General features: G+C 61.1%; 57 protein-coding genes (1 of these 57 only partly in view). 41 read left to right on the plus strand and 16 right to left on the minus strand.

The window, feature by feature from the left end; genetic code table 11:
- The 3 genes from repA to repC all read left to right on the plus strand — a co-directional run bounded on the left by repA (window position 1) and on the right by repC (window position 3,702).
- Window positions 1-1,218: a plasmid partitioning protein RepA gene (gene repA / locus RlegSU303_RS31415; RefSeq protein ID WP_094088838.1), complete on the plus strand. Its 1,218-nt coding sequence runs from the start codon at window positions 1-3 to the stop codon at window positions 1,216-1,218.
- Complete coding sequence (repB, locus tag RlegSU303_RS31420) at window positions 1,215-2,204, plus strand: plasmid partitioning protein RepB (protein WP_231284094.1); 990 nt, start codon at window positions 1,215-1,217, stop codon at window positions 2,202-2,204. The genes repA and repB overlap by 4 nt, the downstream gene beginning before the upstream one ends.
- A 199-nt stretch (window positions 2,205-2,403) precedes the next feature.
- Window positions 2,404-3,702 (plus strand): plasmid replication protein RepC, encoded by a 1,299-nt coding sequence (gene repC / locus RlegSU303_RS31425; protein ID WP_231284096.1) that lies wholly within the window; start codon window positions 2,404-2,406, stop codon window positions 3,700-3,702.
- Window positions 3,703-3,731: 29 nt separating this feature from the next.
- Here repC and RlegSU303_RS31430 read toward each other — a convergent pair whose 3' ends face one another.
- Together RlegSU303_RS31430 and RlegSU303_RS31435 are read right to left on the minus strand one after the other, a co-directional pair.
- Window positions 3,732-4,058, minus strand: coding sequence for a type II toxin-antitoxin system RelE/ParE family toxin (locus RlegSU303_RS31430; protein ID WP_131620539.1), 327 nt, complete (start codon window positions 4,056-4,058; stop codon window positions 3,732-3,734).
- Window positions 4,058-4,339, minus strand: a complete 282-nt coding sequence (locus RlegSU303_RS31435; RefSeq protein WP_131620538.1) for a type II toxin-antitoxin system Phd/YefM family antitoxin — start codon at window positions 4,337-4,339, stop codon at window positions 4,058-4,060. The genes RlegSU303_RS31430 and RlegSU303_RS31435 overlap by 1 nt, the downstream gene beginning before the upstream one ends.
- 219 nt (window positions 4,340-4,558) lie before the next feature.
- Here RlegSU303_RS31435 and RlegSU303_RS31440 point away from each other — a divergent pair, with 219 nt between their 5' ends.
- From RlegSU303_RS31440 to RlegSU303_RS31520, 16 genes are all read left to right on the plus strand, one after another.
- Window positions 4,559-5,551, plus strand: a complete 993-nt coding sequence (locus tag RlegSU303_RS31440; RefSeq protein WP_017958291.1) for an LLM class flavin-dependent oxidoreductase — start codon at window positions 4,559-4,561, stop codon at window positions 5,549-5,551.
- A gap of 24 nt (window positions 5,552-5,575) precedes the next feature.
- A complete protein-coding gene (locus RlegSU303_RS31445) occupies window positions 5,576-6,925 on the plus strand; it encodes an LLM class flavin-dependent oxidoreductase (protein WP_131719374.1) in 1,350 nt (449 codons plus the stop codon).
- Window positions 6,926-6,942: 17 nt separating this feature from the next.
- Window positions 6,943-8,142: a M20 aminoacylase family protein gene (locus tag RlegSU303_RS31450; RefSeq protein WP_231284098.1), complete on the plus strand. Its 1,200-nt coding sequence runs from the start codon at window positions 6,943-6,945 to the stop codon at window positions 8,140-8,142.
- The gene (locus RlegSU303_RS31455) at window positions 8,139-8,696 is read left to right on the plus strand and encodes a GNAT family N-acetyltransferase (RefSeq protein WP_017958294.1); all 558 of its coding nucleotides are present in this window, start codon (window positions 8,139-8,141) and stop codon (window positions 8,694-8,696) included. Before RlegSU303_RS31450 ends, RlegSU303_RS31455 begins: the two co-directional genes overlap by 4 nt.
- 37 nt (window positions 8,697-8,733) lie before the next feature.
- Window positions 8,734-10,509 (plus strand): amino acid ABC transporter permease/ATP-binding protein, encoded by a 1,776-nt coding sequence (locus RlegSU303_RS34290; protein WP_269207229.1) that lies wholly within the window; start codon window positions 8,734-8,736, stop codon window positions 10,507-10,509.
- A 92-nt stretch (window positions 10,510-10,601) separates the two neighbouring features.
- Window positions 10,602-11,546 carry an ABC transporter substrate-binding protein gene (locus tag RlegSU303_RS31470; protein WP_017958295.1) on the plus strand — a complete coding sequence of 315 codons (945 nt, stop codon included), beginning with the start codon at window positions 10,602-10,604 and terminating at the stop codon, window positions 11,544-11,546.
- Window positions 11,547-11,614: 68 nt separating this feature from the next.
- On the plus strand, window positions 11,615-12,550 hold the full coding sequence (locus RlegSU303_RS31475; RefSeq protein WP_231284099.1) for an ABC transporter substrate-binding protein: 936 nt from the start codon (window positions 11,615-11,617) through the stop codon (window positions 12,548-12,550).
- Between the two features lie 7 nt (window positions 12,551-12,557).
- A complete protein-coding gene (locus RlegSU303_RS31480; protein ID WP_231284101.1) occupies window positions 12,558-13,595 on the plus strand; it encodes an LLM class flavin-dependent oxidoreductase in 1,038 nt (345 codons plus the stop codon).
- A 114-nt stretch (window positions 13,596-13,709) separates the two neighbouring features.
- On the plus strand, window positions 13,710-14,306 hold the full coding sequence (locus RlegSU303_RS31485; RefSeq protein ID WP_131643814.1) for a 2-hydroxychromene-2-carboxylate isomerase: 597 nt from the start codon (window positions 13,710-13,712) through the stop codon (window positions 14,304-14,306).
- A gap of 176 nt (window positions 14,307-14,482) precedes the next feature.
- Window positions 14,483-15,043: an FMN reductase gene (msuE, locus tag RlegSU303_RS31490; protein WP_131643815.1), complete on the plus strand. Its 561-nt coding sequence runs from the start codon at window positions 14,483-14,485 to the stop codon at window positions 15,041-15,043.
- An 11-nt stretch (window positions 15,044-15,054) separates the two neighbouring features.
- Window positions 15,055-15,252, plus strand: coding sequence for a hypothetical protein (locus RlegSU303_RS31495; RefSeq protein WP_131643816.1), 198 nt, complete (start codon window positions 15,055-15,057; stop codon window positions 15,250-15,252).
- Window positions 15,253-15,285: 33 nt separating this feature from the next.
- On the plus strand, window positions 15,286-15,462 hold the full coding sequence (locus RlegSU303_RS31500; protein ID WP_165505261.1) for a hypothetical protein: 177 nt from the start codon (window positions 15,286-15,288) through the stop codon (window positions 15,460-15,462).
- A 10-nt stretch (window positions 15,463-15,472) separates the two neighbouring features.
- Window positions 15,473-15,625 carry a hypothetical protein gene (locus tag RlegSU303_RS31505; protein WP_165505259.1) on the plus strand — a complete coding sequence of 51 codons (153 nt, stop codon included), beginning with the start codon at window positions 15,473-15,475 and terminating at the stop codon, window positions 15,623-15,625.
- 70 nt (window positions 15,626-15,695) lie between these two features.
- Window positions 15,696-16,277, plus strand: a complete 582-nt coding sequence (locus tag RlegSU303_RS31510; RefSeq protein WP_131643817.1) for an RBBP9/YdeN family alpha/beta hydrolase — start codon at window positions 15,696-15,698, stop codon at window positions 16,275-16,277.
- 11 nt (window positions 16,278-16,288) lie between these two features.
- Entirely contained in the window at window positions 16,289-16,597 is a 309-nt protein-coding gene (locus RlegSU303_RS31515; RefSeq protein ID WP_131643818.1) for a hypothetical protein, read from the plus strand.
- A gap of 3 nt (window positions 16,598-16,600) precedes the next feature.
- Entirely contained in the window at window positions 16,601-17,368 is a 768-nt protein-coding gene (locus tag RlegSU303_RS31520) for a gamma-glutamylcyclotransferase (protein WP_131643819.1), read from the plus strand.
- Window positions 17,369-17,392: 24 nt separating this feature from the next.
- Here RlegSU303_RS31520 and RlegSU303_RS31525 read toward each other — a convergent pair whose 3' ends face one another.
- The 3 genes from RlegSU303_RS31525 to tauA are packed head-to-tail and all read right to left on the minus strand — an operon-like array spanning window position 17,393 to window position 20,101.
- A complete protein-coding gene (locus RlegSU303_RS31525) occupies window positions 17,393-18,247 on the minus strand; it encodes an ABC transporter permease subunit (RefSeq protein WP_131643820.1) in 855 nt (284 codons plus the stop codon).
- Window positions 18,244-19,032 carry a taurine ABC transporter ATP-binding protein gene (locus RlegSU303_RS31530; RefSeq protein WP_131643821.1) on the minus strand — a complete coding sequence of 263 codons (789 nt, stop codon included), beginning with the start codon at window positions 19,030-19,032 and terminating at the stop codon, window positions 18,244-18,246. The genes RlegSU303_RS31525 and RlegSU303_RS31530 overlap by 4 nt, the downstream gene beginning before the upstream one ends.
- Window positions 19,033-19,087: 55 nt before the next feature.
- A complete protein-coding gene (tauA, locus tag RlegSU303_RS31535) occupies window positions 19,088-20,101 on the minus strand; it encodes a taurine ABC transporter substrate-binding protein (RefSeq protein WP_231284102.1) in 1,014 nt (337 codons plus the stop codon).
- Between the two features lie 217 nt (window positions 20,102-20,318).
- Here tauA and RlegSU303_RS31540 point away from each other — a divergent pair, with 217 nt between their 5' ends.
- The 13 genes from RlegSU303_RS31540 (at window position 20,319) to RlegSU303_RS31600 (ending at window position 33,532) form a co-directional block, all read left to right on the plus strand.
- Entirely contained in the window at window positions 20,319-21,680 is a 1,362-nt protein-coding gene (locus RlegSU303_RS31540) for an FAD/NAD(P)-binding protein (RefSeq protein ID WP_231284104.1), read from the plus strand.
- Window positions 21,681-21,834: 154 nt separating this feature from the next.
- Complete coding sequence (locus tag RlegSU303_RS31545) at window positions 21,835-22,527, plus strand: GntR family transcriptional regulator (RefSeq protein ID WP_231284106.1); 693 nt, start codon at window positions 21,835-21,837, stop codon at window positions 22,525-22,527.
- A 389-nt stretch (window positions 22,528-22,916) separates the two neighbouring features.
- Window positions 22,917-23,519, plus strand: a complete 603-nt coding sequence (locus RlegSU303_RS31550; RefSeq protein WP_231284108.1) for an amino acid synthesis family protein — start codon at window positions 22,917-22,919, stop codon at window positions 23,517-23,519.
- A gap of 15 nt (window positions 23,520-23,534) precedes the next feature.
- Entirely contained in the window at window positions 23,535-24,380 is an 846-nt protein-coding gene (locus tag RlegSU303_RS31555; RefSeq protein ID WP_231284110.1) for an alpha/beta fold hydrolase, read from the plus strand.
- Window positions 24,377-25,312 carry a flavin reductase family protein gene (locus RlegSU303_RS31560; RefSeq protein ID WP_131629617.1) on the plus strand — a complete coding sequence of 312 codons (936 nt, stop codon included), beginning with the start codon at window positions 24,377-24,379 and terminating at the stop codon, window positions 25,310-25,312. The genes RlegSU303_RS31555 and RlegSU303_RS31560 overlap by 4 nt, the downstream gene beginning before the upstream one ends.
- Window positions 25,309-26,349: an LLM class flavin-dependent oxidoreductase gene (locus RlegSU303_RS31565; RefSeq protein ID WP_231284112.1), complete on the plus strand. Its 1,041-nt coding sequence runs from the start codon at window positions 25,309-25,311 to the stop codon at window positions 26,347-26,349. Before RlegSU303_RS31560 ends, RlegSU303_RS31565 begins: the two co-directional genes overlap by 4 nt.
- A 4-nt stretch (window positions 26,350-26,353) precedes the next feature.
- On the plus strand, window positions 26,354-27,817 hold the full coding sequence (locus RlegSU303_RS31570) for an aldehyde dehydrogenase (RefSeq protein ID WP_231284113.1): 1,464 nt from the start codon (window positions 26,354-26,356) through the stop codon (window positions 27,815-27,817).
- A 7-nt stretch (window positions 27,818-27,824) separates the two neighbouring features.
- Entirely contained in the window at window positions 27,825-28,148 is a 324-nt protein-coding gene (locus RlegSU303_RS31575; RefSeq protein WP_017958317.1) for an NIPSNAP family protein, read from the plus strand.
- Between the two features lie 44 nt (window positions 28,149-28,192).
- The gene (locus RlegSU303_RS31580; protein WP_017958318.1) at window positions 28,193-29,203 is read left to right on the plus strand and encodes an ABC transporter substrate-binding protein; all 1,011 of its coding nucleotides are present in this window, start codon (window positions 28,193-28,195) and stop codon (window positions 29,201-29,203) included.
- Between the two features lie 113 nt (window positions 29,204-29,316).
- The gene (locus RlegSU303_RS31585; RefSeq protein ID WP_017958319.1) at window positions 29,317-30,189 is read left to right on the plus strand and encodes an ABC transporter permease; all 873 of its coding nucleotides are present in this window, start codon (window positions 29,317-29,319) and stop codon (window positions 30,187-30,189) included.
- 1 nt (window position 30,190) lies between these two features.
- A complete protein-coding gene (locus tag RlegSU303_RS31590; RefSeq protein ID WP_017958320.1) occupies window positions 30,191-30,991 on the plus strand; it encodes an ABC transporter permease in 801 nt (266 codons plus the stop codon).
- Window positions 30,988-32,067: an ABC transporter ATP-binding protein gene (locus RlegSU303_RS31595; RefSeq protein WP_011654284.1), complete on the plus strand. Its 1,080-nt coding sequence runs from the start codon at window positions 30,988-30,990 to the stop codon at window positions 32,065-32,067. Before RlegSU303_RS31590 ends, RlegSU303_RS31595 begins: the two co-directional genes overlap by 4 nt.
- Window positions 32,068-32,077: 10 nt before the next feature.
- Window positions 32,078-33,532: an NAD-dependent succinate-semialdehyde dehydrogenase gene (locus RlegSU303_RS31600; protein ID WP_017958321.1), complete on the plus strand. Its 1,455-nt coding sequence runs from the start codon at window positions 32,078-32,080 to the stop codon at window positions 33,530-33,532.
- Window positions 33,533-33,589: 57 nt separating this feature from the next.
- Here the strand turns inward: RlegSU303_RS31600 and RlegSU303_RS31605 are convergent, their stop codons facing one another.
- The 5 genes from RlegSU303_RS31605 to RlegSU303_RS31625 form a co-directional block, all read right to left on the minus strand.
- Window positions 33,590-33,946: a RidA family protein gene (locus RlegSU303_RS31605; RefSeq protein ID WP_017958322.1), complete on the minus strand. Its 357-nt coding sequence runs from the start codon at window positions 33,944-33,946 to the stop codon at window positions 33,590-33,592.
- 15 nt (window positions 33,947-33,961) lie between these two features.
- Entirely contained in the window at window positions 33,962-34,783 is an 822-nt protein-coding gene (locus RlegSU303_RS31610) for an ABC transporter permease (RefSeq protein ID WP_017958323.1), read from the minus strand.
- Window positions 34,783-36,039: an ABC transporter permease gene (locus tag RlegSU303_RS31615; RefSeq protein WP_017958324.1), complete on the minus strand. Its 1,257-nt coding sequence runs from the start codon at window positions 36,037-36,039 to the stop codon at window positions 34,783-34,785. Before RlegSU303_RS31615 ends, RlegSU303_RS31610 begins: the two co-directional genes overlap by 1 nt.
- Before the next feature lie 67 nt (window positions 36,040-36,106).
- Window positions 36,107-37,156 carry an ABC transporter substrate-binding protein gene (locus RlegSU303_RS31620; RefSeq protein WP_026158419.1) on the minus strand — a complete coding sequence of 350 codons (1,050 nt, stop codon included), beginning with the start codon at window positions 37,154-37,156 and terminating at the stop codon, window positions 36,107-36,109.
- Between the two features lie 48 nt (window positions 37,157-37,204).
- Window positions 37,205-38,287, minus strand: coding sequence for an ABC transporter ATP-binding protein (locus tag RlegSU303_RS31625; protein ID WP_231284114.1), 1,083 nt, complete (start codon window positions 38,285-38,287; stop codon window positions 37,205-37,207).
- A 239-nt stretch (window positions 38,288-38,526) separates the two neighbouring features.
- Between RlegSU303_RS31625 and RlegSU303_RS31630 the strand changes: the two genes are divergently transcribed.
- The 4 genes from RlegSU303_RS31630 (at window position 38,527) to RlegSU303_RS31645 (ending at window position 42,016) form a co-directional block, all read left to right on the plus strand.
- Entirely contained in the window at window positions 38,527-39,924 is a 1,398-nt protein-coding gene (locus RlegSU303_RS31630) for an aminotransferase-like domain-containing protein (RefSeq protein ID WP_026158420.1), read from the plus strand.
- A gap of 3 nt (window positions 39,925-39,927) precedes the next feature.
- A complete protein-coding gene (locus tag RlegSU303_RS31635; protein ID WP_231284115.1) occupies window positions 39,928-41,220 on the plus strand; it encodes an NAD(P)/FAD-dependent oxidoreductase in 1,293 nt (430 codons plus the stop codon).
- Window positions 41,221-41,369: 149 nt separating this feature from the next.
- Window positions 41,370-41,621 (plus strand): AbrB/MazE/SpoVT family DNA-binding domain-containing protein, encoded by a 252-nt coding sequence (locus tag RlegSU303_RS31640; protein WP_003538685.1) that lies wholly within the window; start codon window positions 41,370-41,372, stop codon window positions 41,619-41,621.
- Entirely contained in the window at window positions 41,618-42,016 is a 399-nt protein-coding gene (locus RlegSU303_RS31645) for a type II toxin-antitoxin system VapC family toxin (protein WP_017958330.1), read from the plus strand. Before RlegSU303_RS31640 ends, RlegSU303_RS31645 begins: the two co-directional genes overlap by 4 nt.
- A gap of 44 nt (window positions 42,017-42,060) precedes the next feature.
- Here the strand turns inward: RlegSU303_RS31645 and RlegSU303_RS31650 are convergent, their stop codons facing one another.
- From RlegSU303_RS31650 to RlegSU303_RS31670, 5 genes are all read right to left on the minus strand, one after another.
- On the minus strand, window positions 42,061-43,038 hold the full coding sequence (locus RlegSU303_RS31650) for an ABC transporter ATP-binding protein (protein ID WP_222330654.1): 978 nt from the start codon (window positions 43,036-43,038) through the stop codon (window positions 42,061-42,063).
- A gap of 4 nt (window positions 43,039-43,042) precedes the next feature.
- The gene (locus RlegSU303_RS31655) at window positions 43,043-43,870 is read right to left on the minus strand and encodes a carbohydrate ABC transporter permease (RefSeq protein ID WP_017958332.1); all 828 of its coding nucleotides are present in this window, start codon (window positions 43,868-43,870) and stop codon (window positions 43,043-43,045) included.
- A complete protein-coding gene (locus RlegSU303_RS31660; protein WP_017958333.1) occupies window positions 43,867-44,745 on the minus strand; it encodes a carbohydrate ABC transporter permease in 879 nt (292 codons plus the stop codon). Before RlegSU303_RS31660 ends, RlegSU303_RS31655 begins: the two co-directional genes overlap by 4 nt.
- Before the next feature lie 66 nt (window positions 44,746-44,811).
- Complete coding sequence (locus RlegSU303_RS31665) at window positions 44,812-46,095, minus strand: ABC transporter substrate-binding protein (protein WP_017958334.1); 1,284 nt, start codon at window positions 46,093-46,095, stop codon at window positions 44,812-44,814.
- Window positions 46,096-46,132: 37 nt separating this feature from the next.
- On the minus strand, window positions 46,133-48,454 hold the full coding sequence (locus RlegSU303_RS31670) for an alpha-L-rhamnosidase (RefSeq protein ID WP_231284116.1): 2,322 nt from the start codon (window positions 48,452-48,454) through the stop codon (window positions 46,133-46,135).
- Between the two features lie 144 nt (window positions 48,455-48,598).
- Here RlegSU303_RS31670 and RlegSU303_RS31675 point away from each other — a divergent pair, with 144 nt between their 5' ends.
- Window positions 48,599-49,657: a LacI family DNA-binding transcriptional regulator gene (locus tag RlegSU303_RS31675; protein ID WP_026158422.1), complete on the plus strand. Its 1,059-nt coding sequence runs from the start codon at window positions 48,599-48,601 to the stop codon at window positions 49,655-49,657.
- 41 nt (window positions 49,658-49,698) lie between these two features.
- Here RlegSU303_RS31675 and RlegSU303_RS31680 read toward each other — a convergent pair whose 3' ends face one another.
- The gene (locus tag RlegSU303_RS31680; RefSeq protein WP_094088904.1) at window positions 49,699-50,715 is read right to left on the minus strand and encodes a LacI family DNA-binding transcriptional regulator; all 1,017 of its coding nucleotides are present in this window, start codon (window positions 50,713-50,715) and stop codon (window positions 49,699-49,701) included.
- 179 nt (window positions 50,716-50,894) lie between these two features.
- Between RlegSU303_RS31680 and RlegSU303_RS31685 the strand changes: the two genes are divergently transcribed.
- From RlegSU303_RS31685 to RlegSU303_RS31700, 4 genes are all read left to right on the plus strand, one after another.
- Complete coding sequence (locus RlegSU303_RS31685; RefSeq protein ID WP_131620495.1) at window positions 50,895-52,142, plus strand: ABC transporter substrate-binding protein; 1,248 nt, start codon at window positions 50,895-50,897, stop codon at window positions 52,140-52,142.
- 84 nt (window positions 52,143-52,226) lie between these two features.
- On the plus strand, window positions 52,227-53,150 hold the full coding sequence (locus RlegSU303_RS31690) for a carbohydrate ABC transporter permease (protein ID WP_131620494.1): 924 nt from the start codon (window positions 52,227-52,229) through the stop codon (window positions 53,148-53,150).
- Complete coding sequence (locus RlegSU303_RS31695; RefSeq protein ID WP_131620493.1) at window positions 53,150-54,019, plus strand: carbohydrate ABC transporter permease; 870 nt, start codon at window positions 53,150-53,152, stop codon at window positions 54,017-54,019. The genes RlegSU303_RS31690 and RlegSU303_RS31695 overlap by 1 nt, the downstream gene beginning before the upstream one ends.
- A gap of 27 nt (window positions 54,020-54,046) precedes the next feature.
- A protein-coding gene (locus tag RlegSU303_RS31700) for a glycoside hydrolase family 127 protein (protein WP_231284117.1) crosses the window boundary here: on the plus strand, window positions 54,047-55,641 show its 5' portion. It continues 349 nt past the right edge of the window; only the first 1,595 of its 1,944 coding nucleotides appear in the window; the start codon lies at window positions 54,047-54,049; its stop codon lies beyond the right edge, outside the window.

Raw genomic sequence — 55,641 nt, forward strand, 5'->3', positions numbered from 1 at the left:
ATGCCGACCAAGGCCGCGATTGTTGAGAAAGCCAAGAGAGCGAGTCGAGTCTCGATTGACGAGACGATCGCGCAGGACTCGACGATGCTCAGCAGCCAATTGCAAGTGCTGTTCGAGCGGTTGTTTTCGCCCGACGCCCGCAAATCGCTACGGCGGTTCAGCAGCACCGAGACTGCCAAGCTGCTCGGCGTTACCGACAGCTATGTTCGCCACCTCGCCGCCCAGGTGGAAAGCATCAACCCGGAAAAGACGGCGGCGGGTCGACGGGTGTTCTCGCTTGAGGAAATTCATGCGATGCGCCACCATCTCGGGCGCACCAAACCCTCCTATCTGCCGATGCGCCGGCCGGGCGACCATCTCCAGGTGATCGCTGTCACCAATTTTAAAGGCGGCTCCGGCAAGACGACGACATCCATCCACCTGGCGCAGTTCCTGGCTCTTCGCGGCTACCGCGTGCTCGCCGTCGATCTCGATCCGCAGGCATCGATGTCGGCAATGCTCGGATATCAGCCCGAATTCGACGTCGGCGAAAACGAGACGCTTTACGGTGCCATCAAATATGACGAAACGCGCCGCGACGTAGCCGACATCGTCCGCCAGACCTATTTTCCCGGGCTCGATCTCATTCCCGGCAATCTCGAACTGCACGAGTTCGAGCACGATACTCCAAAGGCGCTCGCCGACACCAACCGCGACGACAAGGACATGTTCTTCATGCGGGTCGGCAATGCGCTGCATTCGCTGGAGCAGAGCTACGACGTCGTCATCATCGATTGCCCGCCCACGCTCGGCTTCCTGACACTGTCTGCTCTTTGTGCCGCTACCTCCGTCCTCATCACCGTCCATCCGCAGATGCTCGACGTGGCGTCGATGAACCAGTTCCTGACGATGACCTCCGACCTCCTGGCCGTGGTCAAGCAGGCAGGCGGCAATCTCGATTATGACTGGATGCGCTATCTGATCACCCGCTATGAGGCCAATGATGGACCGCAGGCGCAGATCGTCGCCTTCCTGCGCAGTCTATTCGGCGAGCGCGTGCTGACTTCGATGATGGTCAAGTCGACAGCTGTCTCGGATGCGGGCCTGTCCAAGCAGACAATCTACGAGGCGGGACGCGAGACGATGCATCGCCAGACCTATGACCGCGGGGTGGAATCCGTCGACAGCGTCAATGCCGAGGTCGAGCAACTCATTCGCAGTGCATGGAGCAGGCCATGAGCCCAAAAGGACGCGACATCCTGAAGAGCATGGTCGGTGCCGTCGAGCCGACACGGCCGGAGGTGCCGAGCGTGCAACAGCCGCATCGGCCATCGGGAGCGGTCAAGGCGATGAACCTGTCGCTTGGACGGCTGGGAGAGGAAGCAGCAGCCGCCAAGGCGCTGCGCGAATCGCTGGCCTCCGGCGACAAGGTGCTGGAGATCGATCCGGCTGCCGTGGAAATGTCCTTCATCCGCGACCGCATCCCGGTCGACAAGGATGCCGAGTTCGAGCGATTGAAGCAGTCCATCCAGGAAAGCGGACAGCAGGTTCCGATCCTGGTGCGGCCGGACCCGGTAAGGGCCGGGCACTACCAGGCCGCCTATGGCCACAGGCGCCTGCGCGCAGCAGCGGAGATCGGGGTTCCTGTTAAGGCCGTCGTGCGAAAGCTCACGGATGAGGAGTTGATCCTTGCACAGGGTCAGGAAAATGGCCCGCGTGTCGACTTGAGTTTTATCGAGCGGGCACTGTTTGCACACCGCATGGATGAACACGGCTTTAGCCGCGACATGATTGCCAAGGCGCTGGCGACAGACAAGCCGGAAACGTCAAGGCTCCTGCAGGTGGCTCAGACGATCGACCCCGAGATCATTCTCGCCATCGGGCCGGCCACCAAGGTAGGTCGTCCACGCTGGTTGGCGTTTGCCGAGAAGTTCAGAGAGACGGGCGGACAGAAGAAGGCGCGGGCCGCCATCAGTGCCGCCGGTTTCGACGCGTTGGAGACCAACAGCCGCTTCGATGTCATCTGGAAGGCACTGGAGGAGAAGAGCGCACCACAGCGGGCCGAGCAGACGCTCCGGACCCAAGGCGGCGCGCCGCTTGCTTTGGTGGCCCGTTCCGGCAAAACCTTTCGCATCACCGTCAAATCGGCGGCGTTTTCGGAATTCCTGGCTCAGCGGTTGATAGGCCTCGCCGCCGAGTTCGAAGAGGAAAATCAGGGAAAATGAGGCAGTTAGACCGGTTGTCAGCTGACAATTCGGATAGGAGATAACGCGCAAAAGAAAAAAGCCCCCGAACGTCACCGTCACGGAAGCTTTCCTCGTAGTCTTGAACACCTCCGAGAATCGCACTTCCGAGAATCGCTGTCAAGAGTTTTTGGCGCCGTTTTGGTGAGCGGATTTCTTTTGCCTCGTTGAGGTGGAAGATATGGAAACCGGAAGTGTGACGACGCCCTTCGGGCGGCGGTCGATGACGTTTGGCATGCTCGCAAGCCAAGTCATGGCCGGGGAGATCAAACCGGATCAGTCGGTCGACAAGTGGAAATTGTTTCGCGCGCTGTGCGAAGCAAAGCCGCTGCTCGGCATCGGCGATCGGGCGCTTGCCGTGCTCAACGCTCTTTTGAGCTTTTATCCGAAGAATGAGCTGGCCCAGGGAAACGGTTTGATCGTCTTCCCGTCGAATATCCAGCTTTCGCTCAGAACGCATGGCATGGCTGAACAGACTGTGCGGCGTCATCTTGCCGCGCTCGTCGAGGCAGGTCTTCTGGTGCGCAAGGATAGCCCCAACGGCAAGCGTTACGTCCGCAGGGACAGGGCAGGGGAGGTCGACGAGGCGTTCGGCTTCTCGCTGGCGCCGCTGCTTGCCCGTGCCGAGGAGATCGAACAGCTCGCGGCCGCAGTGATGGCTGAGCGGCTGCATGTCCAGCGCCTGCGTGAACGCATCACCCTTTGCCGCCGTGACATTGCCAAACTGATCGAAGCGGCAGTTGAAGAAGAGATCCCTGGGGATTGGCAAGGCCTATACCGCGAATTCCGGGACCTGATCGAAGGCCTGCCGCGATCGCCGACGACAGCGCAGCTTGAACTGTTGCTGGATGAATTGACGGCCCTGCGCACAGATATTCTTAACCGGCTGGAAATTCGGGTTAAATCAACAAAACAGCGCGGCAATGCCGATTATATCGAGCGTCACATACAGAATTCAAATCCCGACTCCAAATCTGAACTTGAACCAAGCTTCGAAACGAAGCAGGGGGCGATGGCGGAGCAAGACAAAGGGCGAGAGGCGGAGACGCTGGAAGAGGGGAGGGGGGAGACAACCCATCCGGCCCGGCAGGAGGAAAGTCGGCAGTCGGGCGGCCGCAACGATGGTGGCGGCCTGAAATCCTTCCCGCTCGGCCTCGTTCTGCAGGCCTGCCCGGAAATCCTTGCCTATGGGCCGGATGGCGTAATCCGCAACTGGCGTGATCTGATGGCCGCAGCCGTCATCGTTCGATCGATGCTGGGCGTCAGTCCGTCGGCTTACGAAGAGGCCGCCAATGTGATGGGTCCGGAAAATGCCGCGACGGTGATGGCATGCATCCTGGAGCGCGGCGGCCACATCAATTCGGCCGGTGGCTATCTTCGTGGCCTGACGCGGCGAAGCGAAAAGGGAGAATTCGCGATCGGCCCGATGCTGATGGCGCTTCTGCGGGCAAATGCGCCGGCCGGCCGGAAGGTTGGATAATGCTCAGCCTGCGTGTGGGCAGCGTATGGCTATGCGCGGATAAGCCTTCGCTCCAGGAAACTCTGCATGTCGCGCCGTCCGTCGACGACGCAGTAGACGACGACATCCGTGCCCAGGATCCGATAGATCATGCGCCACGGCTTATGGTGCAGTTCCCGATATTCGGAAATTCCGATCCCCGCCAACTCCTTCGGAATATTTCCACGGGCGGGGAATTCTTCAAGCTCGGCGCACGCGCTCTCAAGCTCCGTCAGAATGCGCTCTGCCGTCTCGGCGCCGTCGCGGCTGGCGATAAATCGATAGAGATCCTCGATGTCGCGTTCCGCATCCTCAGCGAAAAGAACACGATATGGCATCAGGATCGGCTGTCGGCCAGACGTTTGCGGATGCGCGCGAAGGACTCCGCAGCAGGGCGCAGTTTGCCGTCCTCGACTTGCCGGTTGGTGAGCGCCAACACCTTCAGGAGCGCCAGTGTCTCCTGGGTTTCTTCGTATTGGCCGACGTCCTGAAGGATGGCTTTCGCCTCTCCGTGAAGAGTAATGACGACCGGTTGCGGATTATCCTTCAGCGTCCGGATGATTTCCGGCGCGTGTGCCTTGAGATAGCTGATCGGCTTGACCTGTTCTGACAGCTTCATGCGGTTTCTCCCTTTCGACCAGAATATAGACCATCAAGTGGTCGATTGAAAGAAGCCTTATGCTGTCGTCACACAGCGCCCCCTCAGAGATTTTCCATCTTAGGGGCGGCCGGTTTTTTTCACTCAGCGCGTTCGAAAGAGAATGCCATTTCTTATAATGAAGTTTGTCGACTGATTTTATAGACTAAACTTTGCAACCAGGGATCGGATCGTGGTGCCATGACCTACCTCCTCAGTCTTCTCGACAAAAGCCCGATCGAACAGGGTCTGACCGCCGCGGATGCGCTGCGGGCGACTGTAAAGATTGCCGCCCGGGCCGAGGAACTCGGTTATCACCGTTTCTGGGTCGCCGAGCATCACAACATGTCCAACCTGGCGAGCTCCGCGCCGGAGGCGCTGATCGCCTATCTTCTCGCCAGGACATCGAGGATCCGCATCGGCTCCGGCGGCGTCATGCTGCAGCACTACAGCGCCTATAAGGTTGCCGAGACCTTCAATTTGTTGGCGTCGCTTGCGCCCGGCCGCGTCGATCTCGGTGTCGGCAAGGCGCCGGGCGGATTTCCTCTCTCGACGCGCGCCCTGCAGCTTGCCGTCGATCCGGCCAGGAAGCCGGATTTCGCGAGCCAGCTTTCCGATCTCAATACTTATCTCGCCGCCGACCCGAACTACGACGGCGCGCAGGCAACGCCTTTCCCGCCGACTGCGCCTGAGCGTTTCCTGCTCGGCGCCAGCGTCGAAAGCGCCGAGCTCGCTGCCGAGAAGGGCTGGGAACTTGTTTTCGCCGGTCATTTGAACGGCGATCCTGACAATCTGCGCAGGACCTTCGAGGCCTATGAACGGGCGTCCGGCGGCAAACGTCCGATCCTGGCGCTCGCAGCCTTCGCCGCCGAAAGCGAGGACTATGCCCGCGAGCGCGTCGGCAAGCTGCGCATCGTCAAGATATTTCTGCCGAACGGCCAGACCGTCAATGTCGGCAGCGAGGAGCAGGCGGCCGAATTCGCCCGCCAGGCCGGCATCACCGATTACCGCATCGAGGAAAAGGTGCCGAGCGTGCTGCATGGCACGGCGGAACAGATCCGCAAGGAACTGGACGAATTTCATCGCCGCTACGGGGTCAAGGAGTTCGTGCTCGACACGCCGGCGCTTTCGGTCGCCGAACGCCTGGCTTCCATCGAGCTGCTCGCCAAGGAGCGGCTTTCCCTCGTCGCCTGACCGTTTCCAAAAAGGATTGATCCCATGGCTCAAAAACACGTCACGTTCGGCATCATGCTGCAGGGTCCCGGCGGTCACATGAACGCCTGGAAGCATCCAAGTGGACCGGCAGATGCCAGCGTCAATTTCGACTTCTTCCTCAAGACAGCACGTAAGGCCGAGGCGGCCGGCATCGCTTTCGCCTTCGTCGCCGACGGGCTCTACATCAATGAGCAGTCGATCCCGCATTTCCTCAACCGTTTCGAGCCGATCGCCATTCTCTCGGCGCTCGCCGCCTCGACCTCGAAAATCGGCCTCGTCGGTACGGTTTCGACCTCTTATAGCGATCCCTTCACCATCGCCCGCCAGTTCGCCTCGATCGATCTCATTAGCGGCGGCAGGGCAGGGTGGAATGCGGTAACCTCGCCTCTCGAGGGTTCCGGCCGCAATTACAGCCGCGAACATCCCGAGCACGAGCTGCGTTACGAGATCGCCGAGGATTATATCGATGCGATCAAAGGCCTGTGGGATTCCTGGGACGACGACGCCTTCGTCCGCAACCGTGAGACCGGCGTCTTTGTCGACAAGAGGAAGATGCATCGCCTCAACCACAAGGGCCGCTTCTTCCGTGTCGAGGGGCCGCTCAATATCGGCCGCTCCAAGCAGGGCCAGCCGGTGGTGTTCCAGGCTGGCGCCTCGGATTCCGGCATCAGGCTCGCCGGCAAACATGCCGACGCCGTCTTCACCAATGGCGGGCCGTTCGAGGAGGCGCAGGCCTTCTACCGCCAGCTCAAGGACAGCGTGATTGCCCATGGCCGCAGTGCGGCGGAAGTCGGTATCTATCCAGGTATCGGACCGATCGTCGGTGCAACGCAGGAAGAGGCGGAAGCCAAGTATCAGGCGATCCGCAACCTCGTCACGACAGAGGAGGCGCTGCTCTATCTCGGCCGTTTCTTCGATCATCATGATTTCAGCGTCTATCCGCTCGACGAGCCATTCCCGGAACTCGGCGATATCGGCAGGAACAATTTCCGCGCCACCACCGACCGCATCAAGAAGACGGCGCGGGAGAAGGGCCTGACGCTCCGCCAGGTCGCGCTCGATTCAGCAACGCCGCGCACGGCATTCATCGGCACGGCCGAGCATATCGCCGACGAGATCATCCGCTGGGTGGATCATGGTGCTGCCGACGGCTTCATCCTCGGTTTCCCTGTCATCGCCGAGGGCTTCGATGATTTCTCCACATACGTTCTGCCGATCCTCACGGAGCGCGGTTATTTCGACCCGGTCCTGAAGGGAGAGACGCTGCGGGATCATCTGGGCCTGCCCTTCCGCGAAAGCCGGTATGCGGCGGGCGCCGATCAGGTCGAACGCGGAAAGGCTGTCGGCGCCTGAAGCGCCGACGAACCGCCATGAACATCATCGCTCAGAACCAGCGCAGCAAGGATCCGGTCGAGAGAGGTATCGCCGCCTACCTCGACGAGATCATCGCGCTTCGCCACGACCTGCACCAATATCCGGAACTTGCGTTCCAGGAGCTCAGGACCAGCAAGCTCGTGGCATCCCGCCTTTCCTCCTGGGGCTATGAGGTGGCGACGGGCATCGCCGGAACCGGCATCGTCGCCACCCTCAGGCGCGGCGACGGCAAAAGGCGGATCGGCATCCGCGCCGACATGGATGCGCTGCCGATCGAGGAGGCGACCGGTCTTGCCTATGCCAGCAGCAATCCCGGCGTCATGCATGCCTGCGGCCATGACGGGCATACCTCGATCCTGCTCGCCGCCGCCCGCTATCTTGCCGAAAGCGGCAATTTCAGCGGTACGCTGCGGCTGATCTTCCAACCCGCCGAGGAAATCGGCGCTGGCGCCCGCAAGATGATCTCGGAGGGCCTGTTCGAGCGTTTTCCAGTCGATGCGGTCTTCGGGCTGCACAACTGGCCGGGTGTGCCGGCGGGCAAATTCGGCTTCGTCAGCGGCCCTGCCATGGCCTCGGTCGATCAGGCGGTGATCAAGATCATCGGCAAGGGCGGCCATGGCGCCGAGCCTCATCGCGCCGTCGATCCGGTGCTTGCCTCAGCCTCCTTCATTACTGCCCTGCAGAGCGTCGTTTCCCGCAATGTCGACCCGCAGGACATGGCGGTCGCAACCGTCGGCTCGATCCATGCCGGCTCCGCCTCGAACGTCATCCCTGAGAGCGTCGAGATGAAGCTGACCATGCGGGCCTTTAGCGAGACGGTCCGCCAGCTGTTGCGAGAGCGCATTCCCGCACTTGCCCGCGCCCAGGCGGAGAGCTTTGGCGCCGAGGCGGATGTGAATTACCGCCTCGGCTTTCCGGCGCTGATCAACCATGCGGCGGAGACGGACTTCGCCAGCAATGTCGCCCATGACGCACTCGGCCCCGCGGCTATCGAGAAGGATTTCCGGCCGAGAACCGCGAGCGAGGATTTTGCCTTCCTGCTGCAGGCAAATCCCGGCAGCTACCTCTTCGTCGGGAATGGCGACAGCGCTCCTCTCCACAGCGCCCACTACAATTTCAACGACGCGATCATCGCGCCGGCCGCCCGCTACTGGGTGCGGCTCGCCGAAACCTTCCTCACTGATGACAACGGGTGATGAACGATATGAGCGATACGTTTCTCTATACCAGCCCTCTCGACCCGCGCGCCAAGCCGCTGATCGATGAATTGATCTACGAGTATGACAGCCGCTACGGCAACTATTTCAATGCCGAAGGGGCTGCGGCCGAGCTCAACCGTTATCCTCCTGAAGCCTTTGCGCCGCCTGACGGCAATTTTCTCCTGTTGATCCGCAATGGCGAAACCATCGGCGGCGGCGCCTTCAAGAATTATGACGAACGCACGGCCGAGTTCAAACGCATCTGGACGCGCTCCGATCTGCGCCGCCAGGGCCTCGCCCGCAAGGTGCTGGTGGAACTGGAGGCCCAGGCCGCCCGCCAAGGCTATTCCCGCATCTACCTCACGACCGGCTTTCGCCAGCCCGAAGCCGTCAGCCTCTATCTGAACTATGGCTACACCGCTCTCTTCGACACCTCCGTTGATCCCGAAATCTACAAGAGCTTGCCCTTCGAGAAGGACATCAGCCATCTCGCTGAGCCTGCTCGCGAAGATGCCGAACCGCGCCTGCGCGTGGCCGGTGCAAATTTCTGAAAATGGCAAAGACCGACAATCATAAAAGGGAAGCACAATGGCACTGACAACGGATTTCGCCGGCATCGACCCCGGCAGCAGGACGGCAGGATCGAAGGATTATTCCCGTTACCGCATCGTGCCGGCGCGTCATCCGGGCCGCTTGGCAGGCACGATCTTTGCCGCCGTCGTCATCATCGCCGTGCTCTATTCCATTTTCACCAATCCGCGCTGGGGTTGGGGCGTCTTTGCTGAATGGTTCTTTGCCGAACCGGTGCTCGTCGGTCTCGGCAGGACGCTGCTTTTGACGGTGCTTGCCGCCATATCCGGCTCCATCCTCGGAACCGCTCTGGCGCTTGCCCGCGTTTCCAAGTCGCCGCTGCTCTCCGGCCTTTCCTGGGGCTATATCTGGCTGCTGCGCTCGATCCCGGTCATCGTGCTGCTGCTGATCCTGAACAATCTCGGCTATCTGTACGAGACGATCAAGATCGGCATTCCCTTCACCGATACCGTCTTCCTCGACTATCCCACAGTACAATTGTTGACACCCTTTGCCGCTGCCTTTCTCGGCCTGACGCTCAACCAGTCGGCCTTCTTCGCCGAGATCGTGCGCGGCGGTATTCTCTCGGTGGATCACGGACAGTTGGAGGCCGCCGCAGCACTCGGTCTGCCGCGCCGCCGCCAGGCCTTCCGCATCGTGTTGCCGCAGGCCATGCGCTCGATCCTGCCGACCGGCTTCAACGAACTCATCGGACTGGCGAAGAGCACCTCCATGGTCTACGTGCTGGCGTTGCCGGAGCTCTTCTACACGGTCCAGGTGATCTACCGCCGCAATCTCGAAGTCATTCCGCTGCTGATGGTTGCGACCGTCTGGTATCTGATCATCATGACGGTGCTGTCGGTCGCTCAGCGCTATATCGAGCGCTATTTCTCCAAGGGTGCCGTGCGCAACCCGACGCCGTTACCCTTCCAGGCATTTTTCGAGCGTTTGCGTCATCCGCTGCCTGTCCTCGAGACGGCGACCGACACCGTGCGCAAGATCGGTTTCCGGGATGCGGCAACGCTGCGGGCCGCAGGCGGCGTGGTGCGCATCCACGGTATCTCGAAGAGCTTCGGTTCGCTGAAAGTGCTCGATGATGTCGAACTCAGCCTGCCGGCCGGCAGCGTGACCGCCATCCTGGGTCCGTCCGGCTCGGGCAAGTCGACGCTTCTGCGCGCCATCAACCACCTGGAGCGTGTCGATGAGGGTTTCATCTCAGTCGACGGCGATTTCGTCGGTTACAGCAGGAAGGGCGACACGCTCTCCGAGCTCAAGGAGAAGGATATCCTCAAACGCCGCGCCGATATCGGCATGGTCTTCCAGAGCTTCAATCTCTTCCCGCATCTGACCGTGCTCGAAAACCTCATCGAGGCACCGATCCAGGTTCGCGGCATCGGCCGTGAGGACGCCGTGCAGCTGGCGCAGGAGCTGATGGCACGCATCGGCCTCAGCGACAAGATCAACGCCTATCCGCGCCAGCTTTCCGGCGGCCAGCAGCAGCGTGTGGCGATCGCCCGCGCACTGGCGCTCCGCCCGAAGGTGCTGCTCTTCGACGAGCCGACCTCGGCGCTTGATCCGGAGCTCGTCGGCGAAGTGCTCGACGTCATCAAGGAACTTGCCCGCACCGGCACGACGCTCGTCATCGTCACCCACGAGGTCGGCTTTGCCCGCGAAGTTGCCGACAGTGTCGTCTTCATGGAGAGCGGCCGAATTCTGGAGGCCGGCCCGCCGGCCCGCATCTTCACACAAGCGGAACATCCCCGCACGCGGGAATTCCTCGCCAAGGTTCTCTAGCGCCTGATAGCGCTGGCGAAATGCCGGGCCGTGACGGGCTGCTCCGGCTGAATAACAATAACCACAACCTAAAGATGAAATGGAGAAGGGGCATGACATTTACAGATAGGGCAAGGCTTCTGATAGCGGGAGCCGTCACCATTACTGCTATCGGTTTCGGTTCCGCTCAGGCGCAGCAGAAGTTCGATCTCAGCCCCGAGCAGCCGAACCGGCTGCGGGTGGAAAAGAACGAGAAGCGCATTGCCGAAGTCAAGGACTTCAAGTTCGTCGAAAGCGGCGTCTTCACCGTCGGCATCAGCTCGAGCGGCAATCTGCCGCTGCATGATTATGCCTCCGATTCCAAGACGGTTATCGGTTACGACGTCGATCTGGCGCAGGCCATTGCCGACAGCCTGGGCCTGAAGCTCGAATTGGTTTCCGTCGCCTGGGCCGATTGGCCGCTGGGGCTGACCTCCGGAAAGTTCGACGCGGTGATCTCCAACGTGACGGTCACGGAAGAGCGCAAGGAGAAATTCGACTTTTCGACCTATCGCAAGGACGAGCTTGGCTTCTATGTCAAGGCCGACAGCCCGATCACGGCGATCAAGCAGCCGAAGGATATTGCCGGCCTGAAGGTGATCACGGATGCCGGCACCAACCAGGAGAAGATCCTGCTGGAATGGGATCGCGAGAACGTCGCCGCCGGCCTGAAGCCGATCGAGGTGCAATATTATGACGACGACGCGGTCAAGGATCTCGCCGTTCAGTCCGGCAGAGCCGACACCGTTTTCAGCGTGAACGCAACGCAGGCCTATTCGGCGGGGATAAACGGCAAGACCAAGCTCGTCGGCACCGTCAGCGGCGGTTGGCCGATCACGGCCGAGATTGCCGTCACCACACGTAAGGGCAGCGGCCTGGCGGCGCCCTTGACCGATGTCGTCAACGACCTGATCGCCAGCGGCGCCTACCGGAAGATCCTCGATACGTGGAACCTCGGTCCGGAGGCGATCGACAAGGCCCAGACCAACCCGCCGGGCCTGCCGAAGAGCGGCTCCTGATCGATCCCTATTGGGCCGGCGGCAATGCTGCCGGCCATTCCCGCCTGACAATATGGAGATTGAAGACGATGACTGCCCTTCCGGCATTCCGGACCCTGCTGATCGCCGCCATGGCGTCGGCCCTTTCCTTCGGCGCAACCCATGCAGCCGAGGATTTCGACCTCAGCCCAGAGCAGCCGGGCCGGCTTCACGCCGCCAAGAACGATGCGGCTATCGCTGCGATCCCGAAGGATTTCAAGTTCGTCACGTCAGGCAAGTTCACCATCGCCGTCAGCCCGGGCGGCCCGCCGCTTGCCACCTATGCCACCGACGCCAAGACCGTGGTCGGGGCAGATCCCGATTATGCCTATGCCATCGCCGACAGCCTCGGGCTGACGCTGGAGATCGTGCCGGTCGCCTGGATCGACTGGCCGCTCGGCCTCGCCTCGGGCAAGTATGATGCCGTCATCTCCAATGTCGGGGTCACCGAGCAGCGCAAGGAAAAATTCGATTTCTCCACCTACCGCCAGGGCCTGCATGGCTTCTTCGTCAAAGCCGACAGCCCTGTGACCTCGATCAAGGAGCCCAAGGATGCGGCAGGCCTCAGGATCATTGTCGGGGCCGGCACCAACCAGGAGCGCATCCTGGTGAAGTGGAGCGAGGAAGATGTTGCCGCGGCCCTGAAACCGATCGAACTGCAATATTACGACGACGAGGCGGCAAGCCTTCTCGCACTGCGGTCCGGCCGGGCCGATGTCATCGTCCAGCCGCATGCGCAGCTCGTCTTCATCGCCGCGCGCGACAAGAACATCAAGCGCGTCGGCACGCTGAGCGCCGGCTGGCCGGATCGCTCGGATGTCGCAATCACCACCCGCAAGGGAAGCGGGCTGGCCGATGCGCTGACTGTCGCCACCAACGGCCTGATCAAGGACGGCACCTACGCAAAAATCCTCGATCACTGGCATCTTTCCGAGGAAGCCCTGCCGGCATCCGAGACCAACCCGCCCGGCCTGCCGAAGTACTGATCATCGGATGGCACGAGTGGGCAACATATCCATCAGCCATATCGGCTTCCTCACCCCTGGCAATTATCCCGATGGCGATCCGTTGTCGGGATTGGAGCGGACGCTTGAGCAGCTGCAATATGGCGAAGATCTGGGCTTCGACAGTGCCTGGGTCCGTCAGCGGCACCTGGAGCCCGGAATCTCTTCCGCGAGCGCTTTCCTGGCGGCAGCGACGCAGCGCACCAGTCGGATCGAGCTTGGAACCGCGGTCATCCCGATCGGTTACGAGAGCCCTTACCGGCTGGCCGAAGATCTCGCCACCGTCGATGTTCTGTCGGGCGGACGGCTGAACATCGGCGTCAGCGCCGGCCGGCCGCTGCACGCCGAGCTGATCGCTCCGCTTGTCTTCGACGGCGACTGGACGGGTTACGATTTCTCGCATGATCGCGTGCTGCGCTTTGCCGACAATCTGCGTGGTACTTATCTCGGCGACGAACATACCTTGATCAGGACGCCCTTCGGCCCGCAGCGTCCGCGGCTGCAACCTTATGCCAAGGGCCTGATCGACCGGATCTGGTATGGCGGCGGTTCGCAGCGCTCGGCCGAATGGGCCGGCCGCAATGGCTTCAACCTGTTGACCGGCAATGTGATAACGGGTGAGGGGACGGATGATTTCTTCATCGCGCAATCGCGATTGATCGAAACCTATCGCGCCGCCGACACGCAGCGGCGCGTTGCGCTGGGGCGCGTCATCGTGCCTTTCGACAGCGCCGATGCGGCAACGCGCCGCCGGTATCGAGACTATGCCGATGGCCGCCATGAGCGGACGCTTTCGCCGCAGGGCAAGCAGCGCACTCTGTTCGCCCGTGATGTCGTCGGCACATCGGACGAGATATTGGCGCAGCTGTTTGCCGATCCGATACTGCGCGAGGTCAGCGAGTTGAGGCTGGAGCTCCCTTACGAGTTCGAGCACGTGGAGTATCGACAGATTCTCCACGACTTCGTGACGCTGATCGCACCGGAGCTCGGATGGAAAGCGCCATCCGACATTCGGGCCGCTTCCTGAAGCACCATCGAGCAGCAATTCAAAGTGTTACAGCGTCCTTTGCGCGTCTGAAAAGACGCGGCGCTGTAAGCCCATTCGACGCCACAACAATCACCTCACAGGGAACATGCATCAGTGACCAAATCGGTAGAATACTTCTTTTCGATCGGCTCGCCCTGGTCGTATATCGGCTTCGATGCCTTCGCCGAACTTGCGGCGAAGAACGACGTCGTCATCACGCCGTATCTGACGACGGTGGTCGAGGAAAATGGTGGTATCTTTTCGCGCAACCGCCCGGAGATCCGGCGCGCCTACTGGACGCGGGACCTCAAGCGCTGGGCGCGCGTGCGCGGCAAGGAGCTGCGGCTCGAACATCGCCCTGATTTGAGCGATCCGACGCCGGCGTCCCTCTTCGTGATTGCGGCCTATCTCGACGGACAGGATTGGATCGGCGTTGCCCGCGCCCTGCAGCATGCCTTCTGGAGCGAGGCGAGGGATATCGGCAAGCCCGACGTGCGCGAGGCGATCGTGACATCAGCGGGTTTCGATGGCGCGGTGCTCCTCAGACGACAAGCCGACGACGATGTTCAGAACAAATGGTCGGCGGACCGTGTGCATGCGCGCGACAGCGGCGTCTTCGGCTTTCCCACCTATGTCTTTGACGGCGAGATCTATTGGGGCCAAGACAATTTGCCCTTCCTCGAACGTCATCTTCACGGCGACAAGCCTTAGGCTTGGAATTGCAGCGTCCGGAGGTCGCAGATGCCGATGGCGGTCGGCTTGCAGCTTATGCGTGCTGGAGCGGCGGCGAACGTTTTTTTCAACCAGGCGAACAAGGAGAGATGAGCGTTCCTTTAATCTATCAATTTTGTAGACAATAGTTGGGCAACGCAAAGAGAGGAAAAACCATGTCAGGTTTCAAACTCGTCGGCATCGCTGGCAGCTTCAACCGTCCATCGAAGACTTTGGCACTCGTGCGGCACGTCTCCGAACGTGCGAGCATTCGATACGGATTTACAAGCAAGACCTATGATCTCAATGATGTCGGTCCGTCGCTGGGCAGCGCCTTGTGGCGCAAGGATCTCGACGCGCAGGCCAGGCGTGTCGTCGACGAGATCGTGCAGGCCGATGCCCTGATCATCGGCTCGCCGACCTACAAGGGCTCATATCCCGGCCATTTCAAGCACCTGATCGACCTGATCGACCCCCACGAACTTCGGGGCAAGCCGATCATCATCACGGCGACCGGCGGCGGTGACCGGCACGCGTTGATGGTCGAGCATCAGCTTCGGCCGCTGTTCGGGTTTTTCATGGCCCACACCTTACCGACTGCCGTTTATGCGTCCGACCGCGATTTCACAGACTATGCGGTTTCATCCGACGCGCTTTTGGCCCGCATCAACGAAGTGATCGGCGAATTGGCGGCTTTCTTTCCGGGCGCAAACCCGGCCTTGGCGGCAGCCGAGTAAGGATCGTCGCGATGGCTCGATCTCAGGAAGCGACGATCACCGATGCAGAAAGGCCGGCGGCCAGCGAGCAATTGTGGAGCGTCTTCGAATTCTCCCGACGATATCGTCTCGCCAAACGCGAGGAGAACCGCCTGCTGATGCTCTACGGACCGACGGCATCGCTTCACGTTCTACTCGCCAATGCACAACGTCATTCGCTGATTTCCTAACCGAGGAATACCGGTTCCTGACAGGAGGTTCGCATGAAGCTTGATTTTCAGTTCTGGCTGAAGCTTTCGATCGGCCGGTTCCTCGGCCTGAAGCCGCCCGCTGCACGGGAGCCAGTAAACGGATTGTTCGCGCGAGACGAAGAGCGCGACCGGTCCGCCCGCGAATACGAACTCCATTATTGGGGCACCATGCCCGGCCTTTGGTATTGAGGAGAACGGCGTGATGGCGATTGTTGTTGAGACCGACCTGCGTCGGCACGGTGCGAGAAGAGCGGAAGGCACCGTCATGTCGCATTTCAGGCATGCGGCCGGGATCTGCACGATTGTCAGCTCCTTCACATTCCTGTTCGCCCTGGTGATCGGGTGGATCTGATGAGTGATGTCCGATGTTTGCCCCCATCGGGAGAAAGACCGACGCGCAGCTTCAGAGAGGATGCCGTCAGATGATCGATGTACTTATTCTTCCCGGGCTTTTCGGCTCGGGAGAAGGCCATTGGCAACAGCACTGGCTGCAGGATCAGCCAAGCAGTCGTTGCGTCGTTCAGGACGACTGGGATCATCCGAACCTTGACAACTGGCTGCTGCGATTAGAAGGCGCGCTTGAAGAGGCCGGCGAGGCCTATCTGGTTGCCCATAGTCTCGGATGCCTGCTTGCCGCCCGCTTGGCCGGGCGAAGTGCAGCGCGGCGCGTCAAAGGAGCGTTGCTCGTTGCTCCATGCGATCTGCCGGCCACGGAAAACCTGCATCCCGGGCATATCTCGTTTGGCGCCATGCCGACGGCGCCTTTGCCTTTTCCAAGCATCGTCGTCGGCAGCATGAACGATGCCTACATGACGGTCGATCGGTTGACCCTGTTCGGCCGCTTGTGGAACGCAGAGACCAGGAATATCGGCCTTGCCGGGCACATCAATATCGCCAGCGGCTTTGGCCGCTGGCGCAACGGCTACCGATTGCTGGAGGGCTTGAAGACGCAAACACGCGTTCGAAGGCATGTCGTTTCCATGCCCCCGGCTTTTGCTATGTGAGTGGAATCGCAATGTCCGACATTGTCGCCGACCTGCTGCGCCTTAGCGAAGATCCGAATGCCGATCCGAGGACCAGGCGCCGCCAAACCATGGAGCGGCTGGTGCAGACGCTGCTCACCATGGCTGATGCCCAAACGGGATCGGAAGATCCGCAGCATCGCCATTCCATCATTCATTTGACGACGATCATCCGCGAGATGACGGGAAGGCTCGCAGAGGCCGATGATGCAACATTTTCGGCAATCGTCAGGGAGGCCGCGATGCTGATACGCAGCCTGCAGCGGCGCCAGGCCGATGCGGCCAGATTTACGGTGCACTGACGCATGATGGATATCCGGGAGCATAAGCTGGTGACGGTCCAGGGAAGCAAACTTTTGATGACCGGATCAAGAATGGCTCTGACTGACGAGCTCGTATCGCTGAGCCTTCGACCCGCGATCGACGTCGGTCCCGATCCACACCGAAAACCGCTGACCGAAGCGGAGGTGGAGATGCTCGCCAACCGGCTTCTCCAGGAGTCTACTGGCGCGCCGCTCTGGATCTTCGCCTATGGATCATTGATATGGAAGCCGGACTTCGATGCCGTCGAATCGCAGCATGGCGCAACAAGAGGGTGGCATCGCTCCTTCTGCCTGCAGATGACCCGCTGGCGGGGAACGCGGGCCCAGCCGGGTCTGATGATGGCACTTGACCGGGGCGGACGTTGCAACGGCATCGTCTTCAGGCTTGCCGATGATGATCGCCTTGGCCAGATTCGGCGGTTGATCCGCCGTGAAGTCGGCACGATCGAAGACGCTGCGTCGGTTCGCTGGATCCCGGTCGCGACCGCACATGGGCTCGTGCGTGCGCTGGTCTTTTGGGCTGGTCCGAAGGGCGAGCGCGTTTCCCGCAAATTGCCGCTCGAGACGGTGGCGCAGGTGCTTGCGAGAGCCTGCGGACACATGGGTTCCTGCGCCGAATATCTCTATCTGACGGTGAAACATCTGGAAGAACGCGGCATCCGGGACCGCAATTTATGGCGTCTTCAGAAACTGGTCGCAGCCGAGCTCGTCGCCATACACGGGCTGAACGCGGCGGCAGGAAGCCATTGAATATGGCTCCCTGCCGCCATCTGGTCAAAGCTTGCCCTTCCAGGGCACGAGGAACGCCTCCAGAAAACGAGTGACGGCCGAGAAGGTGAACGCGCAGATCGCGATGATGCCGATGCCGACGAAGACGACGTCGGTCGCCAGGAAATGTGAAGCCGACATGATCATGAAACCGATCCCGCGGGTGGAGGCAATCAATTCAGCCGCAACCAGCGTGCCCCAGCCGACACCGAGCGCAATTCGAATGCCGGTGAGAATCTCGGGCAGGGCGGACGGTAGGACGATGTCCAGGAAGAGCTGCAGCCGGCTTGCGCCCAGCGAACGCGCGGCATTGACGCGCTCGATCGGCAGCGAACGGACGCCGGCCTGGGCCGAGAGGCAAATCGGTGCGAACATCGCAAGCACCAGCAACGTGATTTTCGACGTCTCGCCGATGCCGAGCCAGATGATCATCAACGGCAGGTAAGAGAGCGGCGGAAGCGGCCAGTAGAACTCGATCGGCGCGTCGAGCACCCCTTTTGCCCAGCGGTTCAGGCCCATCAGCAATCCGAGCGGAATGCCGGCCGAGATGGCAATGAGGGCAGCGACAACGATGCGGAACAGGCTCGCAAAAACATGCTCGGACAGCGACGCTCCGGCGTAACCGTCGCGATAGATAGCGCCGATCTGTGTCAGCACCTCGTCCGGACGCGGCAGAAACAAGTGTGGGACGACACCGAGCGCCGATACCAGCCACCACAGCAGCAGTATGGCCAGCGCCGTGGCAACGCTGATGGCCACCGTCGATTTTTCGCCGGCTCCGAAGCTTGCCATTTTTACCAGCTTGACCTGGCGGTCCTCTCTACCCGCCACAATCGGCGGGGCCTGCACTATGTCGCTCATGCGGCGCTCCTGAGGTCTTCGGTGCTGTGCAGAATGGCGCGGATCTCCTCGCGCAGCTCGGCAAATTGCGGCGACGCCTTGATCGATCGGGCATCGCCGGTTTCGGCGAAGCGGCGAACGAAATCCAGATCGAAGCGTGCCACGACGCGTCCCGGTCGAGGTGACATGACCAGGACCTGCGTGCCCAGGAACAAGGCCTCTTCGATCGAGTGCGTGATGAAGAAGACCTTTTTTGCTGTTTTATCCCAGATGGAAACCAGCAGTTCCTGCATCTGCTCGCGCGTCAGGCTGTCGAGCGCGCCGAACGGCTCGTCCATCAGCAGGATGTCGGGATTTGTCGCCAGAGCACGCGCGATGCCGACACGCTGCCGCATGCCGCCCGACAGCTCGTAGGGAAAAGCGCCGGCAAATTCATCGAGGCCGACGAGACGGACAAGCTCCAGGGCGCGCGCTTCGCGCTCCTTGCGCTTGACCCCGGCGAATTTCAAACCGAGCGCGACATTGTCGACGACGGATTTCCAGGGCAGCAGCGAGTCCTTCTGAAAGACGACGCCGCGATCCGCACCCGGTCGTTCGACCGCGCGGCCATCGAGCGTGATCCGGCCATCCGAAAGCGGAAGGAAGCCGGCAATCGCGTTGAGAAGGGTTGACTTGCCGCATCCCGACGCCCCGAGTGCGACGACGAAGCCCCGTTCGAGAATATCGAAGGAAACGCGATCGAGCGCGTGAACGGTCCGTCCGTCGCGGGCTGCGAAGAAAACGCTGGCGTGATCGACTTTAAGCATGGTGCCGCTCGCAGGTTCGACGCCGGCGCAACGACTGCGCCGGCGTCAGGGAGGATCAGTTGCTGACGCCGGTGAGGGCATCTGCGGTGACGAAGGCGCCGTAATTCGCCAGCACGTCGGAAACCTTGCCCTGTTCCTTCAGGAATGATGCCGTGTCCTTGAGGATCTTGCCGGCCCCCGCCTTTTCGCCACCGCCGAGCCAGGCATCCGATGCCTGAACCTCAGGCGTCAGCAGCGTCAGGTTCTTCAGGGCCGAAGCCTGCTGGTCAGGTGTTCCGCCGAGAAGCTTGGCAAGCGACTTGGCGTTGTCGCTGTCGGGACCCCAGGCGGATTTGTCCGATGCGAAGGACGCGTAGTATTTGTTGATGACCGAAGCGAAGCCCTTCAGAAAGTCCGGGTTGTCGGCGGCAAACGTCGAGGTCGCGACCCAGGCGGAGAATGTCGGCGCACCCTTGTCTGCCACCTCCTTGGAGGTCACCAGAACCTTGCCGTTCTTCTTCAGTTCGGTCAGCGCCGGATCCCAGACGAAGCCGCCGTCGATGTCGCCGCGATTATAGCTGGCGACAATCTCGGGCTGAGGGATGGCGAAGACCTGAACGTCCTTTTCGGTCAGGCCCAGCGATTTGATCAGCGCCAGGAGTTGATAGTGGTCCGTGGATACCGGCGCGGCCGCAAGCTTCTTGCCCTTCAGATCATTCAGGCTTTCGATGCCGGAACCGTTGCGGACGACGAGAGCCTCGTCGATGCCCGAGATGGAGGCGAGGTAAAAGGCCTTGACCTCGAGCCCGCGTGATACCGCAGCCGCAAACGGGCTGGAGCCGACATAGCCGACCTGGACGTCGCCGGAGGCAATCGCCGCAAAGATTTCGGCGCCCGAATTGAACCTGCGGAAGTCGATCTCGTATCCCGTCTCCTTGGCGAATTCGCCATTGGCGATCGCCACGGAAGACGGCAAGGCGTCGGTTTGATAGGCGACGACGACCTTCTTGTCCGCCGCTTCAGCGACGACGGCCGTTGCAAGAGTGCCGACGCCGACGGCGATTGCGGCAGCCAAATTCCTGAAATTCATCTTGAGCCCCTTTGTTCAGGGCCGCATGGCCCTTGATCTCACCCTCAAAAGCGTAATGGTTGGGAAGGGGCTAGCGGGAGAAATAACAAACTATATTTATAGACTATAGAGATAATTGTTTTCGTGATTCTGCCGCTCGTGCGATCAGCAGGGATCGGTGAACGACACGGGGCTTGAATGATGAAATGTCTCGATGACGTTCTGAGCTTCAGGGAGAATGCATTTGACATATGATGTTATCGTGGTCGGTTCCGGTTTTTCAGCGATAGCGGTTACCTGCAATCTCATCGAGCAGCTTCCCGCTTCGGCGACGGTCGCCGTCGTCGGCGACGATCCTGGCTTCGGCCGCGGGACGGCGTACCGGACGGAGCTCTATCTCCATCGCCTCAATGTTCCCGCCGGCCGCATGAGCCTGTTGCCGCATCAACCCGACGACTTTGTCGATTGGCTGAAAAGCCATGGCCGCCGGTTGCAGGCCGGCGATTTCGCCTCGCGCAGCGACTACGGTCTTTATGTCCGCGATACGCTTGCACGGCTGCTTCGAAAGCGGGACGGCCGTTGCCGGGTCGATTTCATCAAGGCCAAGGCGGCGGGATGCGTGGAACGTTACAGCAGCACGCTGGCCTTCCATCTCGGCAACGGCGACGAGATTGCCGGAAGGAACGTGGTGCTCTGCCTCGGCGTCGGGAACGCGACCCTTCCGGTCGCTCCGGACGGGGTCCCGCCATCGCTGCGATCGCGGATCATCGAGAACCCGTGGCGGCTTTCGTGGCTGAGGCGCGTCGCACCGTCCGATGCGGTGTGTATCCTCGGATCCGGCCTGACGATGATCGATCAGGTCCTCGCGCTTCGCGCCCATGGCCACAGCGGCAAGATCGATGTGCTTTCGCGGCGCGGTCTCGCCCCGCTCGGACACGCGTGGAAGCCGCCGGCGCCTCTGCCGATCGACGTTCAGACGCTTCCAGATACGATCAGCGGCATATTGAAGACCCTGCGGGGAAAGAGCAGGACGGTTGCCGACTGGCGAGCCGTGATGGACGGTCTGAGGCCTGCAACGCAGGCTCTCTGGCAACGGCTTTCGGGCGAGGAACGGGCACGGTTCCTCAGGCATGCGCTTCCCTGGTGGAACATCCATCGTCATCGGGTCGCGCCTGACGTATTCGACAGGTTTGAGAAGCTGGTCTTAGACGGAACCGTTTGCTTCCACGCGGGCTTCCTGAAATCGCTCGGCGCCGAGGAGGGCAGGCTCGCTGCCGGCTACAGGGTCAGAACGGCGCGCGAGATCGTCGAGATCCGGGCGGACTGGCTCGTCAACTGCACGGGAATGGAGCGGGCCGGGATCAGTCATTCACCGCTTTTGAAGGAAATGAGCCGGTTTGAGTTGATCGTCCCCGATCCTCTTGGCCTCGGGATCCAGGTGGATGCCGCCTCCGAGGTGATAGCCCCGTCTCGGATCTCGCCTGCCCGACTGTTTGCGGTCGGCGCCCTGACGGCGGGACAATTCTGGGAGATCACCGCCGTTCCGGATATACGGGTGCAGGCCAAGGCCGTGGTCGAGGAGATCGTTTCAAGAGGCTAGCTCCCGTCTGAAGACGCGGCGCTATAGCTCGGCACGGTGCTTGTTGAATTGCCGGTCGCCGACAGCTACAGTATCTGGTACGCCATAATACGATTCTTGCATTCGGCTGCCGCGGCGGAAGTTGAGCGTGCAAAGTCCAACACTGAGGTACAGAATGAGCGGTGCTCTGAAGGACGCAATTAGAGTTGAGCGTCCTGCAAAGACCTTGCGGGAATTGGCGCTCGACAAGGTCCGCGAAGCCATCGTCAACGGATATTTCCGTCCCGGAGATCGCCTTGTCGAGCGTGACCTCTGCGCCCAGCTTGGCGTCAGCCGAACAGTTGTGCGCGAGGTTCTGAGACATCTTGAATCGGAAGGGCTTGTCGCCAATCTGCCGAACAAGGGGCCGATCGTCGCGCAGCTCGACATCGACGAAGCCAAACAGATCTATGAGATCCGTGGCGCGCTGGAAGGCATGGCGGCGCGGCTGTGCGCGGAGCGCCGCAGCCCCGAGATCGTCGCTGCGCTGGAGGAATCTCTGGCCGGGATCCGCAACAGTTACCGCGACAACGATATGGCGGCTGTGCTGACGAACACCTCTTCCTTCTATCATACGCTGTTCACGATGGTTGAGAGGAACGTTGCCTGGGGTGTCGTCAATCTTCTCACTGTGCGGATAAACCACCTGCGCTCGATGACGATCAAGACGGAGAGACGCGGCATCGAAGGGCCGCTGCAGATGTTGAAGATCGTGGACGCTATCCGCCGCGGTGACGGCGAGGGGGCCTACCGGGCGGCGATGGATCACGTCGCCGCCGCGAGCGCGATTGCCGAAGCGGTGCTGTCCGCCAAGAAGCCTACCGAATAGGCACGAGCAAGGCCCCTGCCGCTTCCCCGCCGCCCTGGCAATGCGCTCACTTCGGCTGTCGATATCACTCCATTCGCGATGATGTTCCGCGCAATTCAGCGGGAATCCATACTCCGCGCTTGACAGTTAACTTTGTCCGATGTGATGGTATGCCATATTAAATAATATAGGGCGGCATCATGAACTGGGACGACCGTGACTTCTGGGCTCGGCCTGTCTCCGCGGGGCGTCATGTCGTTTGTCAGCTGACAACGCGCTGAAGGGTAGAAAGCGCCTGGTGGGTCGAGAGTGCGCGCGCGCCAAACTGAAAATCTCCGCCTCCGCCTGACCAACTTGACACCCATATATTATGGTATACCATAATACGATATTGAGAAATGAGGTGTTCGATGGCCATTCAAATTCGCAAGACGGGACTGCAGATCGAAACGACGCTGATCGAAGGCGGCAAGGCTGCGGCGGTGCCGCTGAAGCTGTTTACCGCCTTCGCGGTCGTGAAGAACCCCTGGGCGGGTCGCGGCTTTGTCGACGACCTCAAGCCCGAAATTCACGCAGGCGCTCCGGTGCTCGGCGAGTTGCTGACCAAGATGATCATTGATGCGGTCGGGTCCGGCGAGGCTGTCGAAGGATATGGAAAGTCCGCTGTCGTCGGCCTGGACGGGGAAATCGAACACGGGTCCGCGCTCATCCATACGCTGCGCTTCGGCAATTTTTATCGTCAGGCCGTCGGCGCCAAGTCCTATCTCGCCTTCTGCAACACACGCGGTCCGGCCAATGCGCCGATCATGATCCCGCTGATGGACAAGAACGATGAAGGCCGCCGTTCGCACTACCTGACCATCCAAACGTCGATCCCCGACGCGCCTGCTGCCGACGAGATCGTCGTGGCTCTCGGTGCTTCGATAGGCGGGCGCCCGCATCACCGCATCGGCGACCGCTACCAGGATCTGAAAGATCTGGGGCAGGAAGTTGCCAATCCTGCGGGCGTTTGAGGGAGCGGCTCTGAGATGCTGACAGCCGGATCGACCACAAGCACCGCTGCAGCAACCAAGGCCGCCGGTGCCTTGCCCCGAAAGACGACGGCAAGCGGAACGGCCTATCACGAGGCCGGCAGCGGTGAGCCGCTGGTTCTCATTCATGGCGTCGGCATGCGGCTCGAGGCCTGGGCTCCCCAGATCGCATTCCTGTCTGCAGGCCATCGCGTCATCGCTGTCGATATGCCGGGACATGGCGAGAGCGCAAAGCTGCCGGCGGGCAGTCGGCTCGAGGAGTTCGTCGCCTGGTTCGGACGCTTTCTCGACGAGATGGCAATCGACACGGCAAATGTTGCCGGGCACTCGATGGGCGCACTGGTTTCAGGAGGGGTGGCCGCGACCTTTGGCGCGCGTATCAGCCGTGTGGCTTACCTCAATGGCGTCTACAGGCGTGACCCCGAGGCAAAGGCCGCCGTCCTTGCGCGCGCCGCGGCCATTCCGGTATCGGGCGTCGACAAAGAAGGTCCGCTGGCCCGCTGGTTCGGCGAGGATGCGGACAGCGTGACTGCACGTGAATTGACGCGGAAATGGCTGAACCTCGTCGATCCCCAGGGATATGCCGTCGCCTACGCCGCCTTTGCGGGAGGAGACGAGACCTATGCTGACGGCTGGAAAGACGTAGCCGGTCCGGCCCTGTTTCTGACGGGGTCCGATGATCCGAACTCGACGCCCTTGATGGCAACGCAAATGGCAGAGCTTGCGCCGCGGGGCTACGCTCGCATCGTCGAAGGTCATCGACATATGGTGAACCTGACCGCACCTGATATCGTCAATTCGCTGCTCGCTGAGTGGCTATCGTTCGGGGAGGATGAACGATGACAATCCAGACTGTCGACCCAAGAGCACTGCGAGATGCATTCGGGGCTTTTCCGACCGGGGTGACTGTCGTCACCGCCTGCGACGGGGAAGGACATCCGATCGGCTTCACAGCGAACTCCTTCACCTCGGTCTCGCTCAATCCGCCTTTGCTCCTCGTCTGCCTTGCCAAGACGTCGCGCAATTTCGCCATCATGACCGGAGCGCAGCATTTTGCGATCAACGTGCTTTCGGAAACGCAGAAAGACGTGTCGAACACCTTTGCGCGACCGGTCGAGGATAGATTTGCGGCGGTCGAGTGGGCGAAGGGATCGGCAGGCTGCCCGATATTCTCAAGCGTGGCGGCCTGGTTCGAATGTGCCATGGAAGAGGTCATCGAGGCTGGCGACCACGTCATCTTGATGGGGCGCATCGAAGCTTTCGACAATAGCGGCCGTAACGGTCTCGGCTATGCGCGTGGCGGTTACTTCACGCCGACGCTGGCAAGCAAGGCGGTGTCCGCGGCAAGCGAAGGCAATATGGAACTTGCGGCCGTTGTCGAGCGCCGCGGGGAGGTTCTACTGCTCGGCGAGGATGTGCTTTCCCTGCCAAGTGTCGACGCCCATGACGGCAGCCCGACCGAGGCACTGCAAAAATACCTGGAGACATCGACCGGGCTGAAGGTCAGCATCGGCTTTCTCTATTCGGTTTATGAGGGCAAGAGCGACGGCAAGCAGCACATCGTCTATCACGCCGTTGCCGGAGATGGCGAGCCTGCCGTCGGCAGGTTCCTGAAGCCTGACGCACTGGTTGCGGCAAAGTTCAAGACCAGCTCGACAGCCGATATCGTCAGCCGTTTTGCGATGGAAAGCTCGATCGGCAATTTCGGCGTCTATTTCGGCGACGAGACCGGCGGCACTGTTCACCCAATTCCAGCCAAGGACGCAAAAGCATGAAGTTTTCCCTCTTCGTCCATATGGAACGGCTCGACACCAGCCAAAGCCATAAGAGCCTCTACGAGGAATTCGTCGCGCTCTGCGAGATCGCCGACAAGGGCGGCATGCACGCGATCTGGACGGGCGAGCATCATGGCATGGATTTCACCATCGCGCCCAACCCGTTCGTGACCATTGCCGATCTGGCGCGCCGCACATCGCGGGCACGGCTTGGGACGGGAACGGTGATCGCCCCCTTCTGGCATCCGATCAAACTCGCCGGCGAGGCCGCCATGGCCGATATCATCTGCGACGGAAGGCTGGATATCGGTATCGCGCGCGGGGCCTATTCCTTCGAATATGAACGTCTGCTGCCCGGTCTCGATGCCTGGGGTGCCGGCCAGCGCATGCGCGAGCTCATCCCGGCGGTCAAAGGCATATGGGCCGGCGATTACGCCCATGACGGGGAATTCTTCAAGTTTCCGTCGACCACGTCGGCGCCGAAACCGCTGCAGCAGCCGAACCCGCCCATATGGGTGGCGGCGCGCGATCCGAACTCGCACGAATTTGCCGTGGCCAACGGCTGCAACGTTCAGGTCACGCCGCTCTGGCAGGGCGACGACGAGGTTCAGTCGTTGATGGAGCGCTTCAACGACGCCTGCGCCAAGAATCCCGAGATCGAGCGGCCCAAGATCATGTTGCTGCGCCATACCTATGTCGGCTCGTCGGAGGACGATGTCGCCCAGGCCGCCCATGAACTGAGCACCTACTACAATTATTTCTTCGCCTGGTTCAAGAATGAGAAGCCGGTTACCCAGGGTCTGATCGAACGGATCCCGGACGAACAGATCAGAGCGAACGCGATGCTGTCGGACCAGGTCATGCGCACCAACAATGTCGTTGGCGACGCTGAGACCGTCATCGCCCGGCTCAAGGCGTATGAAGCGCTCGGTTATGACGAATATTCCTTCTGGATCGACACCGGCATGAGCTTCGAGCGCAAGAAGGCGTCGCTCGAGCGCTTCATCACCGAGGTCATGCCAGCATTTCAGGAGTAAGACCATGCGGCGTTTCCAGCACTATATCGACGGCGAATTTTCAGATGGCGAGGCCAGCTATCCGAGCATCGATCCCGCCTCCGGCGCGATCTGGGCTGAGATGCCCGAAGCGCGCGAGGGCGATGTCGATCGGGCTGTCAACGCGGCCGACAGGGCGCTTTACGACGGCCCATGGCCGAAACTGACGGCCACCCAACGCGGCAAGCTGCTTTACAAGCTGGCCGATCTGGTTGCCGCCAACGCGCAGGTCCTCGCTGAACTGGAGACGCGCGACACCGGCAAGATCATCCGCGAAACATCGGCGCAGATCGCTTATGTCGCCGAATACTATCGCTACTATGCCGGCATCGCCGACAAGATTGAAGGCGCCTACCTGCCGATCGACAAGCCCGACATGGATGTCTGGCTTCGCCGCGAGCCGATCGGCGTCGTTGCGATGGTCGTGCCATGGAACAGCCAGCTCTTCCTGTCGGCAGTGAAGATCGGCCCGGCGCTCGCGGCCGGCTGCACGATGGTGGTCAAGGCCTCGGAAGACGGGCCGGCGCCGCTTCTCGAATTTGCACGGCTCGTGCACGAGGCAGGTTTTCCTGCCGGCGTCGTCAACATCATCACCGGTTTCGGCGCCTCCTGCGGCGCCGCCCTCGGCCGGCACCCGAAGGTCGCCCACGTCGCCTTTACCGGCGGCCCTGAAACCGCCCGGCACGTCGTTCGCAACTCGGCCGAAAACCTCGCCTCCACCTCGCTTGAACTTGGCGGCAAGTCGCCATTCATCGTCTTTGCCGACGCAGATCTAGAAAGTGCGGCCAATGCCCAGGTCGCAGGCATCTTCGCCGCGACAGGGCAGAGCTGCGTTGCCGGATCGCGCCTCATCGTCGAGCGCAGCGTCAAGGATAAATTCGTCGACCTGCTACGGGTTAAGGCGGAGGCGATCCGGATCGGTGCGCCGCTCGATATGGCGACCGAAGTCGGCCCGCTTGCCACCAAGCGCCAGCAGGACAATATCGGCGCCCTCGTCGCCAAGTCGATCGAAAGCGGCGCCCGCCTCGTCACGGGAGGGCGCAAGATCGACGGCGACGGCTATTATTTCCCGCCGACGATTCTCGACTGCGACGGTGTCGCCTCGCCGTCGCTGATCGAGGAATTCTTCGGGCCGGTCTTGTCCGTCGTTTCATTCGAGACGGAGGCCGAGGCGCTGCGGCTTGCCAATGATACCCGTTATGGCCTGGCTTCCGGCGTCTTCACCCAGAACCTGGCCCGAGCACACCGGCTGATGAAGGGGCTGCGTGCCGGGATCGTCTGGGTCAACACCTACCGCGTGGTATCACCGATCGCGCCGTTCGGCGGTTTCGGCCTGTCGGGCCATGGCAGGGAAGGCGGCATGGCCGCGGCGCTCGACTACACCCGTACCAAGACGATCTGGCTCAGGACATCGGACGATCCGATCCCCGATCCTTTTGTGATGAGGTAGCGCGCCGATGTTTTACGAAATCCGCACCTATCGGCTGAAGAACGGCACGATCCCGCAATATCTCAAGGTCGTCGAGGAAGAGGGGATCGAGATCCAGAAGAGCCATCTCGGTACGCTCATCGGTTACTTCTTTTCGGAGATAGGGACGATCAACGAGGTCGTTCACATCTGGGCCTTTGTGAGCCTGGACGACCGGGAGGCGAGGCGCCAGAGGCTTTTGGCCGATCCCCGGTGGCAGGCCTTTCTGCCCAAGATCCGCGATCTGATCGAGGTGGCGGAAAACAAGATTATGAAGCCAGCTAACTTTTCTCCCAGGAGCGAGGCGCACTGACGGCATAAGGCATACAGGACAAACCAGAACAAGGATAAGGGAACATGAAAACAACATTTGCTTTCGCGGCGGTTGCCGCATTCGTGGCTGTGTCCGTACCGGCGCACGCCGACAACATGGTCTTCTCGAGCTGGGGAGGAACGACCCAGGACGCGCAGAAGGCTGCATGGGCCAGCCCGTTCACGGAGAAGACCGGTATCACCGTCGTACAGGACGGACCGACGGACTACGGCAAGCTCAAGGCGATGGTCGAGGCTGGCCAGGTCACCTGGGACGTTGTCGACGTCGAAGGCGACTATGCCGCCCAGGCCGGCAAGAATGGCCAGCTTGAGAAACTCGATTTCTCCGTCATCGATAAATCCAAGCTCGATCCGCGCTTCGTGACCGACTATTCGGTCGGCAGCTTCTACTATTCCTTCGTGATCGGCTGCAATGCCGATGCCGTCAGCGCCTGCCCGAAGACATGGGCTGACCTGTTCGACACGGCAAAGTTTCCAGGAAAACGCACATTCTACAAGTGGTCGGCTCCCGGCGTGATCGAAGCGGCGCTGCTTGCCGACGGCGTGGCTGCCGACAAGCTCTATCCGCTTGATCTCGACCGCGCCTTCAAGAAGCTCGATACGATCAAATCGGATATCGTCTGGTGGTCGGGCGGCGCACAGTCGCAGCAGCTTCTGGCATCCGCCGAGGCTCCCTTCGGCAGTGTCTGGAATGGCCGCATGACCGCGCTTGCGGCGAGCGGCATCAAGACCGAGACCTCATGGGAACAGAACATCACCGCTGCGGATTCGCTCGTCGTGCCGAAGGGCTCGCCGAACGTGGAAGCCGCGATGAAGTTCATTGCAATGGCGACCTCGGCCGAACCGCAGGCCGCCCTTGCAAAAGCCACCGGATATGCGCCAATCAACGTTGACTCAGCCAAGCTGATGGATCCGGAGACGGCCAAGACCCTGCCGGACCAGCAGACGGCCAACCAGGTGAATGCCGACATGAATTACTGGGCGGACAATCGCGATGCCATCGGCGAGAAGTGGTACGCCTGGCAGGCGAAATAACCTGAAACTTGAGATGAATGGGCACGGCGAATGTTCGCCGTGCCTCCCGCAGCGCCAGTGCCCGTTTGTCGGACCTCGGCGCCTGCGGAAATTGACGGGTGGGAAGGACTGTCATGTCGACATATAGCGATGCCTCCGCTGCAATTGTGCCCCTGCCAAAGGTACGCAAAGCAACAGGTTTCGGCGGGGTCCTTCCGGCTCTCGCCTTCGTGGCGATCTTCTTCATCGCGCCGGTGGCGGTGCTCTTGTTGCGAAGCGTGCTGGAACCGGTGCCGGGCTTTGGAAACTATGCGCAGCTGATCGGGTCCGCGACCTATCTCAAGATTTTCGCCAACACCTTCATCGTCTCGGGTCTGGTTACGGCGATCTCGCTGCTGATCGGATTTCCCGTTGCCTGGGCACTGGCAATCATGCCCGGACGCCTGACCTCGGTGATCTTTGCAATCCTGCTCCTGTCGATGTGGACCAACCTGCTTGCCCGCACCTATGCCTGGATGGTGCTGCTGCAGCGGACGGGGCTCATCAACAAGATGCTGATTGGAATGGGGCTGATCGACAAACCTTTGGCGCTAGTCAACAACCTGACCGGGGTCACGATCGGCATGACCTATATCATGCTGCCCTTCATCATCCTGCCTCTCTACGGCGTGATCAAGAAGATCGACCCGTCGACCCTGCAGGCGGCAGCACTTTGCGGCGCCAACCGGTGGCAGTGCCTGACCCGTGTCCTGCTGCCCTTGGCCATGCCGGGTATGGCGGCCGGTGCCCTCATGGTCTTCGTCATGTCGCTTGGTTATTTCGTCACGCCATCGCTTCTCGGCGGCACCGCAAACATGATGCTCGCGGAGCTGATTGCGCAATTCGTGCAGTCGCTGGTCAACTGGGGAATGGGAGGTGCCGCGGCGCTGGTTCTCCTCGTGGTGACCCTGTCGCTTTATGCCGTGCAGCTGCGTTTCGTCGGCAACCAGAACCCGGGAGGGCGTTGACATGTTGCTCAATTTCGACCGTCTCGGCTGGTGGAAATACATCCTGCTGACGATCACGCTTCTGACCGCCGCCTTTCTGCTGCTGCCGATCGTCTTTATCGCCGCGCTCTCCTTCGGCTCCTCGCAATGGCTGATCTTTCCACCGCCCGGCTGGACGTTTCAGTGGTACAGCGAGCTCTTTGCCGATCCGCGCTGGCTGGAATCGGCCTGGACGAGCTTCAAGATCGCGGTCATCGTGACGATCCTGTCGGTGCTGCTCGGGCTTGTGACGTCTTTCGGGCTGGTGCGCGGTTCGTTCCTGTTCCGCGATGCGCTGAAAGCGCTGTTCCTGACGCCGATGATCCTTCCCGTCGTGGTTCTTGCGGTTGCCCTTTATGCCTTTTTCCTGAGAATCGGCCTGGGCGGCACGTTGGCGGGTTTCGTCATTTCGCACCTCGTTCTCGCGCTGCCCTTCTCGATCCTGTCCATATCAAGCGCGCTGGAAGGCTTCGACAAATCGATCGAGGATGCGGCGGTTCTGTGCGGCGCCTCGCCTCTGGAAGCAAAGATCAGGGTCACCCTGCCTGCGATCAGCCATGGGCTGTTTTCGGCTGCCGTCTTCTCGTTCCTGACATCCTGGGACGAGGTGGTGGTGGCGATCTTCATGTCCAGCCCGACCCTGCAGACGCTGCCCGTCAAGGTATGGGCGACGCTCCGGCAAGACCTGACGCCCGTTGTCGCCGCGGCGTCGACCCTTCTCATCCTTTTGACGATCCTCTTGATGGCGCTGGTTGCCGTCGTGCGTAAGGTACTGAAACAATGAAAGAACCATTCCTTCAGATCCGCGGAATACGCAAGGAATACGGCCCTGTCGTCGCCGTCCACGACGTCAATCTCGACGTTCGGCGCGGGGAGTTCCTGACCTTTCTCGGACCGTCCGGATCCGGGAAAAGCACGACCCTCTACATCCTGGCCGGTTTTGAAACTCCGACGAAAGGCGACATCACGCTGGAGGGCAAGACCCTGCTCGCCACGCCGTCGCACAAGCGCAACATCGGCATGGTGTTCCAGCGCTACACCCTGTTTCCGCACCTGACGGTGGGCGAAAACATCGCCTTCCCGCTGAAGGTCAGGCGCAAGTCCAAGGCTGAGGTCGACAGCAAGGTGAAGGAGATGCTGCGCCTCGTGAGGCTCGAAGGCTTCGAGGATCGCAAGCCCGCACAAATGTCCGGCGGCCAGCAGCAGCGTGTCGCCCTTGCCAGAGCCCTTGCCTATGATCCTCCGGTGCTTCTGATGGACGAGCCGCTGTCGGCGCTCGACAAGAAGCTACGCGAGGAAATCCAGCATGAGATACGCCGGATCCATCAGCAGACCGAGGTGACGATTCTCTATGTCACGCACGACCAGGAGGAGGCTCTGCGGCTCTCCGACCGCATCGCCGTCTTTTCCAAGGGTGTCATCGATCAGATCGGGACAGGCCCGGAACTCTACGCCAATCCGCGGACCCGCTTCGTTGCCGAATTCATCGGCGACAGCGACTTCATTTCATGCGACCTGCTGTCATCCTCCGATGGGCAGGCCACCATTTCGCTTGGCGGCGGGAGCGTCTTCAATCATATTCCGGTGCATGGAAAAGGAACCTCCGGGACGAGGGCAGCCCTGATGCTGAGGCCTGAGCGCATTCGCTTGTCGCGAAACCAGGCGGCGGGAGCGGGTCTTGCCGCAACGGTCAGCGACATTACCTTCCTCGGTAACAATATTCACGTCTCGACCGAGACGGCGACAGGCGAGGCACTGGCGGTTCGCCTGCCGTTCGGTCACGAGGCGATCGCGGGGCTCAGCCGTGGCGATATAGTCCATCTGAATTTCGATCCCGGTGCCGCTCACGTATTCTGTTGAAAGTTGTCACATGAAGCTCAATGATCCCTCGCTGTTCCGTCAGGCATGCCCCATCGCCGATCGCTGGATCGAAGCGGAAGGCCGCAAGGCGGCGACGGTCCGCAATCCGGCGACAGGCGAGCCGCTGGGCGTGGTCCCCGACCTCGGTGCCGCGGAAACGGAAGATGCCATCCGCGCCGCCGCGATTGCCCAGAAGCTTTGGGCGAAGAAGACCGCCGGGGAGCGCGCCGCCGTTCTCAAGGCATGGCATCGGCTGATGGTCGAAAACCGCGACGATCTGGCGATGATCCTGACGCTGGAACAGGGAAAACCGCTCGCCGAAGCCAAGGGGGAGATCACCTATGGTGCGAGCTTCATCGAATGGTTCGCCGAAGAGGCGAGACGCATCAACGGCGAGGTCGTACCAGGACATCAGGCCGACAAGAGGATCCTCGTCCTGCGACAGCCGGCAGGCGTGGTGGCGGCAATCACGCCCTGGAATTTTCCGAACGCGATGATCACCCGCAAGATCGGCCCCGCGCTTGCCGCCGGCTGTGCCGTCGTTCTCAAGCCGGCGTTGCAGACGCCATTCTCCGCCATCGCCATCGCCGTTCTCGGTGAGCGTGCCGGCCTGCCGCCGGGCCTTCTCAACATCGTCACGGGTGACGCAGCGGCAATTGGCGGGGCGCTGACGGCAAGCCGTGACGTTCGGGTCCTGACATTCACCGGCTCCACCCGGACGGGCGAGCTGCTTTACCGGCAATGTGCGCCGACGATCAAAAAGCTCGGCCTCGAGCTTGGCGGCAATGCACCCTTCATCGTCTTCGACGACGCCGATCTCGACGCTGCCGTCGAAGGCGCGCTCATCGCCAAGTTCCGCAACAACGGCCAGACCTGCGTCTGCGCCAATCGGCTTTATGTCCAGGACGGCGTCTACGAAGCGTTTGCCGCCAAGCTCGCCGCGGCAGTTTCGGGCTTGAAGGTCGGCAACGGTCTCGACCGTGACGTCGTGCTTGGCCCGCTGATCGACGACAATGCCGTCGCCAAGGTCGAAAGCCATATCAGCGATGCCGTTTCAAAGGGTGCCGGGATCGTCTTAGGCGGCAAACGCCACGCGCTCGGCGGCCATTTCTTCGAGCCGACGATCCTGCGCGATGTCGCTGCCGGCATGCAGGTCGCCCGCGAGGAAACCTTCGGGCCGCTTGCACCGCTTTTTCGTTTCCGCGACGAAGAGGACGTCATCGAACAGGCAAACGACACCGAATTCGGGCTTGCTTCGTATTTTTACGCCCGCGATCTGTCGCGGGTATTTCGCGTGGCCGAAGCGCTCGAATATGGGATGGTCGGCGTCAATACCGGTCTTGTCTCCACGGCCGAGGCTCCGTTCGGCGGCGTGAAAATGTCGGGCCTCGGTCGCGAAGGGTCGCGGCACGGATTGGACGAATATACCGAGCTTAAATATGTATGCTTGGGTGGAATTGCCTGACCTGGTCGCTGCTTGCGCTTTGTCCGCGCTGGCGACATGACGACAGGCGCTGACCCGTCAGTTCCCGACCGCTGCGATCATGCCGATCTCGACGGCGAATTCCGGTCCGGCGAGCCTTGCTTCGACCGTGGCGCGCGCCGGCGCATGAGCTGAAGGCACCCAGGCGTCCCACACGGCATTCATGTCTTCGAAGCTGGACATATCAGCAAGCCAGATCGTCGCGCTGAGGATCCGTGTCGGATCGCTGCCTGCGCCTTCCAGAAGCCGCGTGATCCGCGCCAGGATGTTGGTCGTCTGTTCGCGCACGGACGCGCCCGGTGCGTCGATTGCGACCTGGCCTGCGAGGAAGACGAAGCCGCCATAGGTCACGGCCTGGCTCATCCGCTTTCCGGTTTCGTAGCGTTCGATCTGCATGCTCACCCCCCTGAATTAGTCCCTATGCGCAATCTTCTGGCGTTCGGCGCGGCGCTGCAGCCATTGGATCGTGGCGAGGAACAGCGTCGAAAACAGGATGAGGAGCGTGGCGACGGCGGCGATCGTCGGGCTCAGCGTTTCGCGCACGCCGCTCCACATCTGGCGCGGCAGCGTGCGTTCTTCGGAACCGGCGATGAAGAGCGCAATCACCACTTCGTCGAAAGACGTCACGAAGGCGAAGAGCGCGCCGGATGCCACCCCCGGCGCGATGACCGGCAGCATGATGCGCAACGTCGCTTCGACCGGGGCTGCGCCGAGACTGGATGCCGCCCGCATCAGATTGTGATCGAAGCTTGCGAGCGTGGCGGTCACGGTGATCACCACGAAGGGTGCGCCGATCGCCGTATGCGCCAGCACCAGCCCGGTCAGGCTGTTGAGCAGACCGACGGCGGCGAAGGCATAGTAGATGCCGACCGCCGAAACGATGACCGGTACGATCATCGGCGAAATCAGAATGGCGGTCAGCGTTGCCCGCGCCGGGCAGGAGGGCCGGCTGAGGCCGATTGCGGCAAGCGTGCCGAGAAAGGTCGACAGAAGCGTGGCGAAGACGGCGACGATGATGCTGTTTTTCAGCGCCAGCTGCCAGACGTTGGAATCGAAGAATTCGCGATACCAGCGGAGCGACAGGCCGGGCATGGGATAGGTGAAAAACGGCTCGGCATTGAAGGACAGCGGCACGATCGCCACGATCGGTGCGATCAGGAACAGGATCACCAGGCCGCCAGCCAGCCACAAGAGGATCGAAAACAGCCGCGGGAAAGAAAGGAAATTCGTCATCAGCCTATCCTCAGCCTGTCGATGCCGACAATGCGATTGTAGACGGCATAGAGGATCAGCACCGCCACCAGCAGGATCGTGCTCAAAGCCGCCGCCATGCCCCAGTTTGTGACCTGATTGGAGTAATAGGCGATGAAATAGCTCACCATCTGGTCTCCCGGCCCGCCGACCAGAGCCGGCGTGATGTAGTAGCCAAGCGCCAGGATGAAGACGAGCAACCCGCCGGCGCTGACACCAGGCATGCTCATTGGCAGGTATATGCGGAGGAAGGCCGACATCGGCGGCGCGCCAAGCGACGAGGCGGCACGCAGATAGACCGGAGGTATGCTCTTCATGACACTGTAGATCGGCAGCACCATGAAGGGCAGCAGAATATGGGTCATGGCGATCAGCACGCCGATGCGATTGTAGATCAGGTCGAGGGGATGCGCGGGGTCGATCAGGCCGAGCCAGATGAGCGCCGAGTTGATCACGCCGCGTCCCTGCAGCAGGACGACCCAGGCGCTGGTACGCACCAGAAGCGAGGTCCAGAATGGCAGGAGCACCAGGATCAGCAGCGTATTGGCAACCGCCCCTTTCGACCGGGCAATCAGGGCGGCGAGGGGATAGCCGAGGAACAGGCAGATAACGGTCACCGAAGCGCTGACGACGAATGTGCGGATCAGGACATCGACATGCACCGCATTCTCCGCCGAGACCCTGCCGATGGCGCCCGACGCGTCGCGCTCCAGGTCGAGCGAGGCGAGCAGGTAATAGTCGGTGAAGGGCGGCGACGCATTCTTGATGAGCGTCCAGTAGTGCGGGGTCTCCCACTTGGGATCGATGGCAACGAAGGCGGCTTTGTAGGGCGGCTTCGCGTCGCGGATCGTGCGCGCGGTTTTCAAGAGCATCGAGCGCATGCCGGTCTCGTAATAGTTGAGACGCTTGGCCACCTCGGCGATCTGGTCGCGCGGCGATTGTATCAGATCGGTGGCAAAGGCGGCAAATAGCGCTTCGTCGGGCGGGGACTGTTCATCCCAGGCTGATAGAGCCGACATCGTGTAGGGCAGGGCGGCGGAAGCCGCCCTGTTGTCGACCGCGCGCGTCAACAACAGGGCAATGGGCAGGACGAAGACGAACAGCAGGAAGATCAACAGAGGCGCGATCAGCAGCAGCGCTCTCAGCTGCGCCTTGCTTTTCGCACTGCCGAGCCTTTTGACCCGCGTGCGAGCGGCAATCCTTGCCTCGTCGCCGTCATTCATTGTCGCGATCACCATCGCTCATGCCTTCCTGAGGGAGAGAAAGGGCGGGCGAAGCCAGGGGACACTCGCCCGCCCGACGAGGTTACTGTGCGAGCCACTTGTTGAAGCGTTCGGTCAACTCCTCGTCATGGTCGGCCCAGAACTCGGAGGAGACGACAAAGGCCGTCTTCGTATTGTCAGGCGCGGTCGGCAGATCGACGAGAATATCCGCCGGAACCTTGGCGATGGCCGCTTTCAGGGTCGGGCCATAGGAAATATATTTGGACTGCTGCGCCATCACGTCGGGATTGACGGTGAAGGCGACGAATTTGTCCGCCAGTTCCTTGTTCTTCGAGCCTTTCGGCTCGGCCCAGAGATTGAAGTCCATTCCCTGGCCGTCCCAGACGATCTTGAAGTTCTTGCCGCTGTTCTTGACGGCATCGTAGATGCGGCCGTTCCATGCCGTGGTCATCACGACTTCGCCGTCGGCGAGAAGCTGCGGCGGCTGCGCGCCGGCCGTCCACCAGACCTTTACATCCTTCTTGATCGTGTCGAGCTTTTTGAAGGCGCGGTCGACGCCCTCGGGCGTCCCGAGCACGTCGTAGACCTCGGCGGGTTTGACGCCGTCGGCGATCAGCGCGAATTCCAGCGTGGTCTTCGGCGACTTGCGCACGGCGCGCGGCCCGGGGAACTTGGCCGTATCGAACAGATCGGCCATCGTCGTTGGCCCGCCATTCGGGAACTTGGCGGCATCATAGGCATAGATGGTGCCGAAGACGATCGTCGCGACCGCGCAATCCATCGCGGCGCCGTCGATGAAGGCATCCTTGCCGCCGAGCTTCGAATAGTCGATCGTTTCAAGCCAACCTTCGTCGCAGCCTTGCAGCGCATGGCTGGGTTCGACATCGACGACATCCCAGGTTACCTGGCCGGTTTCGACCATGCCCTTCAGCTTGGCGGTCGAGCCGTCCCATTCATCCTGGAGAATCTTGGTGCCGGTTTCCTTGGCGAAGGGCTTGAAAAAGGCCTCCTCCTGGCTCTTCGTATAGGCGCCGCCCCAGGATGTGACGGTCAGCGTATCCTCGGCAAATGCCGCTCCTGCGATGGCAAGAGTCATGACGGAACTGAGAAGCATGCAGTTTAAACGCATCATGGTGGTTCCCCTTTTTGTTGCTGCGTTTGCGTAAGAGTGAGCGCCCGGTCAGGAGAGCGCGAGCGCGCGGCAATCCTCCGGCGTCCAGCCGATGACGGCAGTGGAGCCTAGCGACTGAACCGAAATATCCTGGGCCGCGGCGACTTTGATGAAGATGTCGTCGCAGCCGCAGGCCGAGACGCGCAACCTGACATGGTCGCCGTGATAGATGATTTCCTTGAGCGTCGCGGTGAACCGGTTCGGAATCTCGGCTGCGGGCGCCAGCTGAATCCGCTCGGGCCTCAAAACCAGCGTTGCCCGCGCGCCTTCCTTCAACCCCTCTCCGGCATGGCCGGTGATGATCGAACCATCGGGCGCGCGAATCCGGCAGACGGCATTTTCGATCGCGACGACTTCGCCCGATATCGCATTGTTCTCGCCGATGAAGGTTGCGACGAAGGGGTTTGCCGGCGTCTCGTAGAGCGCATGCGGCGGTGCGATCTGTTGCAGGATGCCGTCATTGAACACGCCGACCCGATCCGACATGGTCAGCGCCTCGCTCTGGTCGTGGGTGACGTAGACGACGTTGATGCCGAGGCGGGCATGCAGGTGCTTGATCTCGAGCTGCATATGTTCGCGAAGCTGCTTGTCGAGCGCACCGAGCGGCTCGTCCATCAGCACGAGCTGCGGCTCGAAGACGAGAGCCCGGGCGAGCGCGATGCGCTGCTGCTGTCCGCCGGAAAGCTGGTTGGGTCGCCGCGTTTCGAAGCTCGCCATGCGCACCATGTCGAGCGCGCGGCGCACTCGCTCGGTGATCTCAGCCTTGCCGAGCCGGCGCATTTTCAGTGGGAAGGCGACGTTCTCACCAACAGTCATATGCGGAAAGAGCGCGTAATTCTGGAAGACCACGCCGATATTGCGGCGATGCGGCGGAACGCTGTCGATCCTGTTGTCGGCAAGGGTGATCGTCCCGTCGGTCGGCGCTTCGAAGCCGGCCAGCATCATCAGCGTCGTGGTCTTGCCGGATCCGGACGGGCCGAGAAGGGTCAGAAATTCCCCTTTGGCGACGTCGAGGTCCAGGCCGCGCACGACATAGGTGACGCCGTCATAGGATTTACGCACGCCTTCGAAAGCAATGAAGCGCTCGCTCATGAATACCTCCTGTTTGCATCGGCGGGTCCCTGCCTCTTTGTCTCGATGCTTGGCTATATTGTCTCGGTCTTCTTCGGCTTGTCAAGCCACACAAATAATTTTGTGTGGTGGTGGCGGCGGGGTCTCGAAAACACGGGGAAAGCGTGCTATGTCGCACGAAAGCAAGCTGAATCGCAGCGCCCCGGTGATTGATGCGCGTGTCCGGCTTATGGAATTTATGTCGCTGTTACAGGAATTGTATGTCTGAAAGATCGGAAGTGACCCGGACAAATCAGGAGCGGGAAACGCGGATACCGGCCTATCTGGAGCTCGCAAGCGAGCTCGAGGCGAGGATCCGCTCGGGCGCCTTGCCCCCCGGCAGCCAGCTCCCGCCGCAGCGCGACCTCGCGCGGGAGCGGTCGCTCAACGTCTCCACAGTCACGCGCGCCTACCGCGAATTGCAAAACCTCAACCTTGTGATGGGCAGCACCCGGCGCGGCACGATCGTCATCGGCGACGGCGCCATGCCGCGGGTTGACCGGGCAGCGAGCCCGGCCGGTATCATCGATCTGACGGTCAACCGGCCGGCCGTTGACGATTTCCAGCAGCGCTTGGCGCAGTCTTTGCCTGACCTGTCATCCGACCGGCGCTTTCGCCAGATGCAGGAATACCAGCCGCCGGAAGGCCCGGCCTGGGCGCGCCACGCCGCGAGAAAATGGATATCGCTCAACGGCTTCGATCCGTCCGAAGACGCTATCGTCGTCACCAGCGGCGCCCAGCATGCTTTGCTGGCGGTGATCAGCAGCCTGATAGAGCCCGGCGATACCATCGTCTGCGATCGGCTGACCTATTATGGGCTGATCGCGCTTGCCCAGATGTTCCGCTTCCGCATCATCGGCATCGGAAGTGACGATCAGGGCATGTCGGCGGCGGAGCTCGACGATATCTGCCGCCGGGAGAGCGTGCGCGCCGTCTTCACAGTTCCCTCGATGCACAATCCGACCGTCGTCACCATGAGCGAGGCTCGCCGGCGCGAACTGGTCGACGTCGCGGAAAAGCACGATCTCGTCATCATCGAGGACGATGTCTATGGGCCGATGCTCGGGACCCGGGCAAGCGCCCTGATCACGCTTGCGCCGACCAGAACCTACCATATATCGGCGCTCTCCAAGGCGCTGGCGCCGGGTCTGCGTGTCGGCTATCTCTGCTGCCCGCCCGGCCGTGCGCTGCTATCGGCCGAGGCGGTTCGCACGACCGCCTGGATGCCCTCTCCGCTGCCGCTGCTGCTAGCGACCCGCTGGCTGGAAGACGGCACGGCCGAAGCGATCCTGAAGGCCCAGCTTGCGGAGCTGCGCGCGCGCCATGCGATCGTCACGACGATCCTTGCCGGCCATTCCTTCTCCGCCGATCCGCGCTGCATGTTTTTATGGCTGAGGCTGCCGGCGCCATGGCGGTGCGAGGATTTTGCCGCCAATCTGCGCGCCCATGGCGTTGCCGTCATGGCCGCCACCGCCTTTGCCTGCGACCGTCAGCCGGTCGAGCACGCCGTTCGCGTCAACGTCGGCTGCGCATCGTCGCGGGATGAACTTGCAACGGCGCTACGCATCATCGCCGCCACGCTGAACGATCGTCCTCGCGCTCTGGCAGGGCTAGTCTAGGCGATGAACACGCCGCTTCCCGACCTTCAGCCCTTGCCTGACACCGAGCGCCGGCATGTGGCTGTGGTCGGTGCCGGGTTGGTCGGCCTCTGCACGGCGCTTTGGCTGCAGAGAATGGGGCACCGGGTCACGATCATCGATCCGGCGCCGCCCTTGGGCGATGCATCCTACAGGCAGGCCTGCTCCTACGGAAATGCTTGCACTTTTGCGCCGCACGGCGTCGTTCCCGTCGCGACGTCAGGGGTCATCTGGCGTGTGCCGGGAATGCTGCTCAATCCGCTCGGTCCGCTGGCGATCGTCTGGAGATACCTGCCGCAACTGGTCCCTTGGCTGCGCGCCTTCCTGGCATCGAGCACGAAAACCGAGGTCGAGCGGATCGCCGGCACACTGGCGGTGCTGCTTTCCCACGCCGATGCGGCCTGGCAACCGCTTGTAACGCAGGCAGGCGCCGAACGGCTGAAGCGGCATGACGGCTGCCTGTATCTCTATAAGACCGAAGCGCAATTCCGGGCGGCTGACGCCGAAAACGCGCTGCGTGAGCGTCATGGCGTCGCCATGGACCAGCTGGACCGCGCCGATATCCAGGGTATGGAGCCTAATCTTGCGCCGCTCTATCACAAGGGCGTGCTGTTTCGTGACGCCTATGTGTTTTCCAGCCCCAGGCAACTCGCCTTCGCGCTCGCCCGGGCTGTTATAAACGGCGGAGGGGAGATCGTCCGCGACGAAGTCTCGGCCATCGAGCCGCGCGACAACGGCATCTGCCTGCTGATCGCGGACAAGCAAGTCCTGGCGGACCATGCGGTCGTCGCCGCCGGCGCCCATTCGCGCAAGCTTACGGCATCGATAGGCGATCGCGTCCTGCTCGACACCGAGCGCGGTTATCATGTCCTGTTCCCGCAAGCGGGCCATCTGCTGTCGCGCCCGGTCTGTTATCCCGAACATGGCTTCTACATGGTGCCGATGGCAGATGGATTGCGCGCGGCCGGAACCGTCGAACTCGGCGGCCTTGCCGCTCCCTTGAACCCCAGGCGGACCGCGATGATCCGTGACGGCGTGAAAATGCTCCTGCCGGCGGCCGGGCAAGGCAGCGACGAGTGGCTGGGCTTTCGCCCGTCCATGCCGGATTCACTTCCGGTGATCGGCAGCTCCCGGCACTTGCCCCACGTCACCTATGCCTTCGGTCACGGCCATCTCGGTCTGACGCTGTCGGCTTTGACCGGCTATCTTGTTTCCCAGCTGGTCGCGGGACAGAGCCCGGCCATCGATCTGGCCCCCCTGCGTCCCGGCCGGTTCTAAGAAGGCGGCTCTTATCGGCGCTCTTTCTTCGGTTGGAGTGAGCCACGCGCGAGCAAGGCAGGTGTGAAGGCAAAGTCCGTATCACGCGAACCTTGAATGTAAGGAAAAATTCCATTACTTTTGTATTGGTTGGAGATAGGAGATTTTCCATGGCTTCCCTTGCGGTCACAATGAAAGGGCAGATCACGCTGAGACGGGATTTGCTGACGCACCTTGGGGTCAAACCGGGGGAGCGGATCGAATTCGACAAGCTGCCTGGGGGCGAGCTGCGGGTAAAGGCTGCTCGTCCAACGGGGACAATCGACGATTTTATCGGTCGGCATGCTGGCAAGATGAAAAAGCCGTTGACCATCGAAGAGATGAACGAAATCGCGGCTTCGGGCTGGGCCGGCGAGGAATGAAAGTTTCAGTCGATACCAACATTCTTGCTCGAGCGGTCCTGCAGGATGATGCCGAGCAGGGCAGGGCAGCGGCAAAGCTCCTCAAGGAAGCATCGCTGATCGCGGTTTCCCTGCCGAGCTTATGTGAACTGGTCTGGATACTGCGTCGAGGAGCCAGGCTCTCAAAGGAAGATGTTTCACAGACGATCCACGACCTGCTCAACGCGGGCAATGTGGCGATGAACCGTCCTGCGGTCGAAGCAGGACTGGCCATGTTGGAGGCGGATGGCGATTTTGCAGATGGCGTGATTGCCCATGAAGGAGCATGGCTTGGCGGCGAGAGCTTCGTATCTTTCGACAAGCAGGCGGTCGAACTGCTAATCCGCCAAGGCCAATCCGCGCGTCTTCTCGCCTGAAATTCCGCCCGCTCATGAGCGAGACGGCCGCGCGGACGTTAGCTTCAGAACCGATGTTCCGCTCCTTCGACCGGATTTGCCCAGACCGTCATTCCAGGCGCAAACGGCGTCTCGCCTTCGGCGCGCACCACCATCTCGCCGAGTTCGGGAACATCGAGGTAGAGGATCGCGTCGGCGCCAAGCCGCTCGAGATGCCGGATCCTGCCCCGCCATTGCCCGACACTTTCCGAAAGCCTGATATGCTCAGGGCGGATGCCATAGGTCGTGCAGTTCAATCGCCGCGCGGTCTCACCGCCATAGAGGTTCATCTTCGGGCTGCCGATGAAGCCGGCGACGAATGGTGTTGCGGGATTGCGGTAGAGTTCCATCGGGCTGCCGATCTGCTCGACCGCGCCGCCGTTCAGCACGACGATCTTATCCGCCATCGTCATGGCTTCGACCTGGTCGTGGGTGACATAAATCATTGTCGACTTCAGGCGGGCGTGCAGATCGGCGATCTCAAGGCGCATCTGGGCTCTGAGGGAAGCGTCGAGATTGGAGAGCGGCTCGTCGAACAGGAAGACCTTGGGATCGCGGATGATCGCGCGGCCGATGGCGACACGCTGGCGCTGGCCGCCGGAGAGTGCTTTCGGCTTTCTCTCCAGCAGCTGGGTCAGTTGCAGCGTTTCAGCCGTCGCCGCGACCTTGGCGGCGATTTCCGCCTTTGGACGGCGGGCGAGTGAAAGGCCGAAGCCGATATTCTCGGCAACGGTCATATGCGGGTAGAGCGCGTAGCTCTGGAACACCATGGCAATGCCACGCTCGGAGGGTTCGGCATAGGTCACGTCCTTGCCGCCGATGGTCAGCGTGCCAGACGTCGTTTCCTCCAGACCGGCGATGATCCGCAGCAGCGTCGACTTTCCGCATCCCGACGGGCCGACGAAAACGACGAACTCGCCGGAGGCAACCTCCAGATTGATCCCCTTGATGACTTCAAGGGCGCCAAAGCTCTTGCGAACCTGTTTGAGAGTGAGCTCAGCCATTCTGCTACCCTTTGACTGCGCCGGCCGTCATACCCGCGACGATCTGCCGGTTGAAGAAGATGAAGACGATCAGCGGCGGGATCGTCACGAGGAGGATGTTCATGAAGAGCAGATTGTACTGGCTCGTGTACATGCTCTGGAAATTATAGAGCGTCAGCTGCACGGTCACGTTCTCCTTGCCGGGAAGATAGTAGAGCGGGTTGGTAAAATCGTTGAAGATCGCGATCGACTGCACGACGATGTTGGTGACGGTCACCGGCTTCAGCAGCGGCAGGATCACTCTGAAGAAAATCTGTCGGGGCTTGGCGCCATCGATCAGCGCCGCCTCGTCGAGGTCGCGCGGTATGGTCGAGATGAACGACCGGTAGAGCAAGGTCGAGAAGGAGAGATTATAGGCGACCTGGATCAGGATCATCCCGGTCATGGTCTTGAAGAGACCGATCTCCTGCAGGAGGCCGATGGTGGGCACGACGGCCGGCGGCATCATCAGACCCATGAACAGGGCAATGGAGGCCACCGTGTTCCATGACGTCTTGCGGCGCTGCATCACATAGCCGACCATCGCCGACAGCAGGATCAGGATCGTGACGGAGGCGACGGTGATCAGGGTGGAGTTGAAATAGGCGAGCACGAGCTGGTAGTCGCGCGCCTTGAAGACGGCCACCAGATTATCCCAGAACAGCCACTGCTCAGGCAAATCGAAATCCAGGCGGGACGCTTCGGATTTCGATTTGACCGCCTGCAGGGCGACGAAAATGAACGGCATCACGAAGATGACGGCCGCCACCGCAAGGGCTATCGCACCGGTGACGTAAGGGCGGATGCTTCTCATTCTTCGACCCCGCGCCGGTTGAACCAAAGGGTGAGTGGCAGGATGATCACCGCAATCAGCGCAAACAAGATCACGTTTCCGGCGGTGGACAGACCGTAGAACCCCGCCTGGTACTGCTTGTAGATGACCGAGGCGATCACATCGGAAGAGAAACCAGGCCCGCCGCGGGTCATTGCCCATATCAGGTCGAACGATCGAAGCCCGCCGATCAGCGACAATGTCACCACGGTGATGGTGGCGGGACGCACGAGCGGCAGGGTGATCCGGAAAAATTGCTGGAGACGTGTGGCGCCGTCAATTCTCGCCGCCTCATAATAATCGGGGCTGATCGCGGCAAGACCGGCGATGAAGATCAGGGTCGCGAGGCCGACACCCTTCCACAGATCGACGAGGGCCACGGAAAAAAGCGCGAGGGCCGGATTGGTCAGCCATCCCGGCCCGGGAATCCCGATCGTCTCGAGCGCGACATTGATGATGCCCTTGGTCGGATGCATCATCACTGCAAAGCTAATGCCGATGCCGATCGTCGAGACCAGGACGGGGAAGAAGACCAGCGTTCGCAGGAAACCGCGGGCGAAAATATTGCTGGTCAGCAGCACGGCGAGCAACAGCCCGCAGACCGTCTTCAGGCCGGATGTCGTCACGGCATAGATCAGCGTGTTGATGAGCCCCTTGATCAGAAACGGCTCTGAAAAGAACTGCTGGAAGTTCTCGAGCCCGATGAATTCGGCCGTCGAAAGATCCCAGCGCGTCAGGCTGAACCAGAGAGAGGATACCGTGGGAACCAGAAACAGCACGCCATAGATGATTGCGGCCGGAATGAAAAACCACAGCGGGTAGGGCGATCTGCGCGAGCGGGGGCGTGTCTCTGTCATGACGACCTCTTCGATCGGGTGGAACCTCGCCCCTTTAGGAGCGAGGTTGATTGACCCGAAAGACCGCTACCAGTTGGGTAGACCGAGCTGCTTGGCCTGCTTGCGCACGTCGTCGTCATAGAGCTTTGCCGCGTCGGCAGGCTGGCGAATACCGGAGCCGACTTCGACGGTGATCTGCTCGAGTGACGGTCCCTTGATCGGCGAAACGAATTCCAGTGCCGGTGTCGTCATGCCCTTTGTCTCGAAATAGGGGAGCATGTCCTTGACGACAGGCGGAACATCGGCCGGCAGATCGCAGCCATCGACGAGTGAAGGTCCCTGAACGGTGTTGATTTCCATCATGATCTTGCAGCCCTCGACGCTGCCGGCGAAATCCACGAATTTCTTCGCTTCTTCTATATGCGGGCTGGCAGCGGGAATGTAGAGGGCCGGCGGCATCCAGACCGTCAGGCCGTTGGCTGCAGCGTCGTCGCTCGGCTGCGCGAAGAAGCCGACATCGCCGAGATTTTCGGGATAATTCTGCTTGAGGACGCCGACTGCGAAGCTCAGCATCGGATAGTGCGCTGCCTCGCCTGTCGAAACCATTCTCAGGCCATCGTCATAACTTGCTGCGCCGAAGTCTTCATTCATCAGGCCGGCGTCATGGACATCCTTCAGTCGTTCGAAGCCTTTCATGGCCGCAGGCGTCTGGGCATATTTCGCCTTGTTGGCGGTATAGTCCGCGGCAAAGTTCGGCACGGCGGCATGCAGGTTGTAATAGTCAGCCAGAACGAACAGCTGCGAGGTCCAGGTATCGCGATAGGTCTGCACCACGGCGACCTTTCCTGATGCTTTGACCTTTTCGCTGTTCGCCATGAAATCCGCCCATGTCTTCGGAACGGAGAGGCCGAGGTCCTGGTAGATTTTCCTGTTATAGAGAATCCCGCCCGCCATCGCCGTACCGAAGGGAACGCCGTAGAGCTTGTCATCGGCGCGGACGACTGACTTGAAACCTTCGTCGACCTTCGCCTGCGAAGAAAGGCCGCTCAGATCGACAAGCGTTTGTGTCGGCTTCAGCGCTTGCAGCAGCGAGCCGGAATTGTAGAGGAACACATCGGGCATTTCACCGGTCGCCAGCCGCGTCTTGACGATGTTGTCGCCTTCGCCGCCGCCGGGCCGCTGCTCGATTTCGATGGTCACGTCGGGCGCCTTGGCCTGATAGGCGGCAACCAGTGCTTCGGCGGCCGCGACCGTGTCAGGGCTGTTGTCGATCAGGAATGACAGGGTGGTTTCTGCATGCGACGGGCTGGCCGCAACCAAAGCCAAAAGCGCGGATGCGCCCGCAAGAATGAGCTTTATCCGATGTGTCATGACGTTCCTCCTCTGAACGGTGTGACGTGTATGCTCCTCAAGAATTGGGTAGAGAAAAGACCAATCGGTGCGTCCCCGTGGCAAGAACGGCTTCCTCGGCGATGGGCTCTCCGTTGAGCGACGGGTTTTGATGCCGTTTTCCTGGTCGGAACCGGCCGATGCAGCCTTCCGGAAGTTTCAGCACATAGGTGACCTTGTTGCCGTCGCACTGCCAGCCGGCCTCGATGCGTCCCTGGCTGATATCATGATGGGCTGAAACCGGCGAAAGGGACGGAATCGGCACCGGATCGACGATCACCTCGGCAAATCCGGGTGCGCTCGGGCTCGGCGAAATTCCGGCGACGCTTTCGAACAGCCACTGGCAGACAGCGCCATAGGCATAGTGGTTGTAGCTGTTCATATCAGGTTCGTAGATGGTGCCGTCGGGCGCCATGGAATCCCAGCGCTCCCAGATCGTCGTCGCCCCCTTCGACACCTGGTAGAGCCAGCCCGGCACATCCTCCTGCAGGAAGACTTTTTCGGCAAGGTCGTCCATTCCGAGTTTCGTCAGAGCCGGCAGCAGGGCAGGCGTGCCGATGAAGCCGGTGCCGATCTTATAGTCGGCATCGACGATCACCTGCCTGAAATGCTGCTGTGCGGTCTCCTGATGCTCATCCGGTATCAGGTCGTGGAGGAAGGCCAGCGCATAGGACGTCTGGTCGTTATGCGCGAGCCGTCCCGAGGGAGCGATGAACTCGTTAGCGAATGTCAGCCGGATCTCGCTGGCGCGCTGCTTCATTTGCGCTTCAAGCGTATGATCGCCGAGAACGGCTGCGATCTTTGCCAGAAGGTCGGTCGAGATAAAGTGGTAGAGTGTGGCCGCGCAATCGTCGGCGATCGTCGGGCGAGGCTTCCGGTTGTCGCCGACCGGCTGCAGCCAATCGCCGAAGGTGAAGCCGCGGTCGCCCCAACGCGACGGCGGGCGCACGAGCGGGCCATCCGAGATCGACCAGACGAAATCGACCCAGCGCACCATGGAACCCAGGCACTCCGACAAAACGGCCCGATCGCCGTAATGGGTGTAGAGAACCCAGGGGATGACGACAATTGCATCGCCCCAGCCGGTCGAACCGGCAAAGCCCGGGAAATTGGCCGGATGCAAACGTGTCGGATCCGGCGAGAAATGCGAGACGGCGCCGTCCTCGCGCTGATCGGCCATCACATCGCGCAGATATTTCCTGAGGAACGACTGGCTGTCGCTCAGCCAGCACGCCGTCGCGGCAAACACCTGGGCATCGCCCGTCCAGCCCAAGCGCTCATCGCGCTGCGGGCAATCGGTCGGCACTTCGACAAAATTGGCACGCTGCGACCAGATGGTATTCTGGACGAGGCGATTGACCAGCGCATTGCCCGAGGTGAAGCCGCCGGCGGGCTCGGGTACCGACGAGATCGGGATAGACGCGATTGCGAGGATCTTCGCATCGCCCTCGATCGTCACTCTGGCATAACGGAAGCCGTGGAAGGTGAAATGCGGCGCGTAGGTTTCATCGCCGTCTCCCCGCAGGGTGTAGACGGTATGTGCGGCGGCCGTGCGATAGTTGCGATTGTCGAAATGACGATCGGGACCGAGAACTTCCGAATGCTCCACCCGGACTTCGGCGCCGGCAGCGCCTCGGACAGTATATCTAACATAGCCGCCGGCATTCTGGCCGAAATCATAGACCGTCCTTCCGCCATCGTCGGTCCAGCTTTCGACCGGAGCAAGCGGCTGCAACTCCCGCACCGCCGCAGTTTCATGCGCGACGAGCAGTGCCCTGTCGAACGGCAGTTTCTCGGTGCCGTGGGTCTCGGCATAGTTTTCCTGGCGGGCATCATAGACTTCGCCAAAGTAGATCCCCGACTGCAGGATCGGCAGAACACCGCTTCGCCATGTCGTGTCGGTGGAAAGAACGGTGCCATCAGCTCCGATCAGATCCGCAATGGCGCCGATCCTGTCGCCCCAGCAGTTCGGGATCGCCTTGGCGCCCCACATCAAGGGCGATCGGTACCATCCGTCGGCAAGCCAGATCTCGATCCGGTTCGGCCCCGGCTTGAGCAGGTTCGAGACGTCATATCGCTGATAGGCAAGGCGATCGTCGTAGTTCGTCCAACCTGGTGTCAACAGGTCGCTGCCGACACGAACGCCGTTGATGAAGCAGCGATAGAGGCCAAGTGCGGAGATGAAGAGATCGACGGGGAGCTTGGCGACATCATGTTCGAAAGTCTTGGAGACGAAGCTTGCGGCCGTTCCCTGGCCGCCATCCGATAGTGGCGCGATCATATCCCCGGACCAGGCACGCGAAACGAGGTTGCCGCTGATGGCTGCCGGCTGAAAGTTCATCAAGTCCTCCCGACGAGTTGTAGAACGTTCTCCATATAACGTTCTACATTTTCTTCGAAAGCGCAATAGAAATTTGGTTGCCAGTCTGCCATGGTGGTTCTGCGGGCGCTTGTTGACGACTCGCAGCAGCAAGCCAGAGATTTCATGTCAATTGAAGACAAACAAAGGCCGCAACGAACCGATCGCGTGACGATCCGGACCGTGGCAGCTCACGCAGGCGTATCGGTCGCAGCGGTTTCCAAGGTGATGCGAAACGCCTATGGCGTCAGTGATGCGCTGCGCGCAAGGGTGACTGATGCCATCGAAGCACTCGCATATCGCCCCTCGCGGGCAGCTAGAGGGCTGCGTGGCCGGAGTTTTACCATCGGCGTGCTGCTGATCGATATCCGCAATCCCTTCCTTCCGGAGGTGATTGCCGGCGTGAACGGCGTGCTGGCGCCTTCGCACTACCAGGCGATGATCGGCGTCAGCGATGCGCGCGTGCAGCTGGAGACGTCGTTGATCGAGTCGATGATCGACTACAAGATGGACGGCCTGATCCTTGTTGCGCCGCGTTTGCCCTCGGAGATCCTCGCAAAGTTCGCAGTCCAGATACCGATCGTCGCCGTCGGTTACCACGATGCCAGCGCTACTGCCTTCGATACCGTCAACGCAGACGATCAGCGCGGCGCCGAGATCGCCGTCGAAGCGCTTCTTGCCTGCGGCTATCGCGATATCGAAATGCTGAGCCTTGGCGAGCGCCAGGGGCACGCGGTCTCCGTCGTCCGCCAACGTGAGATAGGGTTCCGCCGGGCGATGCAGCGTGGCGGGCTCGGCTCCTCGCCAGCGATCGGCAAAATTCCCATTGCTTCGCCAAAGCGGGAAGAGGCGATGCGAAAATTCCTATCGAGGAAGGACAGGCCGCGCGCCGTATTCTGCTGGAGCGATCTCGACGCGATCACCCTTCTGAGCCTGGCTATGGAGATGGGCGTGCGCGTGCCCGAAGATCTCGCCGTCATCGGATACGACAATTCGCCGACCGCAGCACTCGGCCTCGTCAATCTCGCAAGCATCGATCAGTCAGGCAGGGAACTCGGTCAGGTCGCAACCCGAGCCCTCATTTCCAGAATAGAAGGCCGCACCGCTTCCGAGCATATTTTCCAGATACCCTCACTGGTTAGCCGCAACAGCCTGACCCGTTCCGGCAATTCCACGGACAAATAATAGCGACGGCGTCGCCGCGTCTCTGTTCGTTGCCGTCGTTTTCAGTCGGATCGAAGGGGGCTGCCGCAAGACTGCCGCACGATCAGGCGACACGGCAATCTGGTGATGCCGGTGGGGACCGGTTCACCCTTGGAGAGGCTGAGGATAGCCAGGCCGGCGCGATGGCCCAGTTCCTTCAACTCCATGTCAATGGTGGTCAGCGGCGGGCGCGTTTGCCGTGCGACGACCTCCCAATTGTCGAAGCCGACCACGGCGACATCCGTGGGAATATGCACATTGAGGTCGCGCAGCGCGTCGATGACGCCGCGGGCGATCTCGTCACTGCCGCAGAAGATGGCGTCGGGCTTTGGGCCGGGCCGGGCAAACACCGTCTGGACGGCTTCGTGACCCCATTCCTCCGACCAGTCGCCGAACATCGCTTCGGCACCGTCGCCGCAGGCGTCGAGATAGGATTGGGCGCGGATGCGAGCGGCCAGGTAATCCTGCGGGCCGGTGATGTGGAGGATCCGCGATCGACCGAGTTCTTTCAGGTGATCGACGGCGAGGCGGGCGCCCTGTTCGTCATCCGGAAAGAAGGTGACGCTGTCAGCCGGCCCCTCGGCAAAGACGTACACGACGGGTATCGGCAAGCGGGATAGCTGGACTGGCGGTGTGAGATCGAGGCGCGTCGCGGTGAATATGATGCCGTCGACCTGCCGATCGAGAAGCGCCTCCAGGTGCAACTGGGCGAGCCTTGGATCATTGTTCGTGGCGCAGAGGAAGACCGACACGCCGTGATCGACCAGTACCTCCGATACCCCTGCCGCCATCGGCAGCGTCAGTCTGCCATAGGTGTCGTTGGTCAGCATGCCGATCGCATGGCTTCGCTTGCTCAGCAACCCACGGGCGAGTGCGTTGGGCCGAAACCCGATCTCTTCTGCCACGCGCCGGACCCGTTCCCGCGTCTCCGCATTCGTCCGGCCGGTGCCGTTCAGCGCGTTCGACGCCGTCGAAATGCTGACGCCCGCAGCCTTCGCCACGTCATAAATCGTCCGTCTCCGATCGCCCGTATTCTTCAAGATCCGCCTCGTGTTCGATCCTTGATAAAAGGTTTTAGCAGAAAAAAATGAGCTGTTAAAAGGTTTTATCAATCGCACATCAGATTTATGCACACAGACTGTCGACATCAAAAAATTTCTGATCTAACGTTCATTTCGTCCGATGGCCTTGGGCCTGAACGAGAAAAAGGGGAACAAGCATGCTTCGACTGAAAACAACGATCACTGCTCTTGCGCTGCTGGCAAGCTCTTCTCTCGCCAGCGCCGAAGAAATCACCCTATGGGTGCGCACGTCGTCCGGCGCCGTCCTTCAGGGACTGGCCGACAAATACAACGCATCGCACTCCGACAAGGTCAACGTTACCCAGATCACGGCAGAGCAGATGGTGCCGAAGCTGGGTGCGGCGATTGCCGGCAGCGCGGCACCTGACGGTGCCGTGCTCGACCTGATCTATCTCCCGACCTTTGCCGCCGCGGACGGTCTCGAGGATATCTCCGACTTCGTGAAGGGCCTGCCTTATTCCGCGGCGATGAGCCCGTCGCACATCCGCCTTGCCACCTATGACGGCAAGATCTACGGCGTGCCGGCCCTGCCGGATGCCTCGATCATTGCTTATAACACCGATCTGTTCACCAAGGCCGGCCTTGATCCGAACAAGGCGCCGGCATCGATGGAGGAGATTGCCGCCGACGCTAAGAAGATCGCCGCGCTCGGCAACGAGACCTATGGCTTCTATTTCGTCGCCAATTCGGGAAGCTGGCTGATCTACGACTTCCTGCCGCATCTGTGGGCCGCCAATGCCGATGTGCTGAGCGATGATGGCCGCAGCGCTACGGTCGACACGCCGGCGCTGAGGGAGACGATCGCTGCCTATCGCGATATGTGGAAGGCCGGTGCGATCCATCCGACATCGCGTTCCGGCAACGGCAACAATGCCGTCGAGGCCTTCGCCTCGGGCAAGGTCGGCATCCTGATGACCGGCTCCTACATCGTCAATCTGCTGACCAGCAAATATCCCGACGTGAAATTCGCCGTCGCACCGATCCCGGGGCCGAAGGGCGGTGAATCGAGCTTTGCCGGCGGCGATACGCTTTCCCTGATCAAGGGCATCAGCGAGGAAAAGAAGAAAGTCGCGCTCGATTTCGTCGATTTCTACATGCAGCCCGAGCAGCAGGTCTATATCACCCAGGAATCGGGGATGCCGTCGCGCACCGACCTTGCCGCGGAAGCCTATGCGAAGTTCGACCAGCGCAATCTCGTTGCCTACGATATCCTCGCCAAGGCGCGTACGCCCTACACATTCTCGTCCGACGAACTCTTCGTCAGCCGCACCGGCCCCTTCCTCAACCTGATTCAGGGCACGATCTTCGGCGACGATGTCGACGGAACGATCGCCAAGTCGCAGGCCGACTTCACCCGCATCCTCGAACGCACCAATCCGAACTGAATCCGACGGGGCTTCGGCAGGGTATTCACGGATGCCCTGCCGTTCCCTTCACATCTCGACATTCAAACGGAAGGAGGAGTTGCGGTGATATCCTCGACACTTCGCAACCGGAGGCGCACAGCCGCAACCGGAGAGCCCGAGCCGAAGGGTTGGCTCGGCCTTGCCTTCATCCTGCCGGGCTTGCTGTTCATCGTCGTGCTCTTCCTCGTGCCGCTTGTCATGACGGTCTGGATGAGCTTCTACAACTGGCCGCTTCTCGGTCGGACGAAGTTCATCGGCCTGTCCAACTATGCCGAACTGATCAGCGACACCCAGCTCTGGCATTCCCTGGGCTTCACGCTGCTCTACACCGTGCTGGTCACGGCTGCGATCTTCCTGGTGGCCTTTCCTCTCGCGCTGCTCGTCGACCGGCCACTGCGGATCGCCGGTCTTTTCCGCACGATCTATTTCATGCCCGTCGTCATCGGCTTCGGGGCGGCCTCGACATTGTGGATGTGGTTGCTCAATCCGGATAGCGGCGTCTTTGCGCAGTTGCTGCGCGGAGCAGGCATCATCGACAGCGCGCCGAGGCCACTCGAAAGCTTCTGGCCGGCACTCGGCGTCGTCATCCTGATGGTTGTCTGGAAAACAGCAGGCTTCACGATGATCATTCTTTTGACCGGCCTTCAGAGCATATCCAACGACGTCATCGAAGCCGCCAGGATCGACGGCGCCAGCGTCTGGAGCCGGTTTCGCCGCATCACGCTGCCTCTGATGAGGAACTCGGTGGTGCTGGCGCTCGTCCTCAACGTTACCTCATCGATGCTGGCCTTCGACCAGTTCTTCATCATCACCCAGGGCGGCCCTGAGAACAGCACGATCTCCGCGGTCTTCTCGATCTATCTCGCCTCGTTCTCATCCTACCGTCTTGGTTATGGCTCGGCGATCTCCTTTGCCCTGCTCGTCGTCCTGGTGGCGATCAGCGCGATCCAGTTCGTCCTGCTGCGCCAGCGGCCGGAGGAGGGTTGATGGAACGGCTCAACCACAATCTCGCAACGAAGCCGGCGAGCGAGCGGCTCGGTTATCTCGCTTTCGTTCTGACGGCATGTGTCTTTGCCGTCTTCTTCATTATGCCGATCGTCTGGTCCTTCGCCAATTCCTTCAAGCCCGCTGCCGCAGCACTTGCCGATCCGGCAGCGCTTTTCTCGAAGGCATTCTCGCTCGAGAACTACCGCCGCCTCGAGCATGTCGGCGCCGGCTGGTACGTCTATGCCGGCAATTCGGTGCTGATTGCCGCCGGAACGGTGGTCTTCACGGTGCTCGTCTCGGTGCCGGCGGGATACGGCTTTTCGAAATTCCGCTTTCCCGGCCAGTCGCTGCTCTTCGTGCTGATCATGGCAACGATGATGATCCCGTTCCAGTCGATCCTGACGCCGCTTTTCCTGATCCTGAAAGTCTTCCGGCTGCAGAACAATCTTTTCGGCCTGGTGCTGATCTACGTGACCTTCCAGCTTCCATTTTCCGTTTTCATGATGCGCAACGCCTTCGACGCGGTGCCGAAGGCGCTGATCGAAGCGGCCCGGATAGACGGCGCGTCGCAGGCGACGATCCTGCGCCGGATCATGCTGCCGATCGCGCTTCCCGGTGTTGCCACCGTTGCGATGTTCGCCTTCCTGAATTCCTGGAACGAATTCCTCGCCGCCCTCATCTTCCTGTCCGACCAGAACAAGTTCACGCTGCCGATCATGCTGGTGAATGTTTCGTCGGGCATCTACGGCATCATCGACTGGGGCGCGCTCCAGGCCGGCATAGCCGTGACCATGGTCCCCTGCATCCTGCTTTTCCTTCTCTTGCAACGATATTACGTGCGCGGCCTGACGGCCGGCGCCGTGAAGTAACAGCGCTCGTCACGCTCAGGAGTCCTCATGACCAGCTCACCTCGTTTTCAACCGGCACGCGCTGCGGGACGGCAGCGATACAGGCCCGCCGACCATTCCAGTGTCGTATTCCATGGCGGTTTCTGGCAAAGCTGGACGGAGACGGTTCGCAACGTCACCATCCCGACACAGCACAAGCGGCTGGAAGAGGAAGGTTTTCTCGAGGTGCTCGATTTTGACAAGCCGGCCGGGCCGCTGGTGCGCCCGATCCAGCCGAGCGGACTGTCGATGCAGCATTTCTTCGATTCCGATTTCGGCAAATGGATCGAGGCCGCAAGTTACACGCTGAAGGCTCACCCGAATGCTGCGCTCGAAACGAAGATCGATGCTATCGTCGCAAAGCTCGAAAAAGGGCAGATGGCGGATGGTTACCTCAACAGCTGGTTCATTCGCCGCGAGCCGGACAGGCGCTGGACCAATCTGCGCGACCTGCACGAGATGTATTCGATGGGCCACTTGCTGGAAGGGGCCGTCGCCTACTACGAGGCGACGGGAAAGCGTCGCTTCCTCGATGTGATGATCCGCGCAGTCGACCATATCATCGCCACCTTCGGTGCGGAGCCTGGGAAACTCAGAGGCTACGATGCCCATGAGGAAATCGAGCTGGCGCTGGTCAAGCTCTATCGCGTGACGCGCGATCCGCGGCATCTGAAGCTTGCGACCTACTTCGTCGACGAACGTGGCCGGGTGCCCTCATATTACGACGAAGAGGCCCGCAAACGCGGCGAGAGCCCTGATGATTACGTCTACAAGACATACGCCTATAGCCAGGCCCATATGCCGGTGCGCGACCAGCACCAGGTCGTCGGCCATGCGGTCCGCGCCATGTACCTGTTTTCTGCGATGGCGGATCTCTCCCATGAAAACGACGATCCGACATTGAAGGAGGCCTGCGACCGGCTTTTCGACAATCTGGTCGGTCGCCAGCTTTACGTGACCGGCGGCCTTGGCCCATCGGCATCCAATGAAGGGTTCACCCGGGAATTCGACCTACCGAACGAGACTGCCTATGCCGAGACATGCGCAGCCGTCGCGCTCGGCTTCTGGAGCCATCGAATGGCGCAGGTCGATCTCGACAGCAAGTTCACGGACAGGCTGGAAACGGTGCTCTACAACGGCGCGCTTTCCGGCATCTCGCGCGACGGCGAGCATTATTTCTATGAGAACGTCCTTGAAAGCCACGGACAGCACCGCCGGTGGAAATGGCATTACTGCCCCTGCTGCCCGACCAACATTGCCCGTTTCATCACGTCGCTCGGCCAATATTTCTATTCGACTGATGATCATGAGCTCGCCGTCCATCTCTACGGCACCAATTCCGCCGAGCTGACCGTCGGCGACAGCTTCGTAGGCCTGATCCAGGAGACGCAATATCCCTGGGATGGCGACATCAGCCTGCGGTTCGCCGTCGAGCGGCCAAGCCGGTTTCAGCTTCGTCTTCGCATCCCCGGATGGTGCAGGCAGGCGCAGATCTCGGTCAACGGCGTTGCCGTCGATCTCGATCAATGCGTGACGAAGGGTTATGCTGCAATATCAAGGGAATGGCGCAATGGCGACGAGGTCCGCATCGGCTTCTCGATGCC

Origin of the sequence: Rhizobium sp. SU303 (assembly GCF_021052345.1) — a bacterium.
In the GTDB taxonomy this organism is placed as follows: domain Bacteria; phylum Pseudomonadota; class Alphaproteobacteria; order Rhizobiales; family Rhizobiaceae; genus Rhizobium; species Rhizobium laguerreae.

Bases quoted from the DNA above. Each gene is read 5' to 3' on its own strand.
- repA (WP_094088838.1), top strand. From the start codon at position 1: ATGCCGACCAAGGCCGCGATTGTTGAGAAAGCCAAGAGAGCGAGTCGA.
- repB (WP_231284094.1), top strand. From the start codon at position 1,215: ATGAGCCCAAAAGGACGCGACATCCTGAAGAGCATGGTCGGTGCCGTC.
- repC (WP_231284096.1), top strand. From the start codon at position 2,404: ATGGAAACCGGAAGTGTGACGACGCCCTTCGGGCGGCGGTCGATGACG.
- RlegSU303_RS31430 (WP_131620539.1), bottom strand. From the start codon at position 4,058: ATGCCATATCGTGTTCTTTTCGCTGAGGATGCGGAACGCGACATCGAG.
- RlegSU303_RS31435 (WP_131620538.1), bottom strand. From the start codon at position 4,339: ATGAAGCTGTCAGAACAGGTCAAGCCGATCAGCTATCTCAAGGCACAC.
- RlegSU303_RS31440 (WP_017958291.1), top strand. From the start codon at position 4,559: ATGACCTACCTCCTCAGTCTTCTCGACAAAAGCCCGATCGAACAGGGT.
- RlegSU303_RS31445 (WP_131719374.1), top strand. From the start codon at position 5,576: ATGGCTCAAAAACACGTCACGTTCGGCATCATGCTGCAGGGTCCCGGC.
- RlegSU303_RS31450 (WP_231284098.1), top strand. From the start codon at position 6,943: ATGAACATCATCGCTCAGAACCAGCGCAGCAAGGATCCGGTCGAGAGA.
- RlegSU303_RS34290 (WP_269207229.1), top strand. From the start codon at position 8,734: ATGGCACTGACAACGGATTTCGCCGGCATCGACCCCGGCAGCAGGACG.
- RlegSU303_RS31470 (WP_017958295.1), top strand. From the start codon at position 10,602: ATGACATTTACAGATAGGGCAAGGCTTCTGATAGCGGGAGCCGTCACC.
- RlegSU303_RS31475 (WP_231284099.1), top strand. From the start codon at position 11,615: ATGACTGCCCTTCCGGCATTCCGGACCCTGCTGATCGCCGCCATGGCG.
- RlegSU303_RS31480 (WP_231284101.1), top strand. From the start codon at position 12,558: ATGGCACGAGTGGGCAACATATCCATCAGCCATATCGGCTTCCTCACC.
- msuE (WP_131643815.1), top strand. From the start codon at position 14,483: ATGTCAGGTTTCAAACTCGTCGGCATCGCTGGCAGCTTCAACCGTCCA.
- RlegSU303_RS31495 (WP_131643816.1), top strand. From the start codon at position 15,055: ATGGCTCGATCTCAGGAAGCGACGATCACCGATGCAGAAAGGCCGGCG.
- RlegSU303_RS31500 (WP_165505261.1), top strand. From the start codon at position 15,286: ATGAAGCTTGATTTTCAGTTCTGGCTGAAGCTTTCGATCGGCCGGTTC.
- RlegSU303_RS31510 (WP_131643817.1), top strand. From the start codon at position 15,696: ATGATCGATGTACTTATTCTTCCCGGGCTTTTCGGCTCGGGAGAAGGC.
- RlegSU303_RS31515 (WP_131643818.1), top strand. From the start codon at position 16,289: ATGTCCGACATTGTCGCCGACCTGCTGCGCCTTAGCGAAGATCCGAAT.
- RlegSU303_RS31520 (WP_131643819.1), top strand. From the start codon at position 16,601: ATGATGGATATCCGGGAGCATAAGCTGGTGACGGTCCAGGGAAGCAAA.
- RlegSU303_RS31525 (WP_131643820.1), bottom strand. From the start codon at position 18,247: ATGAGCGACATAGTGCAGGCCCCGCCGATTGTGGCGGGTAGAGAGGAC.
- RlegSU303_RS31530 (WP_131643821.1), bottom strand. From the start codon at position 19,032: ATGCTTAAAGTCGATCACGCCAGCGTTTTCTTCGCAGCCCGCGACGGA.
- tauA (WP_231284102.1), bottom strand. From the start codon at position 20,101: ATGAATTTCAGGAATTTGGCTGCCGCAATCGCCGTCGGCGTCGGCACT.
- RlegSU303_RS31540 (WP_231284104.1), top strand. From the start codon at position 20,319: ATGCATTTGACATATGATGTTATCGTGGTCGGTTCCGGTTTTTCAGCG.
- RlegSU303_RS31545 (WP_231284106.1), top strand. From the start codon at position 21,835: ATGAGCGGTGCTCTGAAGGACGCAATTAGAGTTGAGCGTCCTGCAAAG.
- RlegSU303_RS31550 (WP_231284108.1), top strand. From the start codon at position 22,917: ATGGCCATTCAAATTCGCAAGACGGGACTGCAGATCGAAACGACGCTG.
- RlegSU303_RS31555 (WP_231284110.1), top strand. From the start codon at position 23,535: ATGCTGACAGCCGGATCGACCACAAGCACCGCTGCAGCAACCAAGGCC.
- RlegSU303_RS31560 (WP_131629617.1), top strand. From the start codon at position 24,377: ATGACAATCCAGACTGTCGACCCAAGAGCACTGCGAGATGCATTCGGG.
- RlegSU303_RS31565 (WP_231284112.1), top strand. From the start codon at position 25,309: ATGAAGTTTTCCCTCTTCGTCCATATGGAACGGCTCGACACCAGCCAA.
- RlegSU303_RS31570 (WP_231284113.1), top strand. From the start codon at position 26,354: ATGCGGCGTTTCCAGCACTATATCGACGGCGAATTTTCAGATGGCGAG.
- RlegSU303_RS31575 (WP_017958317.1), top strand. From the start codon at position 27,825: ATGTTTTACGAAATCCGCACCTATCGGCTGAAGAACGGCACGATCCCG.
- RlegSU303_RS31580 (WP_017958318.1), top strand. From the start codon at position 28,193: ATGAAAACAACATTTGCTTTCGCGGCGGTTGCCGCATTCGTGGCTGTG.
- RlegSU303_RS31585 (WP_017958319.1), top strand. From the start codon at position 29,317: ATGTCGACATATAGCGATGCCTCCGCTGCAATTGTGCCCCTGCCAAAG.
- RlegSU303_RS31590 (WP_017958320.1), top strand. From the start codon at position 30,191: ATGTTGCTCAATTTCGACCGTCTCGGCTGGTGGAAATACATCCTGCTG.
- RlegSU303_RS31595 (WP_011654284.1), top strand. From the start codon at position 30,988: ATGAAAGAACCATTCCTTCAGATCCGCGGAATACGCAAGGAATACGGC.
- RlegSU303_RS31600 (WP_017958321.1), top strand. From the start codon at position 32,078: ATGAAGCTCAATGATCCCTCGCTGTTCCGTCAGGCATGCCCCATCGCC.
- RlegSU303_RS31605 (WP_017958322.1), bottom strand. From the start codon at position 33,946: ATGCAGATCGAACGCTACGAAACCGGAAAGCGGATGAGCCAGGCCGTG.
- RlegSU303_RS31610 (WP_017958323.1), bottom strand. From the start codon at position 34,783: ATGACGAATTTCCTTTCTTTCCCGCGGCTGTTTTCGATCCTCTTGTGG.
- RlegSU303_RS31615 (WP_017958324.1), bottom strand. From the start codon at position 36,039: ATGGTGATCGCGACAATGAATGACGGCGACGAGGCAAGGATTGCCGCT.
- RlegSU303_RS31620 (WP_026158419.1), bottom strand. From the start codon at position 37,156: ATGATGCGTTTAAACTGCATGCTTCTCAGTTCCGTCATGACTCTTGCC.
- RlegSU303_RS31625 (WP_231284114.1), bottom strand. From the start codon at position 38,287: ATGAGCGAGCGCTTCATTGCTTTCGAAGGCGTGCGTAAATCCTATGAC.
- RlegSU303_RS31630 (WP_026158420.1), top strand. From the start codon at position 38,527: ATGTCTGAAAGATCGGAAGTGACCCGGACAAATCAGGAGCGGGAAACG.
- RlegSU303_RS31635 (WP_231284115.1), top strand. From the start codon at position 39,928: ATGAACACGCCGCTTCCCGACCTTCAGCCCTTGCCTGACACCGAGCGC.
- RlegSU303_RS31640 (WP_003538685.1), top strand. From the start codon at position 41,370: ATGGCTTCCCTTGCGGTCACAATGAAAGGGCAGATCACGCTGAGACGG.
- RlegSU303_RS31645 (WP_017958330.1), top strand. From the start codon at position 41,618: ATGAAAGTTTCAGTCGATACCAACATTCTTGCTCGAGCGGTCCTGCAG.
- RlegSU303_RS31650 (WP_222330654.1), bottom strand. From the start codon at position 43,038: ATGGCTGAGCTCACTCTCAAACAGGTTCGCAAGAGCTTTGGCGCCCTT.
- RlegSU303_RS31655 (WP_017958332.1), bottom strand. From the start codon at position 43,870: ATGAGAAGCATCCGCCCTTACGTCACCGGTGCGATAGCCCTTGCGGTG.
- RlegSU303_RS31660 (WP_017958333.1), bottom strand. From the start codon at position 44,745: ATGACAGAGACACGCCCCCGCTCGCGCAGATCGCCCTACCCGCTGTGG.
- RlegSU303_RS31665 (WP_017958334.1), bottom strand. From the start codon at position 46,095: ATGACACATCGGATAAAGCTCATTCTTGCGGGCGCATCCGCGCTTTTG.
- RlegSU303_RS31670 (WP_231284116.1), bottom strand. From the start codon at position 48,454: ATGAACTTTCAGCCGGCAGCCATCAGCGGCAACCTCGTTTCGCGTGCC.
- RlegSU303_RS31675 (WP_026158422.1), top strand. From the start codon at position 48,599: ATGTCAATTGAAGACAAACAAAGGCCGCAACGAACCGATCGCGTGACG.
- RlegSU303_RS31685 (WP_131620495.1), top strand. From the start codon at position 50,895: ATGCTTCGACTGAAAACAACGATCACTGCTCTTGCGCTGCTGGCAAGC.
- RlegSU303_RS31695 (WP_131620493.1), top strand. From the start codon at position 53,150: ATGGAACGGCTCAACCACAATCTCGCAACGAAGCCGGCGAGCGAGCGG.